45 protein-coding genes and 2 pseudogenes (1 of these 47 running past the window's edge) are annotated in these 57,671 nt (G+C 48.9%); 38 read left to right on the top strand and 9 right to left on the bottom strand.

The features are described from left to right. Nucleotides 1-1,031: the 3' portion of an anaerobic sulfatase maturase gene (locus tag BEB42_RS16060; protein WP_010360803.1), read on the top strand. The gene continues 130 nt to the left of window position 1, outside the view; the window shows 1,031 of its 1,161 coding nt (coding positions 131-1,161); its start codon lies off the left edge, out of view; it ends in the stop codon at nt 1,029-1,031. Here BEB42_RS16060 and BEB42_RS26285 read toward each other — a convergent pair. Then, nucleotides 994-1,119, bottom strand: a complete 126-nt coding sequence (locus BEB42_RS26285; protein ID WP_123058312.1) for a hypothetical protein — start codon at nt 1,117-1,119, stop codon at nt 994-996. The genes BEB42_RS16060 and BEB42_RS26285 overlap by 38 nt on opposite strands. A gap of 199 nt (nt 1,120-1,318) precedes the next feature. Here BEB42_RS26285 and BEB42_RS16055 point away from each other — a divergent pair, with 199 nt between their 5' ends. The 14 genes and pseudogenes from BEB42_RS16055 to BEB42_RS15990 all read left to right on the top strand — a co-directional run bounded on the left by BEB42_RS16055 (nt 1,319) and on the right by BEB42_RS15990 (nt 23,548). Then, complete coding sequence (locus tag BEB42_RS16055; protein WP_000628528.1) at nt 1,319-3,004, top strand: ABC transporter ATP-binding protein/permease; 1,686 nt, start codon at nt 1,319-1,321, stop codon at nt 3,002-3,004. 37 nt (nt 3,005-3,041) lie between these two features. Next, nucleotides 3,042-5,414 (top strand): TonB-dependent receptor plug domain-containing protein, encoded by a 2,373-nt coding sequence (locus BEB42_RS16050; protein ID WP_000832404.1) that lies wholly within the window; start codon nt 3,042-3,044, stop codon nt 5,412-5,414. A 56-nt stretch (nt 5,415-5,470) separates the two neighbouring features. Further along, complete coding sequence (locus BEB42_RS16045) at nt 5,471-8,254, top strand: M16 family metallopeptidase (RefSeq protein ID WP_172954548.1); 2,784 nt, start codon at nt 5,471-5,473, stop codon at nt 8,252-8,254. A gap of 360 nt (nt 8,255-8,614) precedes the next feature. Beyond that, nucleotides 8,615-10,015, top strand: coding sequence for a glutamate decarboxylase (locus tag BEB42_RS16040; protein ID WP_000358938.1), 1,401 nt, complete (start codon nt 8,615-8,617; stop codon nt 10,013-10,015). Nucleotides 10,016-10,170: 155 nt separating this feature from the next. After that, complete coding sequence (gene gadC / locus BEB42_RS16035) at nt 10,171-11,706, top strand: acid resistance gamma-aminobutyrate antiporter GadC (RefSeq protein ID WP_000246006.1); 1,536 nt, start codon at nt 10,171-10,173, stop codon at nt 11,704-11,706. 130 nt (nt 11,707-11,836) lie between these two features. Beyond that, the gene (locus BEB42_RS16030; protein WP_000350411.1) at nt 11,837-13,156 is read left to right on the top strand and encodes a family 10 glycosylhydrolase; all 1,320 of its coding nucleotides are present in this window, start codon (nt 11,837-11,839) and stop codon (nt 13,154-13,156) included. 363 nt (nt 13,157-13,519) lie between these two features. Next, entirely contained in the window at nt 13,520-14,902 is a 1,383-nt protein-coding gene (dosC, locus tag BEB42_RS16025; RefSeq protein WP_000426274.1) for a diguanylate cyclase DosC, read from the top strand. Between the two features lie 24 nt (nt 14,903-14,926). Further along, nucleotides 14,927-17,326, top strand: a complete 2,400-nt coding sequence (dosP, locus tag BEB42_RS16020) for an oxygen-sensing cyclic-di-GMP phosphodiesterase DosP (RefSeq protein WP_024218641.1) — start codon at nt 14,927-14,929, stop codon at nt 17,324-17,326. Between the two features lie 257 nt (nt 17,327-17,583). Then, nucleotides 17,584-18,165 carry a D-alanyl-D-alanine dipeptidase gene (ddpX, locus tag BEB42_RS16015; protein WP_001285842.1) on the top strand — a complete coding sequence of 194 codons (582 nt, stop codon included), beginning with the start codon at nt 17,584-17,586 and terminating at the stop codon, nt 18,163-18,165. A 13-nt stretch (nt 18,166-18,178) separates the two neighbouring features. Continuing rightward, nucleotides 18,179-19,729: pseudogene (locus BEB42_RS16010) on the top strand (ABC transporter substrate-binding protein). Between the two features lies 1 nt (nt 19,730). After that, nucleotides 19,731-20,753 carry an ABC transporter permease gene (locus BEB42_RS16005; RefSeq protein ID WP_000145093.1) on the top strand — a complete coding sequence of 341 codons (1,023 nt, stop codon included), beginning with the start codon at nt 19,731-19,733 and terminating at the stop codon, nt 20,751-20,753. After that, nucleotides 20,750-21,646 (top strand): D,D-dipeptide ABC transporter permease, encoded by an 897-nt coding sequence (gene ddpC / locus BEB42_RS16000; protein ID WP_000979633.1) that lies wholly within the window; start codon nt 20,750-20,752, stop codon nt 21,644-21,646. The genes BEB42_RS16005 and ddpC overlap by 4 nt, the downstream gene beginning before the upstream one ends. After that, a complete protein-coding gene (locus BEB42_RS15995; RefSeq protein ID WP_000193574.1) occupies nt 21,643-22,629 on the top strand; it encodes an ABC transporter ATP-binding protein in 987 nt (328 codons plus the stop codon). Before ddpC ends, BEB42_RS15995 begins: the two co-directional genes overlap by 4 nt. After that, entirely contained in the window at nt 22,622-23,548 is a 927-nt protein-coding gene (locus tag BEB42_RS15990; protein ID WP_001285552.1) for an oligopeptide/dipeptide ABC transporter ATP-binding protein, read from the top strand. The genes BEB42_RS15995 and BEB42_RS15990 overlap by 8 nt, the downstream gene beginning before the upstream one ends. Before the next feature lie 37 nt (nt 23,549-23,585). Here BEB42_RS15990 and BEB42_RS15985 read toward each other — a convergent pair whose 3' ends face one another. Then, the gene (locus tag BEB42_RS15985) at nt 23,586-24,476 is read right to left on the bottom strand and encodes a LysR family transcriptional regulator (RefSeq protein ID WP_105267449.1); all 891 of its coding nucleotides are present in this window, start codon (nt 24,474-24,476) and stop codon (nt 23,586-23,588) included. A 141-nt stretch (nt 24,477-24,617) separates the two neighbouring features. Between BEB42_RS15985 and BEB42_RS15980 the strand changes: the two genes are divergently transcribed. The 6 genes from BEB42_RS15980 to BEB42_RS15955 are packed head-to-tail and all read left to right on the top strand — an operon-like array spanning nt 24,618 to nt 30,331. Beyond that, on the top strand, nt 24,618-25,325 hold the full coding sequence (locus tag BEB42_RS15980) for a CoA transferase subunit A (RefSeq protein WP_000907685.1): 708 nt from the start codon (nt 24,618-24,620) through the stop codon (nt 25,323-25,325). A gap of 2 nt (nt 25,326-25,327) precedes the next feature. After that, on the top strand, nt 25,328-25,984 hold the full coding sequence (locus BEB42_RS15975) for a CoA transferase subunit B (RefSeq protein WP_000957780.1): 657 nt from the start codon (nt 25,328-25,330) through the stop codon (nt 25,982-25,984). Between the two features lie 9 nt (nt 25,985-25,993). Next, nucleotides 25,994-27,199 (top strand): acetyl-CoA C-acetyltransferase, encoded by a 1,206-nt coding sequence (locus BEB42_RS15970; RefSeq protein WP_001154416.1) that lies wholly within the window; start codon nt 25,994-25,996, stop codon nt 27,197-27,199. Continuing rightward, entirely contained in the window at nt 27,189-28,112 is a 924-nt protein-coding gene (locus BEB42_RS15965; RefSeq protein WP_001192843.1) for a 3-hydroxyacyl-CoA dehydrogenase family protein, read from the top strand. Before BEB42_RS15970 ends, BEB42_RS15965 begins: the two co-directional genes overlap by 11 nt. A gap of 45 nt (nt 28,113-28,157) precedes the next feature. After that, the gene (locus BEB42_RS15960; protein ID WP_105267448.1) at nt 28,158-29,549 is read left to right on the top strand and encodes a GntP family permease; all 1,392 of its coding nucleotides are present in this window, start codon (nt 28,158-28,160) and stop codon (nt 29,547-29,549) included. Between the two features lie 11 nt (nt 29,550-29,560). Beyond that, nucleotides 29,561-30,331, top strand: coding sequence for a 3-hydroxybutyrate dehydrogenase (locus tag BEB42_RS15955; protein WP_001053158.1), 771 nt, complete (start codon nt 29,561-29,563; stop codon nt 30,329-30,331). Between the two features lie 34 nt (nt 30,332-30,365). On the opposite strand, the gene osmC is transcribed toward BEB42_RS15955, so the two are convergent. Continuing rightward, complete coding sequence (gene osmC / locus BEB42_RS15950) at nt 30,366-30,797, bottom strand: peroxiredoxin OsmC (protein WP_105267447.1); 432 nt, start codon at nt 30,795-30,797, stop codon at nt 30,366-30,368. A 343-nt stretch (nt 30,798-31,140) separates the two neighbouring features. On the opposite strand from osmC, the gene bdm reads away from it, so the two are divergent. The 6 genes from bdm (at nt 31,141) to BEB42_RS15915 (ending at nt 35,342) form a co-directional block, all read left to right on the top strand. Then, nucleotides 31,141-31,356 (top strand): biofilm-dependent modulation protein, encoded by a 216-nt coding sequence (bdm, locus tag BEB42_RS15940; protein WP_000495766.1) that lies wholly within the window; start codon nt 31,141-31,143, stop codon nt 31,354-31,356. 101 nt (nt 31,357-31,457) lie between these two features. Then, complete coding sequence (gene sra / locus BEB42_RS15935; protein ID WP_000841554.1) at nt 31,458-31,595, top strand: stationary-phase-induced ribosome-associated protein; 138 nt, start codon at nt 31,458-31,460, stop codon at nt 31,593-31,595. Nucleotides 31,596-31,751: 156 nt separating this feature from the next. Next, nucleotides 31,752-33,449, top strand: a complete 1,698-nt coding sequence (gene maeA, locus BEB42_RS15930; protein WP_000433464.1) for a malate dehydrogenase — start codon at nt 31,752-31,754, stop codon at nt 33,447-33,449. Nucleotides 33,450-33,583: 134 nt separating this feature from the next. Then, on the top strand, nt 33,584-34,594 hold the full coding sequence (gene adhP / locus BEB42_RS15925; protein ID WP_000642407.1) for an alcohol dehydrogenase AdhP: 1,011 nt from the start codon (nt 33,584-33,586) through the stop codon (nt 34,592-34,594). Nucleotides 34,595-34,779: 185 nt separating this feature from the next. Next, a complete protein-coding gene (locus BEB42_RS15920; RefSeq protein WP_105267446.1) occupies nt 34,780-35,058 on the top strand; it encodes a type II toxin-antitoxin system RelE/ParE family toxin in 279 nt (92 codons plus the stop codon). Further along, a complete protein-coding gene (locus BEB42_RS15915; RefSeq protein WP_000781370.1) occupies nt 35,058-35,342 on the top strand; it encodes a HigA family addiction module antitoxin in 285 nt (94 codons plus the stop codon). The genes BEB42_RS15920 and BEB42_RS15915 overlap by 1 nt, the downstream gene beginning before the upstream one ends. 50 nt (nt 35,343-35,392) lie before the next feature. Here BEB42_RS15915 and fdnI read toward each other — a convergent pair whose 3' ends face one another. Genes fdnI through fdnG form a run of 3 tightly spaced genes read right to left on the bottom strand, consistent with a single transcriptional unit; the run spans nt 35,393 to nt 39,983 of the window. After that, nucleotides 35,393-36,046: a formate dehydrogenase-N subunit gamma gene (gene fdnI, locus BEB42_RS15910; protein ID WP_000045648.1), complete on the bottom strand. Its 654-nt coding sequence runs from the start codon at nt 36,044-36,046 to the stop codon at nt 35,393-35,395. Then, a complete protein-coding gene (gene fdnH, locus BEB42_RS15905) occupies nt 36,039-36,923 on the bottom strand; it encodes a formate dehydrogenase N subunit beta (RefSeq protein ID WP_001240575.1) in 885 nt (294 codons plus the stop codon). Before fdnH ends, fdnI begins: the two co-directional genes overlap by 8 nt. Nucleotides 36,924-36,935: 12 nt before the next feature. Further along, nucleotides 36,936-39,983 carry a formate dehydrogenase-N subunit alpha gene (gene fdnG / locus BEB42_RS15900; protein WP_077627096.1) on the bottom strand — a complete coding sequence of 1,016 codons (3,048 nt, stop codon included), beginning with the start codon at nt 39,981-39,983 and terminating at the stop codon, nt 36,936-36,938. Nucleotides 39,984-40,214: 231 nt separating this feature from the next. Between fdnG and yddG the strand changes: the two genes are divergently transcribed. The 10 genes from yddG to BEB42_RS15840 all read left to right on the top strand — a co-directional run bounded on the left by yddG (nt 40,215) and on the right by BEB42_RS15840 (nt 54,626). After that, complete coding sequence (gene yddG / locus BEB42_RS15890) at nt 40,215-41,096, top strand: aromatic amino acid efflux DMT transporter YddG (protein ID WP_000198214.1); 882 nt, start codon at nt 40,215-40,217, stop codon at nt 41,094-41,096. A 259-nt stretch (nt 41,097-41,355) separates the two neighbouring features. Beyond that, on the top strand, nt 41,356-42,456 hold the full coding sequence (gene ompC / locus BEB42_RS15885; protein WP_000768391.1) for a porin OmpC: 1,101 nt from the start codon (nt 41,356-41,358) through the stop codon (nt 42,454-42,456). Nucleotides 42,457-42,625: 169 nt separating this feature from the next. Beyond that, entirely contained in the window at nt 42,626-43,879 is a 1,254-nt protein-coding gene (locus tag BEB42_RS26280) for a hypothetical protein (RefSeq protein WP_000181871.1), read from the top strand. A gap of 61 nt (nt 43,880-43,940) precedes the next feature. Beyond that, entirely contained in the window at nt 43,941-45,191 is a 1,251-nt protein-coding gene (locus BEB42_RS15870) for a leucine-rich repeat domain-containing protein (protein ID WP_000671669.1), read from the top strand. A 324-nt stretch (nt 45,192-45,515) separates the two neighbouring features. Beyond that, nucleotides 45,516-46,904, top strand: a complete 1,389-nt coding sequence (narU, locus tag BEB42_RS15865; protein WP_001207920.1) for a nitrate/nitrite transporter NarU — start codon at nt 45,516-45,518, stop codon at nt 46,902-46,904. Between the two features lie 95 nt (nt 46,905-46,999). Further along, on the top strand, nt 47,000-50,740 hold the full coding sequence (gene narZ, locus BEB42_RS15860) for a nitrate reductase Z subunit alpha (RefSeq protein WP_000040418.1): 3,741 nt from the start codon (nt 47,000-47,002) through the stop codon (nt 50,738-50,740). Continuing rightward, nucleotides 50,737-52,281 carry a nitrate reductase subunit beta gene (gene narH / locus BEB42_RS15855; RefSeq protein ID WP_000702549.1) on the top strand — a complete coding sequence of 515 codons (1,545 nt, stop codon included), beginning with the start codon at nt 50,737-50,739 and terminating at the stop codon, nt 52,279-52,281. Before narZ ends, narH begins: the two co-directional genes overlap by 4 nt. Next, complete coding sequence (narW, locus tag BEB42_RS15850) at nt 52,281-52,976, top strand: nitrate reductase molybdenum cofactor assembly chaperone (RefSeq protein WP_001166337.1); 696 nt, start codon at nt 52,281-52,283, stop codon at nt 52,974-52,976. Before narH ends, narW begins: the two co-directional genes overlap by 1 nt. Beyond that, nucleotides 52,973-53,653, top strand: coding sequence for a respiratory nitrate reductase subunit gamma (narI, locus tag BEB42_RS15845; RefSeq protein WP_000617115.1), 681 nt, complete (start codon nt 52,973-52,975; stop codon nt 53,651-53,653). The genes narW and narI overlap by 4 nt, the downstream gene beginning before the upstream one ends. A 79-nt stretch (nt 53,654-53,732) precedes the next feature. Beyond that, a complete protein-coding gene (locus BEB42_RS15840) occupies nt 53,733-54,626 on the top strand; it encodes a PhzF family isomerase (protein ID WP_000804362.1) in 894 nt (297 codons plus the stop codon). A gap of 95 nt (nt 54,627-54,721) precedes the next feature. On the opposite strand, the gene nhoA is transcribed toward BEB42_RS15840, so the two are convergent. Further along, nucleotides 54,722-55,567, bottom strand: a complete 846-nt coding sequence (gene nhoA / locus BEB42_RS15835; RefSeq protein WP_000187913.1) for an N-hydroxyarylamine O-acetyltransferase — start codon at nt 55,565-55,567, stop codon at nt 54,722-54,724. Nucleotides 55,568-55,740: 173 nt separating this feature from the next. Here nhoA and BEB42_RS15825 point away from each other — a divergent pair, with 173 nt between their 5' ends. Then, nucleotides 55,741-56,310, top strand: a complete 570-nt coding sequence (locus tag BEB42_RS15825) for a flavin reductase family protein (RefSeq protein ID WP_105267445.1) — start codon at nt 55,741-55,743, stop codon at nt 56,308-56,310. A 392-nt stretch (nt 56,311-56,702) separates the two neighbouring features. On the opposite strand, the gene BEB42_RS15815 is transcribed toward BEB42_RS15825, so the two are convergent. After that, nucleotides 56,703-57,338, bottom strand: coding sequence for a hypothetical protein (locus tag BEB42_RS15815; protein ID WP_001032571.1), 636 nt, complete (start codon nt 57,336-57,338; stop codon nt 56,703-56,705). Nucleotides 57,339-57,552: 214 nt separating this feature from the next. Beyond that, nucleotides 57,553-57,671: pseudogene (locus BEB42_RS15810) on the bottom strand (ISAs1 family transposase); the annotation flags it as partial.

The raw sequence follows: 57,671 nt of genomic DNA, 5'->3' as shown, positions 1-57,671 counted from the left end.
AACAATATATCGCAGCGTCTGGCAATCAGGTCTATTTTACCTGGCAAGGCGGTGAACCCACTCTGGCTGGTCTGGATTTTTTCCGTAAAGTTATTCACTATCAACAACGCTATGCAGGCCCAAAACGTATTTTTAATGCATTACAAACGAATGGCATTTTACTGAATAATGAATGGTGTGCCTTTCTCAAAGAACATGAGTTTCTGGTTGGTATCTCGATCGATGGCCCCCAAGAATTACATGACCGTTACAGACGCAGTAATTCGGGTAACGGAACTTTTGCAAAAGTGATAGCAGCCATCGAGCGTCTGAAATCATATCAAGTAGAGTTTAATACGTTAACCGTCATTAATAACGTTAATGTCCATTACCCTCTTGAGGTTTATCATTTTTTAAAATCTATCGGCAGTAAACATATGCAATTTATCGAATTGCTCGAAACCGGGACGCCGAATATTGATTTCAGTGGTCATAGTGAGAACACATTCCGTATCATTGATTTTTCTGTGCCTCCTACGGCTTATGGCAAGTTTATGTCAACCATTTTTATGCAATGGGTTAAAAACGATGTGGGTGAAATTTTCATCCGTCAGTTTGAAAGCTTTGTCAGCCGTTTTTTGGGGAATGGGCATACCAGTTGTATTTTCCAGGAGTCCTGCAAGGATAATCTGGTTGTTGAAAGTAATGGAGACATTTACGAATGCGACCATTTTGTCTATCCACAGTACAAAATCGGAAACATTAATAAATCGGAACTCAAAACGATGAACAGTGTACAACTGACAGCGCAAAAAAAACGGATTTCAGCGAAATGTCAGCAATGTGTATATAAACCTATCTGCAATGGTGGTTGCCCTAAACATCGTATTACTAAAGTAAACAATGAAACTGTATCCTATTTTTGCGAAGGTTATAAAATCCTTTTTTCAACCATGGTGCCTTATATGAACGCCATGGTGGAGTTAGCTAAGAACAGAGTTCCGCTTTACCACATTATGGATGTTGCAAAACAAATGGAGAATAATAAATAACGCACTCTATTAGCTTCAGTCTTAGCCTCCTTCTTATGACCTTAACAAGGCACCCGACATAAATACCTGTCGGGTGTTTCGTCTTCATCATCTTCCTTTGCGAAAATCCTGGCTTACGAGGTATGCGTCAGGGCATTAGCAATACTCTTGATTATCAATAGCATAACCATAACCACTGAAAATGAAATATTTCTTTATATTTCATATTGTTAAATGATACTTAAATAAATTTCATCAGTAAATCATTGCCATAGATAATCATTGGATGGCACAATCAATTTCCGCTAATGATAACCATTCCCATTACGTTTTGTATGTTGATAGCAAAGTATCTCTGTCTGCTGAAGCCCTTTTGGCTGCGTAAGAATAATAAAACTTCAGTGTTGTTAATCATTATTATCCTCGCCATGATCCTTGGCGTGGTTAAAATTCAGGTCTGGTTAAACGACTGGAATAATGATTTTTTCAATGCGCTAAGCCAGAAAGAAACTGATAAGCTTTGGCAGCTTATCCTTTGGTTCCCTGCCCTGCTGGGGATCTTTGTATTAATATCCGTAAACAAAACGTGGCTAATTAAACTACTGACTATTCGCTGGCGCGAATGGTTAACGGATTACTACCTTAATCGCTGGTTTGCAGATAAAAACTACTACTTCACGCAGATCTACGGCGAGCATAAAAATACAGATAACCCTGACCAACGTATCGCTGAAGACATTCTCTTACTGATCAGCAAAACGCTCAGCCTTTCATTTGGTTTCATCCAGTCACTGAGCATGCTGATCACCTTTACCGTTATTCTTTGGCAAAGCGCGGGTACGCTCTCATTCACTGTTGGTGAAACTGAATGGAGTATCCAGGGGTATATGGTCTATACCGTCGTGCTCATTGTGATCGGTGGAACTTTATTTACCCATAAGGTTGGTAAACGTATTCGTCCACTTAATGTGGAAAAACAACGTAGCGAAGCGACATTTCGAACTAATCTTGTGCAGCATAATAAGCAGGCAGAACTGATTGCGCTAAGCAATGCTGAGTCTCTACAACGCCAGGAGTTGAGCGAAAATTTTCATACCATTAAAGAGAACTGGCATCGTTTAATGAATCGTCAGCGGTGGCTTGATTACTGGCAGAATATTTATTCGCGCTCGCTTAGCGTTCTTCCCTACTTTCTGTTATTGCCGCAGTTTATTAGCGGACAGATCAATCTGGGCGGACTGATGAAATCACGCCAGGCATTTATGCTGGTATCGAACAATTTAAGCTGGTTTATTTATAAATATGATGAACTTGCTGAACTGGCTGCGGTTATCGATCGCTTGTATGAGTTCCATCAACTCACCGAACAGCGCCCTACGAATAAGCCTAAAAATTGCCAACATGCGGTACAAGTGGCTGACGCGAGTATTCGTACTCCTGATAATAAGATCATATTAGAGAACCTGAACTTTCATGTTTCGCCAGGCAAATGGCTATTGCTGAAAGGTTACTCTGGTGCGGGAAAAACCACACTGCTTAAAACATTATCCCACTGCTGGCCGTGGTTTAAAGGTGATATTTCTTCTCCTGCTGACAGTTGGTATGTGTCACAAACACCGTTAATCAAAACCGGCTTACTGAAAGAGATTATTTGTAAAGCACTTCCCCTGTCCGTAGACGATAAATCGTTGAGCGAAGTACTGCATCAGGTTGGTCTGGGGAAATTGGCTGCGCGTATTCATGATCACGATCGCTGGGGAGATATTCTTTCCAGCGGCGAAAAACAACGTATCGCCCTGGCTCGATTAATTTTACGACGTCCGAAATGGATATTTCTTGACGAAACTACCTCTCATCTTGAGGAACAAGAGGCTATCCGCTTACTGCGTTTAGTGCGAGAACAACTCCCCTCAAGCGGCGTCATTATGGTCACACATCAACCTGGTGTCTGGAGCCTGGCTGATGATATTTGCGACATTAGCGCGGTTTTATAAAAACAATAAAAGCCCTGCTGTACGGAGATAAAAATAAATGAAGCGAGTTCTTATTCCTGGCGTCATTTTATGTGGCGCTGATGTGGCGCAGGCTGTCGATGACAAAAATAAGTACATGCCTGTTTTTGAAGAGATGACGGTCCATGCGCCTGTCCCTGTGCCTGTAAACGGGAACACGCATTACACCAGTGAAAGTATAGAGCGCCTACCGACCGGGAATGGCAATATCAGCGATCTACTGAAAACCAACCCCGCGGTGCGCATGGATACAACGCAAAGTACTTCGTTGAACCTGGGAGATATTCGCCCGGAGAAAATCTCTATTCACGGTGCATCGCCCTATCAGAATGCCTATCTGATTGACGGTATAAGTGCAACTAACAACTTGAACCCGGCGAATGAGTCCGATGCCAGTAGTGCAACCAATATTAGCGGGATGTCACAGGGGTATTATCTGGATGTCAGCTTACTGGACAATGTGACACTTTATGACAGTTTTGTGCCGGTTGAATTTGGCCGCTTCAATGGCGGGGTAATTGACGCAAAGATCAAACGTTTCAATGCTGATGATAGTAGCGTGAAACTGGGTTATCGTACTACGCGGTCGGACTGGTTAACATCGCATCTCGATGAGAATAACAAAAGCGCATTTAATCAAGGTTCTTCAGGAAGTACTTATTACTCTCCAGATTTTAAAAAGAACTTTTATACTTTGGCGTTTAATCAGGATCTCGCCGATAACTTTGGCGTTACCGCCGGTTTATCCCGTCGCCAGTCTGATATTACCCGCGCGGATTATGTTTCGAATGACGGTATTGTCGCTGGTCGGGCACAGTATAAAAACGTTATCGATACTGCATTGAGCAAATTTACGTGGTTTGCCAGCGATCGTTTTACCCACGACTTAACCTTAAAATATACCGGCTCCAGTCGTGATTATAATACCAGCACCTTCCCGGAGTCTGATCGCGAAATGGGTAATAAATCCTATGGTCTGGCATGGGATATGGATACGCAGTTCGCGTGGGCCAAACTGCGTACCACGGTTGGTTGGGATCATATTAGTGATTATACCCGTCACGACCATGACATCTGGTTCACCGAACTTTCATGTACATATGGTGATATTTCAGGGCGTTGCACCCGTGGCGGATTAGGACACATTTCCCAGGCTGTAGATAATTACACCTTCAAAACACGCCTTGACTGGCAAAAATTCGCCGTGGGTAATGTTTCGCATCAACCCTACTTCGGCGCGGAATACATCTATTCCGATGCATGGACTGAACGCCATAACCAGTCTGAATCCTATGTGATTAATGCTGCCGGAAAGAAAACTAACCATACCATTTACTATAAAGGTAAAGGCAGCCTGGGAATAGACAATTACACGCTGTATATGGCGGATCGCATTAACTGGCGTAATGTGTCGTTAATGCCCGGCGTGCGGTATGACTATGATAACTATCTGTCAAACCACAATATCTCCCCGCGCTTTATGACGGAATGGGATATTTTTGCTGATCAAACCTCAATGATTACCGCAGGTTATAACCGTTACTATGGCGGGAATATTCTTGATATGGGATTACGTGATATCCGCAATAGCTGGACGGAATCGGTATCAGGCAATAAAACCCTGACGCGCTATCAGGATTTGAAAACGCCTTATAACGATGAACTGGCAATGGGATTGCAGCAAAAAATCGGTAAGAACGTTATTGCGCGCGCAAACTATGTTTACCGTGAAGCGCATGATCAAATCAGCAAAAGCAGTCGTACCGACAGCGCGACTAAAACCACCATTACTGAATATAACAACGACGGTAAAACCAAAACGCATTCGTTCAACCTCAGTTTTGAACTGGCCGAACCCCTGCATATCAGCCAGGTAGATATTAACCCGCAAATTGTCTTTAGCTATATCAAGAGCAAGGGCAACTTGTCGTTAAACAATGGTTATGAGGAGAGCAATACCGGTGATAACCGGGTGGTTTATAACGGTAATCTGGTCTCTTACGATAGCGTTCCAGTGGCGGATTTTAATAATCCACTAAAGATCTCCTTAAACATGGATTTCACGCATCAACCGAGCGGGTTGGTGTGGGCGAATACGCTGGCCTGGCAAGAAGCGCGTAAAGCTCGCATTATCCTGGGTAAGACGAATGCGCAATACATCAGCGAATATTCAGATTACAAGCAGTATGTTGACGAAAAACTGGATAGCAGCCTGACCTGGGACACCCGCTTGTCCTGGACGCCACAATTTCTGAAACAACAAAACCTGACGATCAGTGCCGATATTCTCAATGTACTGGATAGCAAAACCGCTGTTGATACAACGAATACCGGCGTGGCGACCTACGCCAGTGGCCGTACTTTCTGGCTTGATGTCAGCATGAAATTTTAATAGTTCGGATTTTACTTAACCGGGTAAATTCGCCCGGTTTTCGCATGGAGATAATTATGAGAAACCTCTGTTTCTTACTGACGTTAATGGCAACTCTGTTGCTCCCCGGGCGACTGATTGCCGCCGCCTTACCGCAGGATGAAAAGTTAATTACCGGGCAACTGGACAATGGCTTGCGATATATGATTTATCCGCATGCTCAACCTAAGGATCAGGTAAATTTATGGCTGCAAATTCATACCGGTTCATTGCAGGAAGAAGACAATGAGCGCGGCGTGGCTCATTTTGTAGAACATATGATGTTTAACGGCACAAAAACATGGCCGGGTAATAAAGTCATCGAAACATTTGAGTCAATGGGCCTGCGTTTTGGTCGCGATGTTAATGCCTATACCAGCTATGACGAAACGGTGTATCAGGTGAGTTTGCCGACTACGCAGAAACAAAATCTGCAACAAGTGATGGCAATCTTCAGTGAATGGAGTAATGCCGCAACCTTTGAAAAACTCGAAGTAGACGCTGAACGTGGCGTAATTACTGAGGAATGGCGTGCCCATCAGGATGCGAAATGGCGCACCTCTCAGGCGCGCCGCCCTTTCCTGCTGGCAAATACCCGTAATTTAGAGCGTGAACCTATCGGCCTGATGGATACTGTCGCCACGGTCACACCGGCACAATTGCGCCAATTTTATCAACGCTGGTATCAACCAAATAATATGACCTTTATCGTGGTCGGCGATATTGACAGTAAAGAAGCGCTGGCGCTGATTAAGGATAATTTAAGTAAGCTTCCGGCTAACAAAGCAGCTGAAAATCGCGTCTGGCCGACAAAAGCCGAAAACCACCTGCGCTTTAATATCATTAATGATAAAGAAAACCGGGTGAACGGCATCGCACTCTATTATCGCCTGCCAATGGTGCAAGTGAGCGATGAGCAAAGCTTTATCGAACAAGCTGAATGGAGCATGTTGGTTCAGCTGTTCAATCAGCGTCTGCAGGAACGCATACAGTCGGGCGAGTTGAAGACTATTTCTGGCGGCACTGCGCGCAGCGTTAGAATTGCACCCGATTATCAGTCGCTGTTTTTCCGTGTAAATGCACGAGACGATAATATGCAGGATGCTGCGAATGCATTAATGGCAGAGTTGGCAACTATTGATCAGCATGGTTTTTCTGCTGAAGAACTCGATGATGTCAAATCTACCCGTCTCACCTGGCTGAAAAATGCGGTTGATCAGCAAGCTGAACGTGATTTACGTATGCTGACCAGTCGCCTGGCATCCAGCTCATTAAATAATACGCCGTTCTTGTCGCCGGAAGAGACATATCAACTTTCGAAACGTCTGTGGCAGCAAATTACCGTGCAAAGTCTGGCGGAAAAATGGCAGCAGCTAAGAAAGAACCAGGACGCATTTTGGGAGCAAATGGTGAATAACGAGGTTGCAGCCAACAAAGCATTATCTCCTGCGGCTATCCTGGCGCTGGAAAAAGAGTACGCCAACAAAAAGCTGGCAGCTTACATCTTCCCTGGCAGAAATTTATCGTTAACAGTAGACGCTGACCCACAGGCGGAAATTAGCAGTAAAGAAACACTGGCTGAGAATCTGACATCATTAACACTTTCTAATGGTGCCAGGGTTATTCTGGCAAAATCAGCGGGTGAAGAGCAAAAGCTACAAATTATTGCCGTATCTAATAAAGGTGATTTAAGTTTCCCTGCGCAGCAAAAATCACTTATCGCGCTGGCAAATAAAGCGGTGAGTGGCAGCGGCGTTGGTGATCTCTCCTCTTCCAGCCTGAAACGCTGGAGTGCGGAAAACTCGGTAACCATGAGCAGCAAAGTCAGTGGGCTGAATACGTTGCTCTCCGTGAGCGCGCGGGCTAATAATCCTGAACCTGGTTTCCAGTTGATTAACCAGCGAATCACTCACAGCACGATTAATGACAATATTTGGGCATCGCTACAAAATGCTCAAATTCAGGCGTTGAAAACGCTAGACCAACGTCCAGCAGAGAAATTCGCCCAGCAGATGTATGAGAAGCGCTATGCTGATGATCGTACGAAATTACTGCAAGAAAAACAGATTGCACAATTTACTGCCGCAGACGCGCTGGCAGCCGATCGCCAGTTATTTTCATCTCCAGCGGATATCACGTTTGTCGTTGTCGGTAATGTCGCAGAAGACAAACTTCTGCCGTTAATTACGCGTTACTTAGGATCAATAAAACACTCTGATTCGCCATTAGCCGCAGGTAAACCATTAACTCGCGCGACGGACAACGCATCGATTACTGTAGAAGAACAAAATGAACCTGTGGCACAGGTTTCACTGTGGAATCGTTATGATTCCCGGACACCTATTAATCTGGCGACACGTATGGCGCTGGATGCCTTTAACGTTGCCCTGGCTAAAGATCTGCGCATTAATATTCGTGAACAGGCATCTGGGGCATACAGCGTTTCTTCTCGCCTCTCGGTTGATCCTCAGGCCAAAGATATCACCCATTTGCTGGCTTTTACTTGTCAACCAGAACGGCATGAAGAACTGTTAGCGTTAGCGAATGAAGTGATGGTTAAGCGTCTGGCTAAAGGGATCAGTAAGCAAGAACTGAACGAATACCAGCAAAACGTTCAGCGCAGCCTCGATATCCAACAGCGTAGCGTTCAACAATTAGCGAACACCATTGTAAATAGTCTTATTCAATATGACGATCCTGCCACATGGACTGCGCAGGAGCAATTATTGAAACAAATGACGGTAGATAATGTTAACACTACGGTTAAACAATATCTTTCTCATCCGGTGAATACCTTTACCGGAGTATTACTACCAAAATAATGACGTCCCCCGTCAACATATCGTTGGCGGGGGTTTTAGCAACAGACGTTATTTTATATAATAATTTTATGAATGCGTTCAAAATAACAACCGAGTACTAATAATGATATTTTAAGGGCTAATTTTTATGTGATAATTCACCAGAGTTAGAAAGCGCGTCAAAATAATGACATACAACACCACACTACAACCCATTACACCCTACACTATTGTTTTTTAACGTAAATATATTTTTCCCATAATATCTCACGATAAATAACATTAGGATTTTGTTATTTAAACACAAGTCCTTTGCACTTGCTTACTTTATCGATAAATCCTACTTTTTTAATGCGATCCAATCATTTTAAGGAGTTTAAAATGGATAAGAAGCAAGTAACGGATTTAAGGTCGGAATTACTCGATTCACGTTTTGGTGCGAAGTCTATTTCCACTATTGCAGAATCAAAACGATTTCCGCTGCACGAAATGCGCGATGATGTCGCATTCCAGATTATCAATGATGAGTTATATCTTGATGGCAACGCTCGTCAGAATCTGGCAACGTTCTGCCAGACCTGGGACGACGAAAATGTTCACAAGTTGATGGATTTATCTATTAACAAAAACTGGATCGACAAAGAAGAATATCCGCAATCTGCAGCTATCGACCTGCGTTGCGTAAATATGGTTGCTGACTTGTGGCATGCGCCTGCGCCGAAAAATGGTCAGGCCGTTGGCACCAACACCATTGGCTCTTCCGAGGCCTGTATGCTCGGCGGGATGGCGATGAAATGGCGTTGGCGCAAGCGTATGGAAGCCGCAGGCAAGCCAACGGATAAACCTAATCTGGTGTGCGGCCCGGTACAAATCTGCTGGCATAAATTCGCCCGTTACTGGGATGTGGAGCTGCGTGAAATCCCTATGCGCCCCGGTCAGTTGTTTATGGACCCGAAACGCATGATTGAAGCCTGCGACGAAAACACTATCGGCGTGGTGCCGACTTTTGGCGTGACCTACACCGGTAACTATGAGTTCCCGCAACCGCTGCACGATGCGCTGGATAAATTCCAGGTCGACACCGGTATCGACATCGACATGCACATCGACGCCGCCAGCGGTGGCTTCCTGGCACCGTTCGTCGCCCCGGATATCGTCTGGGACTTCCGCCTGCCGCGTGTGAAATCGATCAGTGCTTCAGGCCATAAATTCGGTCTGGCTCCGCTGGGCTGCGGCTGGGTTATCTGGCGTGATGAAGAAGCGCTGCCGCAGGAACTGGTGTTCAACGTTGACTACCTCGGCGGTCAGATTGGGACTTTCGCCATCAACTTCTCCCGCCCGGCGGGTCAGGTGATTGCACAATACTATGAATTCCTGCGCCTCGGTCGTGAAGGCTATACCAAAGTACAGAACGCTTCCTACCAGGTTGCCGCTTATCTGGCGGATGAAATCGCCAAACTGGGGCCGTATGAGTTCATCTGTACCGGTCGCCCGGACGAAGGCATCCCGGCGGTTTGCTTCAAACTGAAAGATGGTGAAGATCCGGGATACACCCTCTACGACCTCTCTGAACGTCTGCGCCTGCGCGGCTGGCAGGTTCCGGCCTTCACTCTCGGCGGTGAAGCGACCGACATCGTGGTGATGCGCATTATGTGTCGTCGCGGCTTCGAAATGGACTTTGCTGAACTGTTGCTGGAAGACTACAAAGCCTCCCTGAAATATCTCAGCGATCACCCGAAACTGCAGGGTATTGCCCAGCAGAACAGCTTTAAACATACCTGATAACGTTTAACGGTAACGGTGTCCCGAAACGAATCCGTTTCGGGACAATTTCCAAAGTCTGTTCACTGGCATTAGCAACGGAAAATATTGTTCTGAATGTGCTTCAGAACAAAACAGGTGCGGTTCCGACAGGAATACCGTTTTAGGGGGATAATATGGCTACATCAGTACAGACAGGTAAAGCTAAACAGCTCACATTACTCGGATTCTTTGCCATAACGGCGTCGATGGTAATGGCTGTTTATGAATACCCTACCTTCGCAACATCGGGCTTTTCATTAGTCTTCTTCCTGCTTTTAGGCGGGATTTTATGGTTTATTCCCGTGGGGCTTTGTGCTGCGGAAATGGCCACCGTCGACGGCTGGGAAGAAGGTGGTGTCTTCGCCTGGGTATCAAATACTCTGGGGCCGAGATGGGGGTTTGCAGCGATCTCATTTGGCTATCTGCAAATCGCCATCGGTTTTATTCCAATGCTCTATTTCGTGTTAGGGGCACTCTCCTACATTTTGAAATGGCCAGCGTTGAATGAAGACCCCATTACCAAAACTATTGCAGCACTCATCATTCTTTGGGCGCTGGCATTAACACAGTTTGGTGGCACGAAATACACGGCGCGAATTGCTAAAGTTGGCTTCTTCGCCGGTATCCTGTTACCTGCATTTATTTTGATCGCATTAGCGGCTATTTATCTGCACTCCGGTGCTCCCGTTGCTATCGAAATGGATGCGAAAACCTTCTTCCCTGATTTCTCTAAAGTCGGCACCCTGGTTGTGTTTGTTGCCTTCATTTTGAGTTATATGGGGGTAGAAGCTTCCGCAACCCACGTCAATGAAATGCGCAACCCCGGTCGCGATTATCCGCTGGCGATGTTACTGCTGATGGTGGCGGCAATCTGCTTAAGCTCTGTTGGCGGCTTGTCTATTGCGATGGTTATTCCGGGTAATGAAATCAACCTCTCAGCAGGGGTAATGCAAACCTTTACCGTTCTGATGTCACATGTGGCACCGGAAATTGAGTGGACGGTTCGCGTGATCTCCGCACTGCTGTTGCTGGGTGTTCTGGCGGAAATCGCTTCCTGGATTGTTGGCCCTTCTCGCGGGATGTATGTCACCGCGCAGAAAAACCTGCTGCCAGCGGCGTTCGCTAAAATGAACAAAAATGGCGTACCGGTAACGCTGGTTATTTCGCAGCTGGTGATTACTACTATCGCGTTGATCATCCTCACCAATACTGGTGGCGGTAACAATATGTCCTTCCTGATCGCCCTGGCGCTGACGGTGGTGATTTATCTGTGTGCTTATTTCATGCTGTTTATTGGCTACATTGTGTTGGTTCTTAAACATCCTGACTTAAAACGCACATTTAATATCCCTGGTGGTAAAGGGGTGAAACTGGTCGTGGCAATTGTCGGTCTGCTGACTTCAATTATGGCGTTTATTGTTTCCTTCCTGCCGCCGGATAACATCCAGGGTGACTCTACCGATATGTATGTTGAATTACTGGTCGTTAGTTTCCTGGTGGTACTTGCCCTGCCCTTTATTCTCTATGCTGTTCATGATCGTAAAGGCAAAGCGAATACCGGCGTATCTCTGGAACCAATCAACAGCCAGAACGCACCGAAAGGTCACTTCTTCCTGCACCCGCGTGCACGTTCACCACACCATATTGTGATGAATGACAAGAAACACTAACCATGTCTGAATGGTAATAACACAAGGGAGCGATAATTCATCGCTCCCTTTTTCATGCCTGTTGTCGTATTGACTTAACCGGGATAAGTACGAGAATGAGCGCACATCTGTTTACCGGAAACCAGCATATATGGATATCTGCTCCCGAAACGTGAAATTAGCGATTAGAAGACCAGCGGCACTGGTTGCACTGGCACTTTTACTGAGTAGTTGTAAAAGCACGCCTCCAGATTCAATGGTGACACCACCAGCAGGCTCAAAGCCACCAGCCTCGGCGCAACAATCATCACAACCGATGCGCGGCATCTGGCTGGCCACGGTGTCTCGCCTCGACTGGCCACCGGTTTCCTCGGTTAACATTAGTAACCCCACCAGCCGGATCCGCGTACAACAACAGGCGATGATCGACAAGCTCGATCATCTGCAACGTCTCGGTATAAACACGGTCTTTTTCCAGGTCAAGCCGGACGGTACCGCACTATGGCCATCGAAAATTTTGCCGTGGTCCGATCTTATGACCGGTAAGATTGGCGAAAACCCGGGTTACGATCCGTTGCAATTTATGCTCGACGAAGCCCACAAGCGTGGGATGAAAGTACACGCCTGGTTTAACCCTTACCGCGTATCGGTTAATACAAAGCCTGGTACTATCAGGGAACTGAATAGCACCCTGTCTCAACAACCGGCCAGCGTCTATGTGCAACACCGCGACTGGATAAGAACGTCGGGTGATCGGTTTGTCCTCGACCCAGGCATCCCTGAGGTTCAGGACTGGATCACATCAATAGTCGCGGAAGTGGTTTCCCGCTATCCGGTAGATGGCGTGCAGTTTGACGACTATTTTTATACTGAGTCGCCGGGCTCACGGTTAAATGATAACGAGACGTACCGCAAATACGGAGGCGCATTTGCGTCAAAAGCAGACTGGCGGCGCAACAATACCCAGCAGTTAATTGCGAAGGTTTCGCACACCATTAAAAGCATTAAGCCGGAAGTCGAATTTGGCGTTAGCCCGGCAGGCGTGTGGCGTAACCGATCACACGATCCGCTCGGTTCTGATACCCGAGGCGCGGCAGCCTATGACGAATCCTACGCTGACACGCGCCGATGGGTGGAACAAGGATTGCTGGATTACATTGCCCCCCAAATTTACTGGCCATTCTCGCGGAGTGCCGCGCGTTATGACGTGTTGGCAAAATGGTGGGCGGATGTCGTAAAACCAACTAAGACCCGCCTGTATATCGGTATCGCTTTCTATAAAGTGGGTGAACCTTCAAAGATAGAACCAGACTGGATGATTAACGGTGGCGTACCGGAACTGAAAAAGCAGCTCGATCTTAACGATGCTGTACCAGAAATCAGCGGCACAATCTTGTTCCGTGAGGACTATCTGAACAAACCTCAGACTCAACAAGCGGTCAGCTATTTGCAAAGTCGTTGGGGCAGTTAAACTTGTAACATGGCCGGTGCTTTACTCACCGGCTTGTTATCCTCTTGAAATATCCCACTAATAATCATGCTTATTTAAGCCAAATTAACCACGCAATTAACCACTCTTAGTTTAATAGCCATAAAACCCCTAATAAAAATGTATGAATATGAAAACCCTACGGTATTCGCTGTTTCCGAAAAATAATTACGATGGGCTATACTCTTCTGAAGAACAGTAGCGTAGATTGAAACTGTCCTAAGTCGCTTATTTGTTTTCAGTATATCTTCATATTTCAGGAGAATATGTGCAGTTAGTCGATCTCGCACGTTGCGTTTCGTTTTTGATTCCGTCTGCTTTCCCAGCCTTATAAGGGTGTGAATTATGGAGATGTATTTTAAAAGAATGAAAGATGAGTGGACCGGGCTTGTCGAACAAGCAGATCCGCTCATTCGTGCTAAAGCCGCGGAAATTGCCGTTGCGCATGCCCATTATCTGAGTATTGAGTTTTACCGAATTGTCCGTATCGACCCGCATGCCGAAGAATTCTTGAGTAATGAACAAGTTGAGCGGCAGCTGAAAAGTGCGATGGAACGCTGGATTATTAATGTGCTTTCTGCCCAGGTTGACGATGTTGAAAGGCTAATACAAATCCAGCATACCGTCGCAGAAGTGCATGCCCGCATCGGCATTCCAGTAGAAATTGTCGAGATGGGGTTTCGGGTGCTGAAAAAAATCCTCTATCCGGTGATTTTCTCTTCGGATTATTCTGCCGCAGAAAAACTTCAGGTCTACCATTTCTCGATTAACAGTATTGATATCGCGATGGAAGTCATGACCCGCGCGTTTACCTTTAGTGACAGTAGTGCCTCAAAAGAAGATGAAAACTATCGTATCTTCTCGTTACTGGAAAACGCCGAAGAAGAAAAAGAACGCCAAATAGCCTCAATCCTTTCATGGGAAATTGACATTATCTATAAAGTTCTGCTGGATTCTGATTTAGGCAGTAGTTTGCCTTTAAGCCAGGCTGATTTTGGCCTGTGGTTTAACCATAAAGGTCGACATTATTTTAGCGGCATTGCCGAAGTGGGTCATATCTCCCGCCTGATTCAGGATTTCGACGGTATTTTTAATCAAACCATACGTAATACAAAAAATTTGAGCAACAAAACTCTGCGAGTGAGATTTTTATTACAGATAAGAAATACCGTATCGCAAATTATTACCTTGCTGCGTGAATTATTTGAAGAAGTATCTCGCCACGAAGTGGGTATGGATGTACTGACAAAATTACTTAACCGCCGCTTCCTGCCGACCATCTTTAAACGCGAAATTGCCCATGCCAACCGGACCGGAACCCCCCTGTCAGTGCTGATTATTGACGTTGATAAATTCAAAGAGATCAACGATACGTGGGGCCATAACACCGGTGATGAAATTTTGCGTAAAGTTTCTCAGGCCTTTTATGACAACGTCCGCAGTAGTGATTATGTTTTTCGTTACGGGGGAGATGAATTTATCATTGTTTTGACTGAAGCTTCGGAAAACGAAACGTTACGTACCGCAGAACGTATTCGCAGTCGGGTGGAGAAAACCAAACTGAAAGCCGCAAACGGCGAAGATATTGCCCTCTCACTTTCCATCGGTGCCGCCATGTTTAATGGTCATCCTGACTATGAGCGCCTCATTCAAATAGCCGATGAAGCTCTGTATATCGCCAAAAGACGAGGTAGAAACCGTGTTGAACTCTGGAAAGCCAGTCTTTAGATGCGCCAGGATGCAGAGGTAATCATGAAGCTAACCGATGCGGATAATGCCGCCGATGGCATTTTTTTCCCCGCCCTTGAGCAAAATATGATGGGCGCGGTGTTAATTAACGAAAATGATGAAGTGATGTTTTTCAACCCCGCCGCAGAGAAGCTCTGGGGATACAAACGTGAAGAAGTCATTGGCAATAACATTGATATGCTGATTCCGCGGGATTTGCGTCCCGCGCATCCTGAATACATCCGTCACAACCGTGAAGGCGGTAAAGCGCGCGTCGAGGGGATGAGTCGGGAGCTGCAGCTGGAGAAAAAAGACGGCAGTAAAATCTGGACCCGTTTTGCGCTATCGAAAGTGAGCGCCGAGGGTAAAATTTATTACCTGGCGCTGGTACGGGATGCCAGCGTAGAAATGGCGCAAAAAGAACAGACCCGACAATTGATTATTGCCGTTGACCATCTCGACCGACCGGTGATTGTCCTCGATCCGGAACGCCATATTGTGCAGTGCAATCGCGCATTTACCGAAATGTTTGGTTACTGCATTAGCGAAGCCAGCGGTATGCAGCCCGATACACTCCTGAACATTCCAGAATTCCCTGCTGATAACCGCATTCGTTTACAACAGTTGCTATGGAAAACCGCCCGCGATCAGGACGAATTTCTGCTGTTGACGCGCACCGGTGAAAAAATCTGGATTAAAGCCTCTATCAGCCCGGTCTATGATGTGCTCGCGCATCTGCAGAACCTGGTAATGACTTTCTCGGATATCACCGAAGAACGGCAAATCCGCCAGCTTGAAGGCAATATTCTCGCCGCCATGTGCAGCAGCCCGCCATTTCATGAAATGGGGGAAATCATTTGTCGTAACATCGAATCTGTTCTCAACGAATCGCATGTTTCGCTGTTCGCGCTGCGCAACGGGATGCCGATACACTGGGCGTCATCTTCGCACGGTACAGAAGTTCAAAATGCGCAAAGCTGGTCAGCGACCATTCGTCAGCGTGATGGCGCACCGGCGGGGATCCTGCAAATTAAAACCTCGTCAGGAGCAGAAACCAGCGCCTTTATCGAACGCGTGGCAGATATCAGCCAGCATATGGCCGCGCTGGCGCTGGAACAGGAAAAAAGCCGTCAGCATATTGAACAACTCATCCAATTTGATCCGATGACCGGTCTGCCAAATCGCAATAACCTGCACAATTACCTCGATGACCTGGTCGACAAAGCCGTCTCTCCGGTGGTCTATCTCATCGGTGTTGACCATATTCAGGATGTGATTGATAGCCTTGGCTATGCGTGGGCCGATCAGGCATTGCTGGAAGTGGTCAATCGCTTTCGTGAAAAACTCAAACCGGATCAGTATCTCTGTCGTATCGAAGGTACGCAGTTTGTCCTCGTGAGCCTGGAAAACGACGTCAGTAACATTACCCAAATCGCCGATGAGCTACGGAATGTGGTCAGCAAGCCGATAATGATTGACGATAAACCATTCCCGCTCACCTTGAGCATTGGCATCAGCTACGACGTGGGTAAAAACCGCGATTACCTGCTCTCCACTGCTCACAATGCAATGGATTTTATTCGCAAAAATGGCGGTAACGGCTGGCAGTTCTTCAGCCCGGCGATGAACGAAATGGTGAAAGAACGATTGATATTAGGCGCAGCGCTGAAAGAAGCGATTAGCAATAACCAACTGAAACTGGTTTACCAACCGCAAATCTTCGCAGAAACGGGTGAACTGTACGGCATCGAAGCCCTTGCTCGCTGGCACGATCCACTGCATGGTCATGTGCCCCCTTCACGGTTTATTCCTCTCGCAGAAGAGATCGGTGAAATCGAAAATATTGGGCGTTGGGTCATCGCAGAAGCTTGCCGTCAGTTAGCAGAATGGCGTAGCCAGAATATTCATATTCCAGCGTTATCCGTTAACTTGTCTGCGCTGCACTTCCGCAGTAATCAGCTGCCTAATCAGGTGTCTGATGCAATGCAAGTCTGGGGCATTGACGGCCACCAGCTAACGGTGGAAATCACCGAAAGCATGATGATGGAACACGATACGGAAATTTTTAAGCGCATCCAGATCCTGCGCGACATGGGCGTGGGTTTATCGGTGGATGATTTTGGCACGGGTTTTTCCGGGTTATCCCGCTTAGTCAGTCTTCCGGTAACGGAAATCAAAATTGACAAAAGCTTTGTTGATCGTTGTCTGACTGAAAAACGCATCCTTGCCTTACTTGAAGCTATTACCAGCATTGGGCAAAGCCTCAATTTAACCGTCGTAGCGGAAGGCGTCGAAACCAAAGAGCAATTTGAGATGCTACGCAAGATTCACTGTCGCGTTATTCAGGGATATTTCTTTTCCCGCCCCCTGCCCGCCGAAGAAATTCCAGGCTGGATGAGTAGCGTGTTACCGCTGAAAATCTGACAAATCCCTCTCGCCCGCACTCGCGGGTTTTCATTTAACGTGACACTGTCACTTAAATACTGTGATTTCAGCTACGATTCCGGGAGATTCCTTCCTTAACTTCCCCTCTTGCACCAAAACTGCACTACGCTGCACAAATGTTGATCAAAAGTTAAAAAATATAACTTTAAGCCAGCATTCTGGCGCTTATCCCGGCATGGCATGAGATCTGCATAAGCGGAAAGCGCAGCAATTTTTGTCTTATACAGGAACCGTTTATGTCGGATACCACCGAACTGGTTGATTTAGCCGTGATCTTCCCTGATCTGGAGATCGAATTGAAATACGCCTGCGCTGATAACATCACAGGTAAAGCTATTTATCAGCAAGCGCGTTGTCTGTTACACAAGGATGCGATTACCGCGCTGGCGAAAAGTATCAGTATCGCCCAGCTGTCAGGCTTACAACTGGTGATTTACGATGCGTATCGCCCACAACAAGCACAGGCGATGTTGTGGCAAACCTGCCCAGACCCGCAATATGTTGTTGATGTGACGGTCGGTTCTAATCACAGCCGTGGCACGGCGATCGACCTGACGCTTCGTGATGAGCACGGGAACATCCTCGATATGGGCGCAGAGTTCGATGAAATGCACGAACGTTCCCATGCTTACCATCCTTCCGTCCCGCCCGCCGCTCAGCGCAATCGCCTGTTGCTGAATGCGATTATGACTGGCGGTGGCTTTGTCGGTATCCCGAGCGAATGGTGGCACTTCGAATTACCCCAGGCAGCGAGTTACCCACTACTCGCTGATCAATTCACCTGTTTTATATTCCCTGGCACACAGCACGCCAGTTAATCAGGAAACTGTCATGAAGAGATCGATTTCGTTTCGTCCTACATTGCTCGCGATCGTCCTTGCCACAACAATGCCGGTTGCGCACGCCGCCGTACCGAAAGATATGCTGGTGATCGGTAAAGCTGCCGACCCACAAACCCTCGACCCGGCGGTAACAATTGATAATAACGACTGGACAGTGACCTACCCGTCTTAGCAGCGACTGGTTCAGTACAAAACGGACGGTGATAAAGGCTCAACAGACGTTGAAGGCGATCTGGCGAGTAGCTGGAAAGCGTCTGACGATCAAAAAGAGTGGACGTTCACCCTGAAGGACAATGCTAAATTTGCCGATGGCACACCCGTCACTGCCGAAGCAGTAAAACTCTCTTTTGAGCGGTTACTAAAAATCGGTCAGGGGCCAGCAGAAGCATTTCCCAAAGATTTAAAGATTGATGCTCCCGACGAACATACGGTGAGGTTTACCCTTAGCCAGCCATTCGCACCGTTCCTCTACACGCTGGCGAATGACGGTGCATCCATTATCAATCCGGCGGTCTTAAAAGAACATGCGGCCGATGATGCCCGTGGTTTCCTCGCGCAAAATACCGCTGGCTCCGGACCGTTTATGCTGAAAAGCTGGCAAAAAGGTCAGCAATTAGTTCTGGTGCCAAATCCGCATTACCCCGGCAATAAACCGAACTTCAAACGGGTATCGGTAAAAATTATCGGTGAAAGTGCCTCCCGTCGCCTGCAGCTCTCCCGTGGCGACATTGACATTGCCGATGCGCTGCCGGTGGATCAACTCAACGCCCTGAAGCAGGAAAACAAAGTCAACGTGGCAGAGTATCCGTCACTGCGCGTCACCTATCTGTATCTCAATAACAGCAAAGCGCCACTTAATCAGGCGGATCTGCGTCGGGCCATTTCCTGGTCTACCGATTATCAGGGTATGGTTAACGGCATTCTGAGTGGTAACGGAAAACAAATGCGCGGCCCGATTCCGGAAGGCATGTGGGGATACGATGCGACGGCAATGCAATACAACCATGACGAAACGAAAGCCAAAGCCGAATGGGATAAAGTGACGAGCAAACCCACCAGCCTGACGTTTCTCTACTCCGATAACGACCCGAACTGGGAACCTATTGCTCTGGCAACACAATCCAGCCTCAACAAGCTGGGCATCAATGTGAAGCTGGAAAAGCTGGCGAACGCCACCATGCGCGACAGAGTGGGTAAAGGTGATTACGACATCGCGATTGGCAACTGGAGTCCGGATTTTGCCGACCCGTATATGTTTATGAATTACTGGTTTGAGTCCGACAAAAAAGGTCTGCCGGGTAACCGCTCGTTCTATGAAAACAGTGAGGTCGATAAGTTACTGCGCAATGCGCTAGCGACCACCGACCAGACGCAGCGTACCCGGGACTACCAGCAGGCACAGAAAATCGTCATTGATGACGCTGCTTATGTGTACCTGTTCCAGAAAAACTACCAACTGGCGATGAACAAAGAGGTGAAAGGCTTTGTGTTCAATCCCATGCTGGAACAGGTCTTCAATATCAATACCATGAGTAAATAACGTGACCTTCTGGAGTATTTTACGCCAACGCTGCTGGGGGCTGGTGCTCGTGGTGGCGGGCGTCTGCGTGATTACGTTTATTATCTCGCACCTGATCCCCGGCGATCCGGCGCGGTTACTGGCGGGTGACCGCGCCAGCGATGCTATCGTGGATAATATTCGCCAGCAACTGGGACTGGACCAGCCACTGTACGTACAGTTTTACCGCTACGTCAGCGACCTGTTTCAGGGTGACCTGGGAACATCCATTCGTACCGGGCGTCCGGTGCTGGAAGAGTTGCGCATATTTTTCCCGGCGACGCTGGAACTGGCATTTTGCGCCCTGCTGCTGGCACTCCTGGTTGGTATCCCGCTGGGCATACTCTCTGCAGTCTGGCGAAATCGCTGGCTGGATCATCTGGTGCGAATAATGGCCATTACCGGAATCTCCACACCTGCGTTCTGGCTTGGGCTGGGCGTCATTGTGCTGTTTTATGGTCATCTGCAAATTCTTCCCGGCGGCGGAAGGCTTGATGACTGGCTGGATCCACCAACGCACGTTACCGGCTTTTATCTGCTCGATGCGCTGCTTGAAGGCAACGGTGAAGTCTTCTTCAATGCGCTGCAACATCTCATCTTACCGGCATTAACGCTGGCGTTCGTTCACCTGGGGATTGTCGCTCGCCAGATCCGCTCAGCTATGCTGGAACAATTGAGTGAAGACTACATTCGTACCGCCCGGGCCAGCGGCTTGCCCGGCTGGTATATCGTTTTATGTTATGCGCTACCCAATGCGTTGATCCCCTCGATTACCGTATTGGGGCTGGCGCTGGGCGATTTGTTGTATGGCGCAGTGCTCACCGAAACCGTTTTTGCCTGGCCCGGAATGGGTGCATGGGTAGTAACATCAATACAGGCGCTCGACTTCCCGGCAGTGATGGGCTTTGCCGTCGTGGTTTCATTTGCTTATGTGCTGGTCAACCTGGTGGTGGATTTGCTCTATTTGTGGATTGATCCGCGTATCGGACGTGGAGGTGATGAATGATGCTAAGCGAGGAAACGTCCGTCGTACGCCCACCAAAACAAACGCGATTTAACGGTGCAAAACTGGTATGGATGCTGAAAGGCAGTCCGCTCACCGTGACCGGCGCAGTCATCATTGTATTAATGCTATTGATGATGATTTTTTCACCGTGGCTGGCGACGCATGATCCCAACGCCATTGATTTAACTGCCCGCCTTTTGCCGCCTTCTGCGGCGCACTGGTTTGGCACCGATGAAGTGGGACGCGATCTGTTTAGCCGCGTACTGGTCGGCAGTCAGCAATCAATTCTCGCCGGATTAGTGGTGGTCGCCATTGCGGGTATGATGGGTTCGCTACTCGGGTGTCTATCCGGTGTGCTTGGCGGACGCGCAGACGCGATCATCATGCGCATCATGGACATTATGCTGTCGATTCCTTCGCTGGTGCTGACAATGGCGCTGGCTGCCGCACTTGGACCGAGTTTGTTTAACGCCATGCTGGCGATTGCTATCGTGCGAATCCCGTTTTATGTGCGCCTGGCGCGGGGGCAAACATTAGTTGTCCGCCAGTACACTTTCGTTCAGGCGGCGAAAACCTTCGGTGCGTCACGCTGGCATCTGATCAACTGGCATATTTTACGTAACTCCCTGCCGCCGCTGATTGTGCAGGCATCGCTGGATATTGGTAGCGCGATTTTAATGGCCGCCACGTTGGGATTTATTGGCCTGGGTGCTCAACAACCGAGTGCTGAATGGGGGGCGATGGTGGCGAATGGTCGCAACTATGTGCTCGATCAATGGTGGTATTGCGCATTTCCGGGGGCAGCGATTTTGCTTACCGCCGTCGGGTTCAATCTCTTTGGTGATGGTATTCGCGATCTGCTTGACCCGAAAGCAGGAGGAAAGCAGTCATGACCCAACCCGTTCTGGACATTCAACAACTGCATTTGAGTTTCTCCGGTTTTAACGGCGACGTTCACGCGCTCAACAATGTGTCATTGAAAATCAACCGCGGTGAAATTGTCGGTCTGGTGGGAGAATCCGGCTCGGGTAAATCAGTCACTGCAATGTTGATTATGCGTCTGTTACCGACGGGCAGTTATTGCGTACATCGGGGACATATTTCACTGCTGGGAGAAGATGCTCTTAACGCTCGGGAAAAACAGCTTCGTCAGTGGCGCGGCGCACGAGTGGCGATGATCTTTCAGGAACCGATGACCGCCCTAAATCCGACACGTCGAATAGGTCTTCAGATGATGGACGTGATCCGCCATCATCAACCAATAAGTCGTCGGGAAGCCAGAGCTAAAGCGATTGCCCTGCTGGAAGAGATGCAAATCCCGGATGCCGTGGAAGTTATGTCGCGCTATCCGTTTGAGCTTTCAGGTGGTATGCGCCAGCGGGTAATGATTGCGCTGGCATTCTCCTGCGAGCCGCAATTGATTATTGCCGACGAACCGACTACGGCGCTGGACGTCACGGTACAGTTGCAGGTACTGCGTCTGCTTAAACATAAAGCCCGCGCCAGTGGAACTGCGGTACTGTTCATCAGCCATGATATGGCCGTGGTGTCGCAACTGTGCGATAGCGTTTACGTGATGTATGCCGGAAGCGTGATCGAGAGCGGTATGACGGCAGACGTTATCCATCATCCCCGGCATCCGTATACCATTGGTTTGCTGCAATGCGCACCGGAACATGGAATACCACGCCAGCCATTACCCGCCATTCCAGGGACGGTACCAAACCTCACCCATTTGCCTGACGGCTGCGCTTTTCGCGATCGTTGCTATGCGGCAGGTACACAGTGTGGAAACGTCCCGGCGCTGACAGCGTGTGGTGACAACAACCACCGCTGCGCCTGTTGGTATCCTCAGCAGGAGGTCATTAGTGTCTGACACGTTATTAACGTTACGCGACGTCCATATCAATTTCCCGGCCCGAAAAAACTGGCTTGGTAAAACTACGGAACATGTTCATGCCATCAATGGTATTGATTTACAGATCCGTCGTGGTGAAACCTTAGGGATCGTCGGTGAGTCAGGCTGCGGCAAAAGCACCCTCGCGCAGCTTTTAATGGGTATGCTGCAACCGAGCCACGGGCAGTACATCCGTTCAGGATCACAACGCATTATGCAGATGGTGTTTCAGGACCCGCTCTCTTCGCTTAATCCGCGCTTACCGGTGTGGCGCATCATCACGGAACCGCTCTGGATTGCTAAGCGTAGTAGTGAACAACAGCGGCGAGCGTTGGCAGAGGAGCTGGCTGTGCAGGTGGGTATTCGTCCGGAGTATCTCGACCGCTTGCCTCATGCGTTCTCAGGCGGGCAGCGGCAACGTATCGCCATTGCCAGAGCACTCTCTTCGCAGCCTGACGTGATTGTGCTTGATGAGCCCACCTCGGCGCTGGATATCTCCGTGCAGGCGCAGATCCTCAATTTACTGGTAACGCTACAGGAAAATCGCGGGCTGACTTATGTGCTGATTTCACACAATGTCTCGGTGATACGTCATATGAGCGATCGGGTGGCGGTGATGTATCTCGGACAGATTGTTGAACTAGGAGACGCGCAACAGGTGCTGACAGCTCCGGCACATCCATACACCAGATTATTGCTGGATTCCCTCCCCGCCATTGATAAACCGCTGGAGGAAGAATGGGCATTGCGTAAAACGGAACTACCAGGAAACCGCACGTTGCCGCCGGGCTGTTTTTTCCGTGAACGTTGCCCTCTGGCAACCCACGGATGTGAAGTCCGGCAATCATTAACAATAAGGGAGGACGGACGTGAGATCCGGTGCTGGCGGGCGCTGTAGAGACGCGGCATCCGGCTATTGCATGTCTGTGGAAACGTTATGCGTCATAGGTTTTTTTTAACGTTTCCATCAACGCTTGCGCCGCAGTAGAAAGCTTATGGTGTGACGAACGCAGAACGCCTACCCGTCGCTCAATCACCGGATTATCCAGTTCCAGACACACTGCGCCCAATTCGCTCATCTGCCTGCGGCACAGTGCAGGCACAGCGCTGCCCCCCAAACCGTTTGCCACCAGCCGCCCAACCGTAACCAGTTGATGGCTTTCCAGCGCCACTTCCAGTTGCGTTCCACTTTGTGCCAATTCCTCTTCCAGCATCAACCTGACGGCTGACGGTCGCTGGAGGGTGATAAAATCGAGCGTCAGCAAATCCCGCCAGCTCACGCGTTGCCGATTTGTCAGTCGGGAATCGGCTGGAACAATAGCAACAAACCGATCCACGCCCAGCGGGATAAAATGCAAATGGCCGCAATAGTCAGGTTCAAAGGCAATCCCCATCTCCACGCGCCCTTCACTCACCATTTCGATTACCAGCTCATTCACCACATCGTGCACAGTGACGTTAATCCCTGAATAACAATCGCGGAAGGTTTTCAGCACCGGAGGCAAAACGTTGGCCGCAAATGACGGCATCGCTGCCACTGAGACTTTGCCCCGCCTGAGCGTGAATCGCTGACGCATGGCCTCTTCGGTGTTATCCCAGTCAGCCAGCAAAGGCCGTGCCATCGACAATAGCGTTTCCCCCTCCTGGGTTAACGTCACTTTTCGCGTAGTACGCAGCAGTAAAGCGCCCCCTAAGGCATCTTCCAGTCCTTTAATGGCAAGACTTAGCGCAGGCTGCGACATATTCAGCCGTTCACTGGCATGGGCAAAGTTCAGAGTGTGAGCTACCGCTAAAAACGCGCGTAACTGTTTGATGCTCATTTTCATCTGGTATTCCGTTAACTTGTTGAATACATTTAATTAACATTATATTTATAAATAATACAAATGAATGAGTCACAAATTTAAAATTAACAAATCATTTTTTGCCCTTAATGATGTTGGAAAGGACAACTGGAGGGCAACTGTATGGCTGGGCTGGATAAACGGGTCGCTACGTATCACGAGGCGCTTGAAGGACTTACCAATGAGATGACGATTCTGGCGGGAGGTTTTGGCCTGTGCGGCATCCCGGAGAATCTGATTGCTGAAGTTCGCCACCGTGGAGTAACCGCATTGACGGTGGTTTCCAATAACTGTGGCGTAGACGGTTTTGGACTGGGTGTACTGCTGGAAACCCGACAGATCCGTAAAGTCATCGCTTCTTATGTTGGCGAAAATGCTTTGTTTGAAAAACAGGTGCTTAACGGCGAACTGGAGGCGATTCTCACACCACAAGGAACCCTGGCAGAACAACTGCGCGCAGGCGGCGCGGGCATCCCGGCGTTCTTTACTGCCACCGGTTACGGTACACCCGTTGCCGAAGGGAAAGAAGTCCGCGAATTCAACGGTCGCCCGTACATAATGGAACAGGCTATCACCGGTGATTTTGCCCTGGTCAAAGGCTGGAAAGCCGACTGGTACGGCAACGTGATTTATCGTCATACCGCGCAAAACTTCAACCCACTGATGGCGGCTGCCGGAAAAATCACCGTGGTGGAAGTGGAAGAGATTGTGCCGCCTGGTGAACTTGATCCTGCCGCAATCCATACCCCAGGGATTTTTGTTAATCGCGTCATTCAGGGGCAATTTGAAAAACGCATTGAACAACGCACCCTTAGCCGCAAAGGAGCCTGACCATGTTAACCCGTGAACAAATGGCGATGCGAGTCGCCCGCGAATTGCGCGATGGCTATTACGTCAATCTCGGCATTGGTATCCCGACCCTGGTGGCAAACTACATTCCTGACGGGATGGATGTGATGTTGCAGTCAGAAAACGGTTTGCTGGGAATGGGCGCATTTCCTACGGAAGATGAACTGGACGCCGACATGATTAACGCCGGTAAACAAACCGTTACCGCACGGAAAGGCGCGGCAATTTTCGATTCGGCGCAATCTTTCGCCATGATCCGTGGCGGCCATGTGGATCTGACTGTGCTTGGCGCATTTGAAGTGGATGTGAATGGCAACATTGCCTCATGGATGATCCCCGGCAAGATGGTTAAAGGCATGGGCGGTGCCATGGATCTGGTTGCCGGTGCCGAGAATATTATTGTGGTAATGACCCACGCCTCCAAATCCGGCGAATCCAAACTGCTTCCCGACTGTACCCTGCCATTGACTGGCGTCGGCTGCATCAAACGCGTCTTAACCGACCTTGCTCTGCTGGAAATTGCTGACGGCGCTTTCATTCTGCGCGAGCGCGCGCCGGGAATCAGCGTTGCGGAAATCGTCGCCAAAACCGCCGGTAAGTTGTTTGTGCCGGAACATGTCCCGGAAATGCAATTCAACTGAGGAATCACCATGCAGGACGTTGTTATTGTTGCCGCTACGCGCACGCCGATTGGCTGTTTTCATGGCGCTCTCGCACCACTTTCTGCGGTTGATCTCGGCGCTGCCACCATCCGTTCATTGCTGGAGAAAACCGCACTTGCAGCAGAACAGATCGATGAAGTGATTTTTGGTCAGGTCCTGACTGCCGGAAGCGGACAAAACCCAGCACGGCAATCGGCGCTCAAAGCCGGGTTAAGCCACGATACACCCGCCGTTACCATCAACCTGGTATGTGGTTCCGGTTTGAAAGCCGTACACCAGGCCGTGCAGGCGATCCGCTGTGGTGATGCACAGATCATTATCGCAGGTGGCCAGGAAAGCATGAGCAACGCGCCCTATTTTATTGATGGCGCGCGGGCAGGTTTACGCCTCGGGCATACCAGCATGAAAGACAGCGTGGTTCATGACGGACTATGGGATGCTTTCAATGATTACCACATGGGCATTACTGCAGAAAACCTGGCGCAAAAATATGCCATCAGTCGCGAGCGCCAGGACACATTCGCGCTACGTTCTCAGCAAAAAGCCGCTGCCGCAATGGAAGCCTGGCGCTTTGCAGACGAAATTACTCCGGTCAGCGTACCACAAGGTAAAAAACCACCACGCTGGGTAAATACCGACGAACAACCACGTTCCGGGACGCAACTGGAAAAACTGGCGCAACTGAAACCGGCCTTTCTTCCGGGGGCAGGAAGCGTCACCGCGGGAAATGCCTCTTCCATCAATGATGGTGCCGCCGCAGTCATGTTAATGCGCGCCAGCAAAGCTGCCGAACTTGGCCTCTCTGTGCTGGCTCGGGTGGCCGGTTATGCCGTTTCTGGCGTCGATCCTGCCTTTATGGGCATCGGTCCGGTCGTCGCTACCCGCGAATGTCTTAAGCGTTGCGGATGGACGCTGGAAGATATTGATCTTATTGAAGCAAACGAAGCTTTCGCAGCGCAGGCGCTGGCCGTTGGCGACGAACTGAACTGGGATAACGACAAAGTGAATGTTAACGGCGGCGCAATCGCACTTGGGCATCCTATTGGCGCTTCTGGTTGCCGCATTCTGGTCACTCTCATTTATGAAATGGCGCGACGTAATGCGCAAAAAGGGCTGGCGACGCTGTGCGTCGGTGGCGGTCAGGGCGTGGCGCTGACGCTGGAAAGAACCACAGGAGAACACCATGCAAACTGAACAATTTGCGGTACTGGGCGCCGGATTGATGGGCGTGGGGATTGCCACTCATTTCGCCCGCTTTGGTCATGATATCTGGCTGTACGATACCGAGCAGAGCCGGATTGCTGAAATCCCCGTAGTTGCAGCCGGGATTCTTGATGAACTGATTAGCTGCGAACAGTTTACTGCCTCGGGAAAAGAGAATGTGCTTAAACGCCTTCACGGCACGACCTCTCTTGCTGACATCGCCGACTCGCAACTACTGATTGAGGCGATCCCGGAGCGGCTTGAACTAAAACACGCATTATATGCCGAGCTTGAAACACTTATTTCTCCTGAGGCCATTGTCGCCAGCAATACCAGCGGTCTGCCGCCCGATGATCTGGCAGCGAAGATGCGCTACCCGCAACGACTGCTGATCGCCCATTTCTGGCATCCGCCGCACTTCATTCCACTTGTAGAGATTGTCCCCGGCAGCGTTACCGAGCCAAAGCATTTGCACTGGCTGCAACACTTGCTTGTGTCACTGCAACTGGAAGCTGTGTTGCTGGATCGCGCTGCGCCAGGATTTGTCGGCAACCGTCTGCAATTTGCACTGTTGCGTGAAGCCCTGCATATCGTAAAAAGCGGCATCGCCAGTGCCGAAGTAGTCGATCAGGTCATGCGCGCCTCGCTTGGGCGACGTTATGCCATGGTCGGCCCGCTGGAGGCCGCCGACATGACCGGACTTTCGACGGTGCAGGATATTTGTCGCCATCTTCTCCCTGAACTGGCGACTGGCAGCGACATGATGTCGTTAGTTGCCGAAAAAGTGGAACGTGGAGACATCGGCGTACGTAGCGGTCAGGGATTTTACCGCTGGGATGAATCGCGGAAGCAGTACATCCAGCAGCGTCGGGAACATCAGCTTCGCTTCGCCCTGAAACCCTAACTTCTCTCGCTGTACCCACTATAACAACGATATTGAGGAGTCCCGATGAGTGTATTAATCGCCCTTGCCGCGCTTGGGCTGCTAATGCTGGCAGCCTATCGCGGATACAGCGTTATCCTTTTTGCCCCCATCGCGGCATTAGGCGCTGTTCTTGTCACCGATCCGGGGGCTGTTGGCCCAGCATTTACCGGTCTGTTCATGGAAAAAATGGTCGGCTTCGTGAAATTGTACTTCCCGGTGTTTCTGCTCGGGGCCGTGTTCGGAAAACTGATTGAGCTTTCAGGATTTTCTCGTTCGATTGTCGCTGCTGCAATCAACATTCTCGGGCGGCGGCATGCGATTCCGGTGATTGTGCTGGTATGCGCATTACTCACCTATGGCGGCGTGTCGCTGTTTGTGGTGGCATTTGCCGTTTATCCGTTCGCGGCTGAATTGTTCCGACAGAGTAATATCCCCAAACGGCTTATACCGGCAACGGTGGCCCTCGGAGCATTCTCTTTTACTATGGACGCTCTGCCCGGCACACCTCAAATCCAGAACATTATTCCCACCAGTTTCTTTGGCACCAACGCCTGGGCCGCGCCGTGGCTGGGGCTCATTGGTTCACTGTTTATCATTGCCGTCGGGCTTATCTATCTGGAGCGACAGCGTCGTAAAGCGCATGCAAAAAATGAAGGTTACGGCACAGAGTTACTTAATGAACCTGAAACGCCAGACAACATCAATTTGCCGAATCCACTCATTGCGATTTCACCGTTGATTCTGGTGGGGCTGTTGAACTTGTTGTTTACCTGGTGGATCCCTGTTTGGTACGGTGCGAGTCACCAACTGGAGTTGCCAGGACTTGCCGCCCCGATCACTACAAATGTCGCCAAAATCACCGCTATCTGGGCCGTTGAAGCAGCGCTCATTGCCGGAATTTTGCTGGTGGTGATTTTCGGATATCGCAATATTCATGGAAGACTGGCAGAAGGAAGCCGTACTGCGGTGGGTGGCGCAATTCTGGCCGCGATGAACACCGCCTCAGAATATGGCTTCGGTGCGGTTATCGCCGCTCTGCCCGGTTTTCTGGTGCTCTCAAAGGCGCTGGCTGCCATTCCAGATCCATTACTCAACGAAGCCATCAGCATCACCACGCTTGCCGGCATTACCGGTTCAGCGTCCGGCGGGATGAGTATTGCTCTTGCGGCTATGTCCGACACTTTTATTGCCGCTGCGCACGCTGCCAATATTCCACTGGAAGTTTTTCACCGCGTGGCATCTATGGCCAGTGGCGGCATGGATACATTGCCCCATAACGGCGCAGTGATCACTCTGCTGGCAATTACTGGGCTGAGTCACCGTCAGGCTTACGGCGGTATCTTCGCAATTACGATCATTAAAAGTCTGGCCGTGCTGTTTATCATCGGCGTGTACTACACCACCGGCATTGTCTAAGGAGAATCATCATGAATTTACAAGGTAAAACTGCGCTTGTGACGGGGTCCTCCAGCGGTATTGGACTCGGTATTGCTCAGACACTGGCAAAAGCCGGCGCGCAAGTGATCCTCAACGGCTTCGGTGATGTTGACGCGGCAATCAATGGAGTTTCTCGTGTGGGTAAAACGCCTGGCTATCATGAGGCAGACCTCAGCGATGAATCGCAAATTGTCAGCATGATGGCCTACGCACGGAGGGAATTTGGCGGTGTGGACATTCTGGTGAATAACGCCGGGATCCAATATGTCTCCCCGGTGGAATCTTTCCCGGTAGAAAAATGGAACGCCATTATCGCTATCAATCTCTCTTCTGTCTTTCACACCACGCGTCTGGCACTGCCTGAAATGCGCACTCGTAACTGGGGGCGGATCATTAACATTGCCTCTGTGCATGGGCTGGTAGCGTCGAAAGACAAATCGGCTTATGTTGCGGCAAAACATGGCGTGGTGGGACTCACAAAGACCATTGCTCTGGAGACTGCGCAGACGGGTATTACCTGCAACGCGCTCTGCCCTGGCTGGGTGCTGACGCCGCTGGTACAACAGCAGATTGATAAGCGCATTGCGCAAGGCGAAGATGCGGAAAGCGCGCGTGACGCCTTACTGGCAGAAAAACAGCCTTCTCGTGAATTTGTGACTCCGCAACAACTGGGTGAACTGGCGCTCTTTCTCTGTTCGGATGCGGCAGCACAAGTGCGCGGTGTAGCGTGGAATATGGATGGCGGTTGGGTAGCACAGTAAGAGTTCGCCGGATGACGCGTCATCCGGCAACGCTTTACGATTTCAACTGGTAATCCAGCGTAATTTCCGCTTTCAGTACCTGAGAAACCGGGCATCCTGCTTTTGCTTTCTGGATAATGCCGTCAAAAGTAGAGGCATCAATACCCGGCACCGCAACTTCACTCTTCAGTGCGATTTTCGTAATTGCAAAACCGGCATCCACTTTATCCAGCGAGACATCGGCGGTGGTATCAATCGATGATGGCGTGAATCCCGCTTCCCCCAGCATTAATGAAAGTGCCATTGAGAAACATGCTGCATGCGCCGCGCCAATTAGTTCTTCAGGGTTAGTTCCTTTTTTGCCTTCAAAACGCGTATTAAATCCATACGGCTGTTGGTTCAGCACGCCGCTCTCGGTGGATACGGTTCCCTTCCCGCGTTTGATATCGCCTTCCCAGTGTGCCTGACCTTTCTTATGGATTGTCATTGTTGCTCTCCTGTGGGCTTAAAAAGGAAATTATAGACTACGTGAGAAACAGTATGAGGTTAAGCAGGATATTCCGAATAGAATCCGGCGAAAATATTATCTATGTACTTAAATAAAATTCCCACAATAGATAACCGGGAATATATAACTCAAGAGATATTGCATCAATATCAATCAACTCACACCAATAATATTCCCATTAGTATCATGGAGTTAAAATATAAAAATCATCAACCAGGACTAATCTTAACAACGAAGCAGCAAATATTTGCCATGCTGAATGTGCTTTATAAATCTGCGATCCGTAGCAGACACCATAAATACACAGACACGGAGAATCACTATGTTTACTTATTATCAGGCAGAAAATTCAACAGCAGAACCCGCTCTGGTTAATGCCATTGAGCAAGGCCTTCGGGCAGAGCACGGTGTTGTCACTGAAGATGACATTCTCATGGAGCTGACCAAATGGGTGGAAGCTTCTGATAACGACATCCTCAGTGATATCTACCAGCAAACGATCAATTATGTGGTCAGTGGCCAGCACCCTACGCTTTAAGGTGCTATGCTTGATCGGCAACCTAATTTAGGGGTTTAGCACGTGTTTCTTCGCTACGGCGATGTTGTCCTTAAAACTAGCAACAGGATTGAGGAGTTAAAATGAAATCGAACCGTCAGGCACGTCATATTCTTGGACTGGACCATAAAATTTCTAACCAGCGCAAAATAGTTACCGAAGGTGACAAATCCAGCGTGGTAAATAACCCAACCGGCAGAAAACGCCCCGCTGAAAAGTAATCTTTAACAATCAGTCCTCAATGACGATTAAACACCATTGCCTGCGCAATGGTGTTTTTGTTTTTAACTGCTTTATACTTGGAGCCGACGCCCTGGCGGTAAAGCAAAGACGATAAAAGCACCCCAGGGATGGATATTCAAAAAAGAGTGAGTGACATGGAACCAAAAACAAAAAAACAGCGTTCGCTTTATATTCCTTACGCTGGCCCTGTACTGCTGGAATTTCCGTTGTTGAATAAAGGCAGCGCCTTCAGCATGGAAGAACGCCGTAACTTCAACCTGCTGGGGTTACTGCCGGAAGTGGTCGAAACCATCGAAGAACAAGCGGAACGCGCATGGATCCAGTATCAGGGATTCAAAACCGAAATCGACAAACACATCTACCTGCGTAACATCCAGGACACCAACGAAACCCTCTTCTACCGTCTGGTAAACAATCATCTTGATGAGATGATGCCTGTTATTTATACCCCAACCGTCGGCGCAGCCTGTGAGCGTTTTTCTGAGATCTACCGCCGTTCACGCGGCGTGTTTATCTCTTACCAGAACCGCCACAATATGGACGATATTCTGCAAAACGTGCCGAACCATAATATTAAAGTGATTGTGGTGACTGACGGCGAACGTATTCTGGGGCTTGGTGACCAGGGCATCGGTGGGATGGGTATTCCGATCGGTAAACTGTCGCTCTATACCGCCTGCGGCGGCATCAGCCCGGCGTATACACTGCCGGTGGTGCTGGATGTCGGGACGAACAACCAGCAGTTGCTTAACGACCCGCTGTATATGGGCTGGCGTAATCCACGTATCACTGACGACGAATACTATGAATTCGTGGATGAATTTATCCAGGCTGTGAAGCAACGCTGGCCGGACGTGTTATTGCAGTTTGAAGATTTTGCACAGAAAAACGCGATGCCGTTGCTTAACCGCTATCGCAATGAAATTTGTTCTTTTAACGATGATATTCAGGGCACCGCGGCGGTAACAGTCGGCACACTGATCGCAGCCAGCCGTGCGGCGGGCGGTCAGTTAAGCGAGAAAAAAATCGTCTTCCTCGGCGCAGGTTCAGCAGGATGCGGCATTGCGGAGATGATCATCGCCCAGACTCAGCGTGAAGGATTAAGCGAAGAAGCGGCGCGGCAGAAAGTCTTTATGGTCGATCGCTTTGGTCTGCTGACCGACAAGATGCCGAACCTGCTGCCTTTCCAGACCAAACTGGTGCAGAAGCGCGAAAATCTCAGTGACTGGGATACTGACAGCGATGTGCTGTCATTGCTTGATGTGGTGCGCAATGTCAAACCGGATATTCTGATTGGCGTCTCAGGACAGACCGGGCTGTTTACGGAAGAGATCATCCGTGAGATGCACAAACACTGTCCGCGTCCGATCGTGATGCCGCTGTCTAACCCGACTTCACGGGTGGAAGCCACACCGCAGGACATTATCGCCTGGACCGAAGGTAACGCGCTGGTCGCCACCGGCAGTCCGTTTAATCCGGTGGTATGGAAAGATAAAATCTACCCTATCGCGCAATGCAACAACGCTTTTATCTTCCCGGGCATTGGGCTGGGCGTTATTGCTTCCGGCGCGTCACGTATCACCGATGAGATGCTGATGTCGGCAAGCGAAACGCTTGCTCAGTATTCGCCGCTGGTACTGAACGGCGAAGGTCTGGTACTGCCGGAACTGAAAGATATTCAGAAAGTGTCCCGCGCAATTGCGTTTGCGGTTGGCAAAATGGCGCAGCAGCAAGGCGTGGCGGTGAAAACGTCTGCCGAAGCTCTGCAACAGGCCATTGATGATAACTTCTGGCAAGCCGAATACCGCGACTACCGCCGTACATCCATCTAAGCCTGCGCCCGGTAGTGACTGCTACCGGGCAATTTTCCTCTTCCTTTTTCAGATCTCATCCATACTGGGTAGTGGCGAATAAATCTCATTTGCCTCACCTGCTATGCAGAACATCATCCGAAAAGGAGGAAACTATGAAGGCTGCAGTTGTTACGAAGGATCATCATGTTGACGTTACGGATAAAACACTGCGCTCACTGAAACATGGCGAAGCCCTGCTGAAAATGGAGTGTTGTGGCGTATGTCATACCGATCTTCATGTTAAGAATGGCGATTTTGGTGATAAAACCGGCGTGATTCTGGGCCATGAAGGCATCGGTGTGGTGGCAGAAGTTGGCCCCGGCGTTACCTCATTAAAACCAGGCGATCGCGCCAGCGTGGCGTGGTTTTACGAAGGATGCGGTCATTGCGAATACTGTAACAGCGGTAACGAAACGCTCTGCCGTTCAGTAAAAAATGCCGGATACAGCGTTGATGGCGGCATGGCGGAAGAGTGCATCGTGGTCGCCGATTACGCGGTTAAAGTGCCGGATGGCCTGGACTCGGCGGCGGCCAGCAGCATCACCTGTGCGGGCGTCACCACCTACAAAGCAGTAAAACTGTCAAAAATTCGTCCAGGACAGTGGATTGCTATCTACGGTCTTGGCGGTCTGGGTAATCTCGCCCTGCAATACGCGAAGAATGTCTTTAACGCCAAAGTGATCGCCATTGATGTCAATGATGAGCAGTTGAAACTGGCAACCGAAATGGGTGCAGATTTAGCGATTAACTCACGCACCGAAGACGCCGCCAAAATTGTGCAGGAAAAAACCGGTGGCGCTCACGCAGCGGTGGTGACCGCGGTAGCTAAAGCTGCGTTTAACTCAGCGGTCGATGCCGTTCGTGCAGGCGGTCGTGTTGTGGCTGTCGGTCTGCCGCCGGAGTCTATGAGCCTGGACATCCCACGGCTGGTGCTGGATGGTATTGAAGTGGTCGGTTCGCTAGTCGGCACGCGCCAGGATCTAACCGAAGCCTTCCAGTTTGCCGCCGAAGGCAAAGTGGTGCCGAAAGTCGCCCTGCGTCCGTTAGCGGACATCAACACCATCTTTACTGAGATGGAAGAAGGCAAAATCCGTGGCCGTATGGTGATTGATTTCCGCCGCTAAGAAGCCTTTGCTGCGACTGCCATGTTCGGGTCGCAGCCTGTTTTGCGAGACGCTTTCCGCAATTTCACTCTTCTTCTTTTCCTCCCCCATCTTTCCCCTCACAATTCGCGAAAACGTAGCGAAATTTGTTGCGCTGTACGGAACAATAGTGATAGTGTTCCTTTCGAGGGAACAAGGATGAAGAGATGATAATGAATTTCAGACACAAGGGATTGCGTGACTTGTTTCTTCTCGGCAAAACCTCCGGCGTTATAACGACGCAAATCAAACGATTACGCCACCGACTCGCTGTGATTGATGCAGCAAGCTGTCTTGCTGATATCGATATGCCCGGCTACCGACTACACCCGTTAAGCGGCGATCGTGATGGAATTTGGGCGATATCTGTCTCGGGCAACTGGCGAATCACATTTGAATTCGTCAATGGCGATGCATACATACTGGATTACGAGGACTATCACTGATGAAAATGGCCAATCATCCCCGCCCGGGGGACATTATTCAGGAATCACTGGACGAGCTGAACGTCAGCCTGCGCGAGTTTGCCAGAGCAATGGAAATTGCGCCCTCAACGGCAAGCCGATTGCTGACCGGAAAAGCGGCATTGACGCCAGAAATGGCAATTAAACTTTCCGTGGTGATCGGCAGTTCGCCGCAAATGTGGCTGAATCTACAAAACGCCTGGAGTCTGGCTGAGGCAGAAAAAACGGTAGATGTGTCGCGACTACGCCGTCTGGTTACGCAATAAAAAAATGGCGCCTTTTACAGCGCCATTTTCAGCTTAAAGTTCAAAAGAGATTATATCCCTTCTTCACTCTCTTTTTTCGCTTCTGCCTTTTCGATTTCACGATACCAGCGTGGATGGTGTTTCTTCGCCCAACGACGGCTCACCTTCCCTTCGATCATCCCTTTAATCGACCCTTTCACCCAGAATGCCATATACATATGAATCAGGATGGCGTGGATCAGGATGATACCCGCAGCCGCGTGAATCAACAGGCTATAACGGACAACCTGCATCGGGAAGTACTGCGCAAAGTACGGACGCCAGATAATCACCCCGGTTACCAGCAGCACGAAAATCATGCTCATGATCGACCAGAACATCATCTTTTGCCCGGCGTTGTACTTACCGACATCCGCCACTTTGTGTTCATTGCCTTTTAATACTTCGACAATGTTCAACAGCCACGGAATATCTTTCTTATCCGGGATGTTGTGATGCACAAAACGCACAAACATAAACATCAGCGCGACGAAAATCGCAATGCCGAAGAACGGGTGCAAAATGCGTCCCATCTGCGGCGTACCGAAGGTTTGCGTCAGCCATTGCAGCGTCGGGAAGAAGAACGAAATCCCGGACAGCGCCACCAGGAAGAAGCAAATCACCACGGTCCAGTGACAGGCGCGATCAATAAACTTGGTGCGCACAATCATTTTCGACTTACTCATGATGATCCTCCTCGTCATCGTCCACTTCCTTATTCGGGCCAATACCGATGTAGTGGAAAATCAACCCGGCAAAAGTGGCGATAAAGCCAGCCGCTGCCAGCGGTTTCAACGCGCCTTTCCACAGGTTCACCGAAGTGTCGATCTTTGGATCTTTCGGCAGGCCGTGATACAGCTCCGGCTGATCGGCGTGATGCAGCACGTACATGACATGCGTACCACCGACCCCTTCCGGGTTGTAGACGCCAGCATGTTCGTAACCACGCGCTTTCAGTTTCGCCACGCGCTGTTCCGCCAGCTCCAGCATCTCCTTCTTGATGCCGAAGTGGATAGCCCCGGTCGGACAAGTTTTCACACAAGCCGGTTCCTGACCGACGCTGACACGATCGACGCAGAGTGTGCATTTATATACCCGGTTATCCTCTTTGTTGAGGCGCGGAATATTAAACGGACACCCGGCAATGCAGTAACCACAGCCGATGCAGTTTTCCGACTGGAAATCGACAATCCCGTTAGCGTACTGAATGATCGCACCAGCAGACGGGCACGCCTTCAGGCAGCCCGGATCTTCACAGTGCATACAGCCATCTTTACGGATCAGCCACTCCAGCTTGCCGTTCTGTTCGGTTTCGCTAAAGCGCATCACCGTCCAGGACTTGGCGCTCAGATCGGCGGGGTTATCATAAACCCCGACGCAGTGCCCCACTTCATCACGGATATCGTTCCACTCCGAACACGCCACCTGACAGGCTTTACAGCCGATACAGGTGGAAACGTCGATAAGTTTCGCGACTTCTGCTTTGTAATCACGCACCTGAGAAGGCGGCGTGATGGAGTTAGTTGCGGACCTTTTGATAATGTCCTGCGTTTCCATAGCCATCTGTTCGCCCCCTTACGCCTTCTCGATGTTGACTAAGAACGCTTTATATTCCGGCGTTTGCGAGTTTGCATCACCGACATTCGGCGTCAGAGTGTTAGCGATATAACCTTTACGCGCGACACCCTCAAAGCCCCAGTGGATTGGAATACCCACCGTTTCAACCTGCTGACCGTTTACATTCAGTGGTTTCAGACGGCGCGTTACCACAGCCACCGCGCGGATAAAGCCACGCTTGCTGGAGACAGTGACACGATCGCCATTGGCAATGCCTTTCGCCGCCGCCAGCGTTTCGCTGATTTCCACAAACTGTTCCGGCTGAGCAATTGCGTTGAGCAACGCGTGCTTGGTCCAGGTGTGGAAGTGCTCGGTCAGACGGTAGGTCGTACCCACATACGGGAACTGCTCTTTTTTACCCATCCGCAGCGCGTCTTGTTCATACAGACGAACCACCGGGTTAGACACCACGTTCGGATGCAGCGGGTTAGTGCCCAGCGGCGTTTCAATTGGCTCGTAGTGTTCCGGGAACGGACCTTCCGCCATTTTGTTGATGGCAAACAGGCGTCCCATCCCTTCCGGCTGCATGATAAACGGCCCGGTTGGCGTACCCGGTGCGGCATTGCCGAAGTCCGGAATATCGTTACCCGTCCACTTGCTGCCGTTCCACTGGATCAGCATCCGTTTCGGATCCCAAGGTTTACCGTTAATATCCGCCGAAGCACGGTTGTACAGCACGCGACGGTTGAGCGGCCACGCCCAGGCCCATCCCAGCGTATTCCCCAGACCGGACGGGTCGGAGTTATCGCGGTTGGCCATCTGGTTGCCCTGCTCTGTCCAGCTACCGGTGTAGATCCAGCAAGACGATGCGGTTGTACCGTCATCACGCAGATGCGCAAAGCTACTCAGTAACTGACCTTTCTTCGCAATCAGTACGCCATTGGCGTCATAGAGATCTTCCAGCGCATAGCCGTTGTTCTCTTTTGCCACTTCGTCAGACTGCGGCTCGTGCGGCTGCTTGTAGTTCCAGCTCATCTTCATCAGCGGTTCTACACCTTTACCACCTTCGGCTTTGTACAACTCGCGAAGATGATGGTAGATACCCGCCAAAATTTCGCCGTCGTTACGCGCTTCGCCCGGCGCATCCTGACCTTTCCAGTGCCACTGCAACCAGCGACCGGAGTTAGCGATAGAACCATCTTCTTCAGCAAAGCAGGTCGAAGGCAGACGGAATACCTCTGTCTGAATAGATGCCGGATCGACATCGTTCGACTCGCCGTGGTTCTGCCAGAAAGTAGAGGTTTCAGTCACCAGCGGATCGATAACCACCATGTACTTCAGCTTGCTCAGGCAGCTCACCACTTTGTTTTTGTCCGGGAAGGACGCAACCGGGTTAAAGCCCTGGCAGAAATAACCGGTGACTTTGCCTTCATCCATCATGTTGAAATACTTGATGACGTCGTAGGTCTGGTCCCACTTCGGCAGCCAGTCGTAGCCCCAGTTATTCTCTTTCTGTGCGGCATCGCCGTAGAAAGATTTCATCAGGCTAACGAAGAACTTCGGATAGTTGCTCCAGTAGTTCACCTGATCAGCCAGCGTCGCTTTCGGCGTGTTCGCTTCCAGATACGACTGCAAATCAACCTGTTTTTCTGACGGCAGCGTCAGATAACCCGGCAGGCTGGTAGAGAGCAGGCCTAAGTCGGTCAGGCCCTGAATGTTAGAGTGACCACGCAATGCGTTCACGCCGCCACCAGCCATACCCATGTTACCGAGCAGCAACTGGATCATCGCCATAGTACGGATGTTCTGCGCACCCACGGTGTGTTGGGTCCAGCCCAGCGCGTACAGGAAGGTGGTTGTGCGATCCGGCGCGCTGGTGGAGGCCAGCACTTCACACACTTTCAGGAAGTCAGCTTTTGGCGTACCGCAGATGTTTTCTACTACGTCCGGCGTGTAACGGGAAACGTGCGCTTTCAGCAAGTTCCACACACAGCGCGGATGAGTCAGTGTTTCATCGCGTTTCGCATAGCCGTTTTCATCGAACTGATAGTTCCAGGACGACTTATCGTACTGACGTTTTTCAGCGTCGTAACCGCTGAACAGACCGTCTTCGAACACAAAATCATCACGCACCAGCAGGCTGGCGTTGGTGTAATGCTTAACGTATTCGGCGTTGATCTTGTTGTTTTCGATCAGGTAGCGCAAAACGCCAGACAGGAACGTAATGTCCGTACCGGAACGAATAGGTGCGTAGATATCCGCCACAGAAGCGGTACGCGTAAAACGGGGATCGACAACGATCAAGGTTGCATCGTTATTGTTTTTCGCTTCCATCGCCCAGCGGAAACCGACGGGATGCGCTTCAGCAGCGTTACCGCCCATCACCATTACGACGTTAGCGTTTTTGATATCCACCCAGTGGTTGGTCATCGCACCGCGACCAAATGTTGGAGCAAGACTTGCTACCGTTGGTCCGTGTCAGACGCGCGCCTGGTTGTCTACCGCCAGCATCCCGAGGGAGCGGGCAAATTTTTGAGTCAGCATCCCGGTTTCGTTGCTGGCACCGGAAGCACACAGCATACCGGTAGAAAGCCAACGGTTTACCGTTACGCCCTGCTCGTTCTTTTCAATAAAGTTAGCGTCACGGTCTGCCTTCATCAGCTTCGCAATGCGGGAGAATGCTTCTTCCCAGCTAATGCGCTGCCATTTATCAGAACCTGGCGCACGATATTCCGGGTAGCGCAGACGGTTTTCGCTGTTGACGTAATCCAGCAATCCGGCCCCTTTCGGGCACAGCGCACCACGGCTTACCGGATGATCCGGGTCACCTTCAATGTGATAAATCGCTTCTCTGGCATTTTTCGCGCCATCACCCAGGCTATACATCAATAGCCCGCAACCTACGGAACAGTATGTACAAGTGTTACGGATCTCTTTCGCGCGTAATAATTTGTAGTTTCGCGCCTGAGCCAGTGCTTGCTTCGGGGCAAAACCCAATGCCGCGACTGTTGTTCCCGCCATACCGCCCGCGCAGATTTTAAAAAATTGTCTGCGACTGACGTCCATTGCTTTCCTCTTTTTTCAGGGGTATTACTGCGCGAGGAAACTAACAGTAAAATTCTGAATCTTTTTGCGCGAAATCAAAAAGAACAGCTGTTTGCCACAAAATAATCCGCCTGCGCAAATTGACCTACCTCAATAGCGGTAGAAAAACGCACCACTGCCTGACAGGCCAGTTAAAAAAATGCTATAAAATTCAGCTTAATTTTTAACGGCAAGAGAGACAAAACAGCGAGCATGACACGACAAAAAGCAACGCTCATAGGGCTAATAGCGATCGTCCTGTGGAGCACGATGGTAGGATTGATTCGCGGTGTCAGTGAGGGGCTCGGTCCGGTCGGCGGCGCAGCTGCTATCTATTCATTAAGCGGGCTGCTGTTAATCTTCACGGTTGGATTTCCGCGTATTCGGCAGATCCCGAAAGGCTATTTACTCGCCGGGAGTCTGTTATTCGTCAGCTATGAAATCTGTCTGGCACTTTCCTTAGGTTATGCAGCGACCCGTCATCAGGCAATTGAAGTGGGTATGGTGAACTATCTATGGCCCAGCCTGACAATTCTCTTTGCCATTCTGTTTAATGGTCAGAAAACCAACTGGCTGATTGTACCTGGATTATTATTAGCCCTGGTCGGTGTCTGCTGGGTGTTAGGCGGTGACAATGGGTTACACTATGATGAAATCATCAATAATATTACCACCAGTCCATTGAGTTATTTCCTGGCGTTCATTGGCGCTTTTATCTGGGCAGCCTATTGTACAGTAACGAATAAATACGCACGCGGATTTAATGGAATAACCGTTTTTGTCCTGCTAACGGGAGCAAGTCTGTGGGTTTACTATTTTCTCACGCCACAACCAGAAATGGTATTTAGCACACCCGTCATGATTAAACTCATCTCTGCGGCATTTACCTTAGGATTTGCTTACGCTGCGTGGAACGTTGGCATTTTACATGGCAACGTCACCATTATGGCAGTAGGTTCGTATTTTACGCCCGTACTTTCGTCGGCGCTTGCTGCGGTACTGCTTAGTGCTCCGCTATCGTTCTCATTCTGGCAAGGCGCACTGATGGTCTGCGGCGGTTCCCTGCTCTGCTGGCTGGCGACACGTCGTGGATAAAATTATTGTCGGGTCATAGCACCCGGCAGTTAACCCGCTAAATTACGACAATAATAAAAAATAAATTTCAAATACCAGTAATTCACCTTATATCTCATTTCGACTTCGATCACATATCGACAAATAATATTATTTCATCTAGTATTCTCATTGTTTTTAATCACCATTCTATTTTAAAAACAGTATGTCATTTGTAAATGACGCCGTTTAAAATTCGTTTAGAAAATAGGTTTAACGATAATTAAAAGGATACTGTTAAATGAAATTAAAAATAGTTGCGGTGGTTGTAACTGGTTTGTTAGCTGCGAACGTAGCACATGCTGCCGAAGTATATAACAAGGATGGTAATAAACTCGACCTTTATGGCAAGGTTACCGCTCTACGTTATTTTACTGATGATAAGCGTGACGATGGTGATAAAACTTATGCCCGTCTCGGTTTTAAAGGAGAAACGCAAATCAATGATCAAATGATTGGTTTTGGTCACTGGGAATATGATTTTAAAGGCTATAACGATGAAGCCAACGGCTCGCGCGGCAACAAAACCCGCCTTGCCTATGCAGGTTTAAAAATTAGTGAATTTGGCTCTCTGGACTATGGTCGTAACTACGGTGTCGGTTATGACATTGGTTCATGGACCGATATGTTGCCAGAATTTGGTGGCGATACCTGGAGCCAGAAAGATGTCTTCATGACATATCGTACCACTGGTGTGGCAACCTATCGCAACTACGATTTCTTTGGCTTAATTGAAGGGCTGAACTTTGCCGCACAATATCAAGGCAAAAATGAACGCACTGACAACGCTCATCTTTATGGTGCTGACTATACGCGTGCCAATGGTGACGGTTTCGGTATCTCCTCAACTTATGTTTATGATGGCTTTGGGATCGGTGCTGTGTATACCAAATCTGATCGGACAAATGCGCAGGAAAGAGCAGCGGCTAATCCTCTCAATGCCTCCGGTAAGAATGCAGAACTGTGGGCAACAGGTATAAAATATGATGCCAACAACATTTACTTTGCAGCTAATTACGCTGAAACATTAAACATGACCACCTATGGTGATGGTTATATCTCTAACAAAGCACAAAGTTTCGAAGTGGTGGCCCAATATCAATTCGACTTCGGCTTGCGCCCATCACTCGCTTACCTGAAATCAAAAGGCAGAGATCTGGGGCGTTACGGCGATCAGGACATGATTGAGTATATCGACGTTGGTGCAACGTATTTCTTCAACAAAAATATGTCGACCTATGTTGATTATAAAATCAACCTGATCGATGAAAGCGACTTTACCCGTGCCGTAGATATTCGCACCGATAACATCGTCGCAACGGGCATTACCTATCAGTTCTAACATCCTCTCCTGACCAGCCCTTCTCTGGGCTGGTTTTTGATTTAAGTGCTGCTGTATGACTCCTTAAGTAAAAATGAGCAATTTTTGATATTTCTGGTCATTCACCTCAATTAATATTCTTCCATACCCTCCGGGGACATCTTAGTATAATATTTATTGATGAGTGATTATGACCAATATTAATACAGCTTGTGTAAAAAATAATGCCAGTTATCAAGTGAATAACGCATTACCTAACAGAGAAACCATCGCCAGCAATTTTTTTGAACAACTGGCACAATGGGGTGAGAAATCGCTTAATAATGGCGTAGAAAAAAGAACTATTCTAGAGCGAATTAATGAAGCTTACAACTCAAACATGGAATCTCTTAATTTGTCATATCTTGATTTGAGTGAGTTACCGCCTATCCCCCCTACAGTTAAAACATTGAATTTGGAGGGGAATTGTCTAACTTTCCTTGACTTTACCGACAATGCTAGTCTTATCAATATCAACCTCACCTTGAATAATATTGAAACGATAACCTTTCCAAATGAATCAAAACTGGAAAATATTTATATCGATTGCAACAAGCTGGAAAGTTTAGATTTAAAAAATCAGCATTCATTGGTTAATCTGGAAGCGCAAAATAATAATCTAAAAGAAATTAATATTTCTGACAGTTATAAACTGAAATTTCTTAACCTTGATAATAACCAGCTAACATCGCTGGATGTTTCTCAACAAGAATCTCTGATTGAGTTAAGTGCTTGTCACAATATGATCAATGATCTTAAATTACACTATCACCCCATGGTGAAAAAAATCGCTTTAAACGACAACCATATTGCAAATTTAAACGCTAAAAGCACTGCGATACTTGAATATTTAGACTTAAGTAACAACAATTTATTGCCAACAGATAACATTAATGAGTTAATATCATCAAAACATCTTTGGTATTTATCAGTTAACGGTATTAACAATGATCCTATTGCACAAATGCAGTACTGGAATGCAATAATGGATTTAGTTGATCATATTAATGAAGTGACCATTAAGATATCTTATGATCTAGCAATTAAAAATATCGATACCAGTAATAAGCATCTTGTAGAGGTAAGCAAAAATACTGAAGGTGATAATAAAGAAAACAATGATTCAATGTCGATTCGTTACCGTTCAAAACCTTATTTCAGCAATTTAACTTTAACAGAACAAGAAACAACACTTTCTGAAGAAGAATTAAAAGCTATTCTGCCTATGTATCGCGCGTGTCGGTTTGATAACGACACTCCCCTATCCTCATCCTCATCCTCAGAACTCAAGGACGCAACAGGCACCCCTATCTGTTATTACATTTATGATGAGAATAAAACTTCCTTAGGTTATGGACCAACATTTCATAATTTGTTAAGCCAATCCTTTACCACAGAGTTATAAAAAACATCCTGATTAATCAAGGATAATAAATCAAAAAATATATTATTGCCATGGAGTAGTTATGAAGTTTCCTTTAATCTTTTTTAAAACAAAGCAGTCCCTACAGCGACTCCCCGAACAGAATTTATATAGCTGGATGCATGAATTGAATAAATGGAAAGAAAAATGCATAGTCACAGGTGAACTTCATCGTCAAGAATGCCGAAAAGAAGCGGCAGAAAGGATAAACCGTGCTTTTTTGTCGAAGCAGAATGACATTGATTTATCTGGACTTAATTTAACTACTCAACCACCAGGGCTGCAAAACTTCACCTCTATCAATCTTGATGAGAACCAACTCAAACATTTTGATGCAACCAACTACGATAAACTCATTAACCTTAGTCTGAATAGTAATGCTCTTGAGTCTATAAATTTTCCTCAAGGCAGAAATGTAAGCATTAAACATATATCTGTGAATAATAATGCTCTCAGAAATATTGATATAGATGGGCTTTCATCAGTTACTTATTTTAGTGCGGCACATAATCAACTAGAGTTTGTGCAATTAGAATGTTGCGAAAGGCTGCAGTACCTGAATCTCAGCCACAATCAATTAACTGATATTGCTGCAGGAAATAAAGATGAACTCTTACTTCTGGATCTATCCCATAATAAACTAACAAGTTTACATAATGCCTTATTTCCCAACTTGAATACGTTACTTATCAACAACAACTTGCTTTCTGAAATTAAAATATTCTTTAGCAACTTCTGCAATGTACAGACATTAAACGCTGCGAACAATCAGTTGAAAAAAATAAACCTTCATTTCCTGACTTATCTTTCATCTATCAAAAGTTTAAGGCTGGACAATAATAAAATAACCCGCATTGACACTAAGAATACATTCGATATTGGAACTTTATTCCCCATAATAAAACAGAGCAAAAACTTAAATTTTTTAAATGTTTCTGGGAAGAACAATTGCCCTACTATGCAGCTCATGTTATTTAATTTGTTTTCCCCAGCACTTAAGCTTAATACTGGCCTGGCAATTCTTTCGCCTGGTGCATTTGAAGTTCACTCTGACGGAGTAGATGTGGATAACGAATTGTTTCACTATACTTTTAAAGAAGCATACACCCCATATAATATACACACTTATAAAACAGAAGAAGTTGTAAATCAGATGAATATAAAAATTCAAAATATGACCTTAGATGAAATAAACAATACTTACTGTAATAACGATTATTGCAATGAGGCGATAAGAGAGGAACCGATAGACTTTCTGGACAGATCGTTTTCCTCCAGCTCATGGCCTTTTTAGTGAATAAATCATCACTAATTCTATAAGTGTCTGGTCTTATTAAGAATATAGTTAATATGCAACCCTTTAGATTCACGATCTGAAGGGTTGAAACATGGCATACGTTCAAAGATTAACCCCCGTTTGAAGGTTAGCCTGTTAGTTACATTTAGTAACACATATCTGTCTGCTTAATCCCCATTCTGCCCCCGCGGTTACGCTTTCTTATCTATTCTTTCAATCAGCACTTCACCTAATTCATCCTTAATTCTAATAACTGGCTATTGCGCCTTACCTCCTGTTTTGTCTTTTTTTCATTACCAATGTGTACATGTGAGGAACAATATGGCACTGCAAAATGAGAAAAATAGTCGTTATCTTTTGCGCGACTGGAAACCAGAAAACCCGGCCTTCTGGGAAAATAAAGGAAAGCATATTGCACGAAGAAACCTCTGGATATCAGTCAGTTGTCTACTTCTTGCCTTCTGTGTCTGGATGCTATTTAGCGCAGTTACTGTTAATCTCAATAAAATCGGTTTTAATTTCACTACCGATCAACTCTTTTTATTAACCGCATTACCCTCCGTTTCTGGCGCATTATTGCGTGTCCCCTACTCCTTTATGGTGCCTATATTTGGTGGACGCCGATGGACGGTTTTTAGTACTGCAATCCTGATTATTCCTTGCGTCTGGCTCGGAATTGCCGTGCAGAATACGAATACTCCTTTTGGGATATTTATCGTTATCGCTTTGCTATGCGGTTTTGCAGGTGCGAACTTTGCTTCGAGCATGGGCAATATCAGTTTCTTCTTCCCAAAAGCCAAACAAGGGAGCGCACTTGGGATTAATGGCGGATTAGGAAACTTAGGTGTAAGTGTGATGCAGCTGGTTGCGCCGCTGGTGATTTTTATCCCCGTATTTGCCTTTCTCGGCGTCAATGGCGTACCACAGGCCGACGGTTCGGTAATGTCGCTGGCGAATGCCGCATGGATTTGGGTGCCATTACTGGCGATTGCCACTATTGCCGCCTGGTTAGGGATGAATGATATCGCCAGTTCACGCGCGTCAATAGCCGATCAATTGCCTGTATTACAACGTCTGCATCTCTGGCTGCTCAGTCTTCTCTATCTCGCCACCTTCGGTTCGTTTATCGGTTTTTCTGCGGGTTTTGCCATGCTGGCGAAAACCCAGTTCCCGGATGTGAATATTCTGCGTCTGGCGTTCTTTGGCCCATTTATCGGTGCCATCGCGCGGTCGGTTGGTGGTGCTATTTCCGATAAATTTGGCGGCGTGCGGGTGACGTTGATCAACTTCATTTTTATGGCGATTTTCAGCGCCCTGCTGTTCCTTACCTTACCGGGCACAGGCTCTGGTAATTTCATCGCATTTTACGCCGTCTTTATGGGGCTGTTTCTGACCGCGGGTCTGGGAAGTGGTTCTACTTTCCAGATGATCGCCGTCATCTTTCGCCAGATAACGATTTATCGCGTCAAGATGAAAGGCGGCAGCGATGAACAGGCTCAGCGGGAAGCGGTCACCGAAACGGCGGCAGCATTGGGCTTTATCTCAGCGATTGGCGCAGTTGGCGGCTTTTTTATTCCGCAGGCGTTTGGCATGTCGCTCAATATGACCGGCTCGCCGGTAGGTGCGATGAAAGTGTTTTTGATCTTCTACATCGTTTGTGTGCTGCTGACCTGGCTGGTTTATGGTCGGCGGAAGTTCAGCCAAAAATAAGAGATTGATGCCTGACGCGTCTTATCAGTCTTACAACCGTGTCGCATCCGATAAGGCATCAGATCCCAAATCATTCCTGGAGCAGGAGTTATGTTATGAGTAAACTTTTGGACCGCTTTCGCTACTTCAAACAAAAGGGCGAAACATTTGCCGATGGTCACGGCCAGGTGATGCATAGCAACCGCGACTGGGAGGACAGCTATCGCCAGCGTTGGCAGTTCGACAAAATCGTGCGTTCCACTCACGGCGTTAACTGTACAGGCTCCTGTAGCTGGAAAATCTACGTTAAAAATGGCCTGGTGACCTGGGAAATCCAACAGACCGACTACCCGCGCACTCGCCCTGACCTGCCCAATCATGAACCTCGCGGCTGCCCGCGTGGCGCAAGTTACTCCTGGTATCTTTACAGCGCTAACCGCCTGAAATACCCGCTCATTCGTAAACGACTGATTGAACTGTGGCGCGAAGCCCTCAAGAAACACAGCGATCCGGTACTGGCGTGGGCATCGATTATGAACGATCCGCAAAAGTGCCTGAGCTACAAACAAGTGCGTGGGCGTGGCGGCTTTATCCGCTCCAACTGGCAGGAGCTAAACCAGTTGATTGCCGCCGCTAACGTCTGGACCATCAAAACTTACGGTCCTGATCGCGTTGCCGGTTTCTCGCCGATTCCGGCGATGTCGATGGTTTCTTACGCCGCCGGAACACGCTATCTGTCGCTGTTAGGTGGCACCTGTTTAAGTTTCTATGACTGGTATTGCGACCTGCCGCCTGCCTCGCCGATGACCTGGGGCGAGCAAACCGACGTGCCAGAATCTGCCGACTGGTATAACTCCAGCTATATCATCGCCTGGGGTTCTAACGTACCGCAAACGCGCACACCAGACGCCCACTTCTTTACCGAAGTACGTTACAAAGGTACCAAAACTATCGCCATTACCCCGGACTACTCTGAAGTAGCCAAATTGTGCGACCAGTGGCTGGCACCGAAACAAGGCACTGATAGCGCCCTGGCGATGGCAATGGGCCATGTGATTTTAAAAGAGTTCCATCTCGATAATTCCAGCGACTATTTTATCAACTACTGCCGCCGCTACAGCGACATGCCGATGCTGGTAATGCTGGAACCTCGCGACGATGGTAGCTACGTTCCCGGGCGCATGATCCGCGCGTCTGACCTGGTAGATGGGCTGGGCGAAAGCAACAATCCGCAGTGGAAAACCGTAGCAGTTAATACAGCAGGTGAACTGGTGGTGCCGAACGGTTCGATTGGTTTTCGCTGGGGAGAAAAAGGCAAATGGAATCTGGAATCCATTGCCGCCGGTACGGAAACCGAATTGTCGTTAACTCTGCTCGGTCAACATGATGCCGTTGCAGGCGTGGCCTTCCCCTACTTTGGCGGCATTGAAAATCCGCATTTTCGCAGCGTAAAACACAATCCGGTCCTGGTGCGCCAATTGCCCGTTAAAAACCTGACATTAGCCGATGGCAACACCTGTCCGGTCGTCAGCGTTTATGATTTGGTACTGGCGAATTATGGCCTCGATCGCGGGCTGGAAGATGAAAACAGCGCGAAAGATTACGCTGAAATTAAACCTTACACCCCTGCCTGGGGCGAGCAAATTACCGGCGTACCGCGCCAGTATATTGAAACCATCGCCCGCGAATTTGCCGATACCGCCCATAAAACGCATGGGCGCTCGATGATTATCCTCGGTGCTGGCGTCAACCATTGGTATCACATGGACATGAACTACCGTGGGATGATCAACATGCTGATCTTCTGCGGTTGTGTCGGGCAAAGCGGTGGCGGCTGGGCACACTATGTCGGTCAGGAAAAACTGCGCCCGCAAACCGGCTGGCTGCCTCTGGCCTTTGCACTCGACTGGAACCGACCACCGCGCCAGATGAACAGCACCTCGTTTTTCTACAATCACTCCAGTCAATGGCGCTATGAAAAAGTCTCTGCTCAGGAGTTACTTTCACCGCTCGCCGATGCCAGTAAGTACAGCGGTCATCTGATTGATTTCAACGTTCGCGCCGAACGTATGGGCTGGCTGCCTTCTGCGCCGCAACTGGGGCGTAACCCGCTCGGGATTAAAGCTGAAGCCGACAAGGCCGGATTATCCCCCACAGAATTTACCGCTCAGGCGCTGAAATCGGGCGATTTACGTATGGCCTGCGAACAGCCAGATAGCGGTAGCAATCATCCGCGTAACTTGTTTGTCTGGCGCTCTAACCTGCTTGGCTCCTCCGGCAAAGGTCACGAGTATATGCAGAAGTATCTGCTGGGAACCGAAAGTGGGATTCAGGGTGAGGAACTCGGTGCCAGCGACGGGATCAAACCAGAAGAAGTCGAGTGGCAAACTGCGGCGATTGAAGGCAAGCTCGACCTGCTGGTGACGCTCGACTTCCGTATGTCCAGTACCTGCCTGTTCTCCGATATCGTTCTGCCCACCGCCACCTGGTACGAAAAAGACGATATGAACACCTCAGATATGCATCCGTTTATTCATCCGCTTTCTGCGGCGGTCGATCCGGCGTGGGAATCACGCAGCGACTGGGAAATCTACAAAGGTATTGCCAAAGCATTTTCGCAAGTGTGCGTAGGGCATCTTGGCAAAGAAACCGACGTGGTATTACAACCCCTACTGCATGACTCTCCGGCAGAACTCTCCCAGCCGTGTGAAGTGCTCGACTGGCGCAAAGGCGAATGCGATCTGATCCCGGGTAAAACCGCGCCCAATATTGTAGCGGTGGAACGCGACTACCCTGCTACCTATGATCGCTTTACCTCGCTCGGGCCATTGATGGACAAACTTGGAAACGGCGGTAAAGGGATTTCGTGGAATACCCAGGATGAAATCGATTTCCTCGGCAAACTCAATTACACCAAGCGTAATGGCCCGGCACAGGGGCGACCGCTGATTGACACCGCCATTGACGCATCAGAAGTGATTCTGGCGCTGGCACCGGAAACCAACGGTCATGTTGCAGTCAAAGCGTGGCAGGCGCTGGGCGAGATCACCGGACGCGAACATACCCATCTGGCGCTGCACAAAGAGGACGAGAAGATCCGCTTTCACGATATTCAGGCACAGCCGCGTAAAATTATCTCCAGCCCCACATGGTCCGGTCTGGAAAGCGATCACGTCTCCTATAACGCGGGATACACCAACGTTCATGAGTTAATTCCGTGGCGCACGCTGTCGGGACGCCAGCAGCTTTATCAGGATCATCCGTGGATGCGTGCTTTTGGTGAAAGTCTGGTGGCTTATCGCCCGCCTATCGACACCCGTAGCGTCAGTGAAATGCGCCAGATACCGCCAAACGGCTTCCCGGAAAAAGCACTTAACTTCCTGACGCCGCATCAGAAATGGGGCATTCACTCAACCTACAGTGAAAACCTGCTAATGCTGACGCTCTCTCGCGGTGGACCGATTGTCTGGATCAGCGAAACCGATGCCCGTGAATTGACCATTGTCGATAACGACTGGGTGGAAGTGTTTAACGCCAACGGCGCGCTGACTGCCCGCGCGGTGGTCAGCCAACGTGTACCGCCGGGTATGACCATGATGTATCACGCCCAGGAACGCATAATGAATATCCCCGGCTCGGAAGTAACCGGCATGCGCGGCGGCATTCATAACTCGGTCACCCGCGTTTGTCCGAAACCAACGCATATGATTGGCGGTTACGCGCAGCTGGCCTGGGGCTTTAACTACTACGGCACCGTCGGCTCGAACCGCGACGAATTCATCATGATCCGCAAGATGAAGAACGTTAACTGGCTGGATGATGAAGGTCGCGATCAGGTACAGGAGGCGAAAAAATGAAAATACGTTCGCAAGTCGGCATGGTGCTTAACCTCGATAAATGTATCGGCTGCCATACCTGTTCGGTGACCTGTAAAAACGTCTGGACCGGACGCGAAGGCATGGAGTACGCATGGTTTAACAACGTCGAAACCAAACCGGGCATTGGTTATCCGAAAAACTGGGAAGATCAGGAAGAGTGGCAAGGCGGCTGGGTGCGTGATGTGAATGGCAAGATACGCCCGCGTCTGGGCAGCAAAATGGGCGTAATAACCAAAATCTTCGCCAACCCGGTGGTGCCGCAGATTGATGATTACTACGAACCTTTCACCTTCGACTACGAACATTTGCATAGCGCACCGGAAGGCAAACATATCCCTACTGCTCGCCCGCGTTCACTGATTGACGGCAAACGGATGGACAAAGTGATCTGGGGGCCAAACTGGGAAGAATTGTTGGGCGGCGAATTCGAAAAACGCGCCCGTGACCGCAACTTCGAGGCCATGCAAAAGGAGATGTACGGTCAGTTTGAAAACACGTTCATGATGTACCTGCCGCGCCTGTGCGAACACTGCCTCAACCCCAGCTGTGTGGCGACCTGCCCCAGCGGCGCGATCTACAAACGCGAAGAAGACGGTATTGTGCTCATCGATCAGGACAAATGCCGTGGCTGGCGTTTGTGCATTAGCGGTTGTCCGTACAAAAAAATCTACTTCAACTGGAAAAGCGGTAAGTCAGAAAAATGCATCTTCTGTTATCCGCGAATTGAGTCCGGTCAACCGACCGTTTGCTCAGAAACCTGCGTGGGTCGCATCCGGTATCTGGGCGTGCTGCTTTACGACGCCGACCGCATCGAGGAAGCGGCGAGCACCGAACGCGAGGTTGATCTCTATGATCGCCAGTGCGAAGTGTTCCTCGATCCGCACGATCCCTCGGTGATCGAAGAAGCCCTGAAACAAGGTATTCCACAAAACGTAATTGAAGCTGCCCAGCGTTCGCCAGTCTACAAAATGGCGATGGACTGGAAACTGGCGCTACCGCTGCACCCTGAATATCGCACCCTGCCGATGGTCTGGTACGTACCGCCGCTGTCACCAATTCAGTCTTACGCCGATGCGGGCGGCCTGCCAAAAAGCGAAGGTGTGCTTCCCGCTATCGAAAGCCTACGTATACCGGTGCAATATCTCGCCAATATGTTGAGTGCGGGCGATACCGGTCCGGTGCTCCGGGCGCTAAAACGGATGATCGCGATGCGCCACTATATGCGTTCACAAACGGTGGAGGGCGTGACTGATACCCGTGCTATCGACGAAGTAGGCCTGAGCGTCGCCCAGGTCGAAGAGATGTATCGCTACCTTGCCATCGCCAACTATGAAGATCGTTTTGTCATTCCAACCAGTCATCGGGAAATGGCGGGCGATGCCTTCGCAGAACGCAACGGCTGCGGCTTCAGCTTTGGCGACGGTTGCCACGGCTCAGACAGCAAATTCAACCTGTTCAACAGTAGCCGTATCGATGCCATCAACATTACCGAAGTGCGCGATAAAGCGGAGGGAGAATAATGCAGATCCTCAAAGTGATCGGCCTGTTGATGGAGTACCCGGACGAGCTGTTGTGGGAGTGTAAGGACGACGCACTGGCATTAATCCGCCGCGACGCGTCGATGCTCACCGATTTTGCACTCGACCTGCTCAACGCGCCGCTGCTGGATAAACAGGCCGAATGGTGTGAAGTGTTCGACCGCGGGCGCACCACGTCGCTGCTGCTGTTCGAACATGTTCATGCCGAATCCCGCGATCGAGGCCAGGCAATGGTGGACCTGCTGGCGGAGTATGAAAAGGTCGGTCTGCAACTGGATTGTCGGGAACTGCCCGATTATCTGCCGCTGTACCTGGAGTACTTAAGTGTGCTGCCGGACGATCAGGCAAAAGAAGGATTACTCAACGTTGCGCCGATCCTCGCCCTGCTTGGCGGACGCTTAAAACAACGCGAGACACCGTGGTACGCGTTATTTGACGCCCTTTTGCAACTGGCAGGAAGTCCCCTGTCAAGTGACAGTGTCACAAAACAAATTCGTAGTGAAGAGCGTGACGACACCCGCGAGGCGCTGGATGCGGTGTGGGAAGAAGAACAGGTGAAGTTTATTGAAGATAACGCCACGGCGTGTGACAGCTCGCCGCTTAATCAATATCAGCGACGCTTTAGCCAGGATGTCGCGCCGCAGTACGTCGACATCAGTGCGGGAGGTGGGAAATGATTCAGTATCTGAACGTCTTTTTTTACGATATCTACCCATACATTTGTGCGACGGTGTTTTTCCTTGGCAGCTGGCTGCGCTATGACTACGGGCAGTACACCTGGCGCGCCTCCTCGAGCCAGATGCTCGATAAACGCGGGATGGTGATATGGTCGAATCTGTTCCATATCGGCATTCTGGGGATCTTCTTCGGTCATCTGTTCGGCATGTTAACACCGCACTGGATGTACGCGTGGTTTTTACCAGTGGCAGCGAAACAACTGATGGCGATGGTGCTCGGCGGTATTTGCGGCGTGTTGACGTTGATTGGCGGCGCAGGACTGCTGTGGCGCAGGCTGACAAATCAGCGCGTGCGTGCCACTTCCACCACGCCGGATATCATCATCATGAGCATATTGCTGATCCAATGTTTGTTGGGGCTAAGTACCATACCGTTTTCAGCACAGTATCCTGATGGTAGCGAAATGATGAAACTGGTGGGTTGGGCGCAAAGTATCGTCACTTTCCGTGGAGGATCGTCAGAAATGCTTAACGGCGTAGCGTTCGTTTTCCGCCTGCATCTGGTATTGGGAATGACCATCTTCCTGCTCTTTCCGTTCACCCGACTGGTGCATGTGTGGAGCGCGCCTTTTGAGTACTTTACTCGTCGGTATCAGATTGTGCGTTCGAGGCGATAATTTTCACCCTGGCCGGATAGCCCTTCGCTCTCCGGCCACTTGCAGGCTATGATAGTTCTCCAGCCACAGGAGAACGTTAATGAAACCGCAGGTGTACCACGTCGATGCTTTTACCTCACAACCGTTTCGCGGCAATTCTGCCGGTGTTGTTTTTCCCGCCGATAAACTTAGCGAAGCGCAAATGCAGCTTATCGCCCGCGAATTAGGTCATTCGGAAACTGCTTTTCTGCTGCACAGCGACGACAGCGATGTACACGTTCGATACTTTACGCCAACGGTTGAAGTGCCAATTTGCGGTCACGCAACGGTGGCTGCGCACTATGTACGTGCAAAGGTATTAGGTTTGGGAAATTGCACGGTCTGGCAAACGTCGCTGGCAGGAAAACATCGCGTGACTATCGAAAAGCATAACGATGATTATCGTATTTCGCTGGAACAAGGTACGCCGGGCTTTGAGCCACCGCTGGAAGGTGAAACACGTGCGGCGATTATCAACGCGCTTCATCTCACTGAAGACGATATTCTGCCAGGCTTGCCAATTCAGGTGGCAACCACAGGACACTCAAAAGTGATGATCCCGTTGAAACCAGAAGTAGATATCGACGCTCTTTCGCCTGACCTTGCTGCGCTGACCGCAATCAGCAAGCAGATTGGCTGCAATGGTTTTTTCCCGTTCCAGATCCGCCCTGGCAAAAATGAAACTGATGGTCGCATGTTCTCACCTGCGATTGGTATTGTGGAAGATCCGGTGACCGGGAATGCCAATGGCCCGATGGGCGCATGGTTGGTACATCACAACTTACTACCCCACGATGGCAGCGTGTTGCGTGTTAAAGGCCATCAGGGGCGCGCACTGGGGCGTGACGGCGTGATTGATGTGACGGTGACAATTCGAGATAACCAACCGGAGAAAGTCACCATTTCTGGCACAGCGGTGATTCTTTTCCATGCTGAATGGGCCATTGATTTTTGATACCGTTGCCTGATGCGCTTCGCTTATCAGGCCTACAACCGGGCTAATGTGGGCCGGTTGTAGGCGTTTACGCCGCATCCGGCCCCTGGCACAAACTATTTCCCCGCCTCCGGATGCGTATCAAACGCCGCCATCACCAACGCCAGTTCATCCACAGTAAAGCCATGCTTTGCGTCATCTACGCCCAGACCAAACTGCTCCTGCATCACGGCATATAACGACGCCACATCCGGTAGATTTCGCTGCTCCACTGCATGTCCATTTTCATAATGGGTGAAATGAAAATTGGTCAGTGTCAGTTTGCCACCGTCCGGCAAATGGCGGCACATCAGCAAATGATGGCGAAAATGCGATTGCGGCCAGTGCGCCGACCAGAAATTCCCCATCACATAATCACTTTGTTGTTGTTCACAGAGATCAAAACGGTACATCGACTGCCAGTGCTGATGATGATTAAACTGCAACACCCAATCATCACCCTCCTGTAACAACCGATACTCTCCGTGTGGCGTGATCTGCACGAGATCGGGAACTAAACGAATCGGCGCGGTTAGCGTCTGTCCACCGAAACCGACATCAGCAATCCATTTTTCCCCTTCCAGTTCCACCAACAACAAACGATGGGTGCGCGGCGGTAATGCTGGCGGATTTGATAACACTACGCGCCCTAACAAGCTGCGAACGTTAAACCCCAGCTCGCGTAACACCCGCTCAAACACGCCATTCTGCTCAAAACAGTAACCGCCACGATGGGCTGTCACCAGTTTCTCTTCCAGCGATTGATCATCAAGCTGTATTTCCCTCGGCAGCAAAACGTCGAGGTTTTCAAACGGAATGGTGCAATTGTGTTTCAGGTGTAATGCACGAAGCGTATCGATATTGACCGCAGCAGCTCCCGACCAGTTAATGCGGGCAAAATAATGATTCAGAATGGGCGTCATCAGGCGTTTCCGTTTGTGGTTTTCTCAATTTATAACCTGGAATAGACGCCGCACCGGCTATTTTGTGCGATCGCGGACATGCATCACGTCGCAAATCGCCAATCCCGTTAATTTCGTTACTTATTGCGTTACGAGCTACGCTTTTAAAACACCCTTCATAGCGAGGCGATATCGTGAGCCGATTCATCCCCGTCGAATTACACCATGCCAGCCGTCTGTTAAATCATGGCCCAACTGTCTTGATCACCAGTTTCGATGAGCAATCCCAGCGGCGTAACATTATGGCTGCAGCCTGGTCGATGCCGGTGGAGTTTGAACCGCCACGCATAGCGATTGTGGTAGATAAATCGACATGGACCAGGGAGTTGATTGAACGTAACGGTAAGTTTGGCATCGTTATCCCAGGCGTTGCAGCAACTAACTGGACGTGGGCAGTGGGAAGTGTATCTGGGCGTGAAGAAGATAAATTTAATTGCTATGGCATTCAGGTTGTGAGAGGCCCGGTACTTGGTTTGCCTCTGGTCGAGGAAAAATGTCTGGCATGGATGGAGTGTCGCCTGCTACCTGCGACTTCTGCGCAACAAAAATACGACACACTGTTTGGCGAGGTAGTATCAGCAGCGGCAGACGCACGGGTATTTGTCGAAGGCCGCTGGCAGTTTGATGATGATAAACTCAATACACTACATCATTTAGGTGCTGGCACGTTTGTTACCCGCGGCAAGCGAGTCACCGCGGGCTAAAGAATCATATGCAGCAACCAAGTTGCTTAAGCAATGTTTCAATATGAGTTAAAAGCATATTTTATCTCACGATTGCATATTTTTAGTGAAGATTAATTTATCCTCACCAACATCATAGTAATTGCGTATTATCGCCTCATTGATAAAGCCCTGTTTTGTATAAAATGCGCGGGCGGCACTAAAATCGATATGGCTAGAGATCTCTACTAAAAGTAGTCTTGCGTGATTGGGACAGGTCAAGAAAAAGCAGTTTTGCAGTTTTTTATTTCAGGGCGCAGTTGCGAAAATTGAATACCGTATGGACTAATGTGAGAAAATTCCGAGGTATGACTGTTTTGATATAGTGGACAATCAAGCGTCTCGAATTAACAATGAATTTCAGGTGCCAAGCCTTACAATTTGTAGCATGACGGATATAGGACAACATTAGGAAATCGGACAGAAAATTCATTATAATAAATTGACAACTTATCTCTTTCTCTCACGTTCTGTGAAATTTCACAAAAGTATAAACTGAGCCAATATGCCTTTATATATAAAAAATACTCATGTTTATTATTATCGGAAAAAGCCAAGATTTGATTAAGGCCATCAAAAATATCTTTCTCATGATCTATATGTACTCTTGATGATTGTACAATATCTTTTAATTCGCGGTAAATCTTATTAAATAGCGCAACCGATTCACTGTTATTGAATCCATAGTTGATAAAAAGACATGATTTAACATCCGATATTAGCAAGTCGTCATAATTCATCTCTATTTCAGACAATTTCACGATATACTCAGCTATAGTATTACTTTGTAAGGACTCAACAACTGACAGTAAAACAGATGGATGCAATAATATTTCAAGAAGACTTTTATCGATATTTTTATACACATTTATTGCAAATTCATCATTCGTCCCATCGATGGTGTCAGATATTGAAAAAAATACATAATCGGGGAGTTCATACCACATATTAATTTTAATAATATCACGACACATATCTTCTAATTGTTGTAATCTATTACCTTTATTCATAACAACCTTAATATTATATGGAATCTTTGGCGGAATCTTCTTACTCCGCGGAATTTTACTAAAGCTTTGTTAGATAAAATATGCGTATCACTGACAGCATGTTATTAATTCACCATAGTGTTATTTAACAAAAAATACCCCCACATGTTTTCACCTCTTTGTATTTATGATAATTAAGGGGAGTGCTAATTTAATATAAACACCCAGAGCAAGATTACGAAAGCCCGCTCTCCGAAAGGACTGACGCCAGATACTTTCTGTCCATGGCTGCTTTTCGCATCTTACGTCTTAACCCTGCCTTGAATACCTTATCATTCGTCAAAATATTAATAG

Origin of the sequence: Escherichia sp. MOD1-EC5990 (assembly GCF_002965285.1) — a bacterium.
Classification (GTDB): domain Bacteria; phylum Pseudomonadota; class Gammaproteobacteria; order Enterobacterales; family Enterobacteriaceae; genus Escherichia; species Escherichia coli_F.
This window is presented reverse-complemented; position numbering and strand designations above follow the sequence as displayed.

Excerpts from the sequence above, each read along its gene's own strand:
- BEB42_RS26285 (WP_123058312.1), bottom strand. The coding sequence starts at position 1,119 with ATGAAGACGAAACACCCGACAGGTATTTATGTCGGGTGCCTTGTTAAG.
- BEB42_RS16055 (WP_000628528.1), top strand. The coding sequence starts at position 1,319 with ATGATAACCATTCCCATTACGTTTTGTATGTTGATAGCAAAGTATCTC.
- BEB42_RS16050 (WP_000832404.1), top strand. The coding sequence starts at position 3,042 with ATGAAGCGAGTTCTTATTCCTGGCGTCATTTTATGTGGCGCTGATGTG.
- BEB42_RS16045 (WP_172954548.1), top strand. The coding sequence starts at position 5,471 with ATGAGAAACCTCTGTTTCTTACTGACGTTAATGGCAACTCTGTTGCTC.
- BEB42_RS16040 (WP_000358938.1), top strand. The coding sequence starts at position 8,615 with ATGGATAAGAAGCAAGTAACGGATTTAAGGTCGGAATTACTCGATTCA.
- gadC (WP_000246006.1), top strand. The coding sequence starts at position 10,171 with ATGGCTACATCAGTACAGACAGGTAAAGCTAAACAGCTCACATTACTC.
- BEB42_RS16030 (WP_000350411.1), top strand. The coding sequence starts at position 11,837 with ATGGATATCTGCTCCCGAAACGTGAAATTAGCGATTAGAAGACCAGCG.
- dosC (WP_000426274.1), top strand. The coding sequence starts at position 13,520 with ATGGAGATGTATTTTAAAAGAATGAAAGATGAGTGGACCGGGCTTGTC.
- dosP (WP_024218641.1), top strand. The coding sequence starts at position 14,927 with ATGAAGCTAACCGATGCGGATAATGCCGCCGATGGCATTTTTTTCCCC.
- ddpX (WP_001285842.1), top strand. The coding sequence starts at position 17,584 with ATGTCGGATACCACCGAACTGGTTGATTTAGCCGTGATCTTCCCTGAT.
- ddpC (WP_000979633.1), top strand. The coding sequence starts at position 20,750 with ATGATGCTAAGCGAGGAAACGTCCGTCGTACGCCCACCAAAACAAACG.
- BEB42_RS15995 (WP_000193574.1), top strand. The coding sequence starts at position 21,643 with ATGACCCAACCCGTTCTGGACATTCAACAACTGCATTTGAGTTTCTCC.
- BEB42_RS15985 (WP_105267449.1), bottom strand. The coding sequence starts at position 24,476 with ATGAAAATGAGCATCAAACAGTTACGCGCGTTTTTAGCGGTAGCTCAC.
- BEB42_RS15980 (WP_000907685.1), top strand. The coding sequence starts at position 24,618 with ATGGCTGGGCTGGATAAACGGGTCGCTACGTATCACGAGGCGCTTGAA.
- BEB42_RS15975 (WP_000957780.1), top strand. The coding sequence starts at position 25,328 with ATGTTAACCCGTGAACAAATGGCGATGCGAGTCGCCCGCGAATTGCGC.
- BEB42_RS15970 (WP_001154416.1), top strand. The coding sequence starts at position 25,994 with ATGCAGGACGTTGTTATTGTTGCCGCTACGCGCACGCCGATTGGCTGT.
- BEB42_RS15965 (WP_001192843.1), top strand. The coding sequence starts at position 27,189 with ATGCAAACTGAACAATTTGCGGTACTGGGCGCCGGATTGATGGGCGTG.
- BEB42_RS15960 (WP_105267448.1), top strand. The coding sequence starts at position 28,158 with ATGAGTGTATTAATCGCCCTTGCCGCGCTTGGGCTGCTAATGCTGGCA.
- BEB42_RS15955 (WP_001053158.1), top strand. The coding sequence starts at position 29,561 with ATGAATTTACAAGGTAAAACTGCGCTTGTGACGGGGTCCTCCAGCGGT.
- osmC (WP_105267447.1), bottom strand. The coding sequence starts at position 30,797 with ATGACAATCCATAAGAAAGGTCAGGCACACTGGGAAGGCGATATCAAA.
- bdm (WP_000495766.1), top strand. The coding sequence starts at position 31,141 with ATGTTTACTTATTATCAGGCAGAAAATTCAACAGCAGAACCCGCTCTG.
- sra (WP_000841554.1), top strand. The coding sequence starts at position 31,458 with ATGAAATCGAACCGTCAGGCACGTCATATTCTTGGACTGGACCATAAA.
- maeA (WP_000433464.1), top strand. The coding sequence starts at position 31,752 with ATGGAACCAAAAACAAAAAAACAGCGTTCGCTTTATATTCCTTACGCT.
- adhP (WP_000642407.1), top strand. The coding sequence starts at position 33,584 with ATGAAGGCTGCAGTTGTTACGAAGGATCATCATGTTGACGTTACGGAT.
- BEB42_RS15920 (WP_105267446.1), top strand. The coding sequence starts at position 34,780 with ATGATAATGAATTTCAGACACAAGGGATTGCGTGACTTGTTTCTTCTC.
- BEB42_RS15915 (WP_000781370.1), top strand. The coding sequence starts at position 35,058 with ATGAAAATGGCCAATCATCCCCGCCCGGGGGACATTATTCAGGAATCA.
- fdnI (WP_000045648.1), bottom strand. The coding sequence starts at position 36,046 with ATGAGTAAGTCGAAAATGATTGTGCGCACCAAGTTTATTGATCGCGCC.
- fdnH (WP_001240575.1), bottom strand. The coding sequence starts at position 36,923 with ATGGCTATGGAAACGCAGGACATTATCAAAAGGTCCGCAACTAACTCC.
- yddG (WP_000198214.1), top strand. The coding sequence starts at position 40,215 with ATGACACGACAAAAAGCAACGCTCATAGGGCTAATAGCGATCGTCCTG.
- ompC (WP_000768391.1), top strand. The coding sequence starts at position 41,356 with ATGAAATTAAAAATAGTTGCGGTGGTTGTAACTGGTTTGTTAGCTGCG.
- BEB42_RS26280 (WP_000181871.1), top strand. The coding sequence starts at position 42,626 with ATGACCAATATTAATACAGCTTGTGTAAAAAATAATGCCAGTTATCAA.
- BEB42_RS15870 (WP_000671669.1), top strand. The coding sequence starts at position 43,941 with ATGAAGTTTCCTTTAATCTTTTTTAAAACAAAGCAGTCCCTACAGCGA.
- narU (WP_001207920.1), top strand. The coding sequence starts at position 45,516 with ATGGCACTGCAAAATGAGAAAAATAGTCGTTATCTTTTGCGCGACTGG.
- narZ (WP_000040418.1), top strand. The coding sequence starts at position 47,000 with ATGAGTAAACTTTTGGACCGCTTTCGCTACTTCAAACAAAAGGGCGAA.
- narH (WP_000702549.1), top strand. The coding sequence starts at position 50,737 with ATGAAAATACGTTCGCAAGTCGGCATGGTGCTTAACCTCGATAAATGT.
- narW (WP_001166337.1), top strand. The coding sequence starts at position 52,281 with ATGCAGATCCTCAAAGTGATCGGCCTGTTGATGGAGTACCCGGACGAG.
- narI (WP_000617115.1), top strand. The coding sequence starts at position 52,973 with ATGATTCAGTATCTGAACGTCTTTTTTTACGATATCTACCCATACATT.
- BEB42_RS15840 (WP_000804362.1), top strand. The coding sequence starts at position 53,733 with ATGAAACCGCAGGTGTACCACGTCGATGCTTTTACCTCACAACCGTTT.
- nhoA (WP_000187913.1), bottom strand. The coding sequence starts at position 55,567 with ATGACGCCCATTCTGAATCATTATTTTGCCCGCATTAACTGGTCGGGA.
- BEB42_RS15815 (WP_001032571.1), bottom strand. The coding sequence starts at position 57,338 with ATGAATAAAGGTAATAGATTACAACAATTAGAAGATATGTGTCGTGAT.